The following is a 57,671-nucleotide window of genomic DNA, read 5'->3' on the forward strand; positions in this document are numbered from 1 at the left end:
TTTGACGCTTTTGACGAGCTCCATCTGAGGAGAAAGCCCGGCATCCGGCTGGCATCGTTTACAGGCACGAAAGCCCGCCTCTACTGCTTCAGGAATAGTTTCATAGAAATCCACGTTGATCTTCTTCGGTTTTCTTGAGCGGCAGGAAGGACGGCAATAAATTTTTGTCGTTTTGACAGCAGTATAAAATAAACCGTCATACGAACTGTCGCACGCCATAATTTTTTCCCACATCTCATCAAATGAGAAATTGTCCATCTTCACTGTCCCCTTCCTGTGCTTCTATTGTAAACTTCTGTTATTTTCAAGTTCAAGTAAAAATTGTTTTCGCTCCAATCCACCCGCATACCCTCTCAAGTCACCATTATCCCCGATCACCCGATGGCAAGGAATAAGGATGCAGATGCGGTTCTTGCCGTTTGCGTTGGCCACTGCCCTGACTGCTTTTGGACGCCCCAGATGCTCCGCTTGCCCTTTATAGCTGCGCGTCGTGCCATAAGGAATATCCTTCAGCGCTTTCCAGGTTTGCACTTGAAATTCCGTTCCAATGCTGGCAACCGGCACGGAAAATTCCCTTCGTGAACCCGAGAAATATTCCTGAAGCTCTACACCTAACTGGCGGCTCAATGGACTTGATCTCTTTTTGAGATGGGCCTTAAGTCTCTTTTTCAGAAAAACAAGCTCAGTCTCAAGCGCCCGGCGGTCCATAAATTCCAGCAAACAGCATTCACCCTCATAAAAACAGGCGATCAAAACACCGATCGGCGTCCAGTATCTCTGGAAGCTAAGGGTATTCGGGAGGTCTTCGTCACGGTTGCTTTCGTTGCGGAGCAAGTCGTTTACCCGCTTGACGTACACGTACTTTTGCAGATCTCCGTCATGCTGCTTCAAAAACCATCTGCTAGCACGGCGATAAGAGGAATCATCCGGAGAGATCTGCTTCAAATATTTTTCCGGATGTTGTTCCTTCTGTATCAGGTCAACAAAGTGCCGGATGTCCTCTTGTTCGGTCCCATGGGTTAACGGCTTGCAAACTTTGCATTCTCTGAAACCGAAGGAGACGAGATCAAATAATCTTTTGGAAAAGACGGTGTTCTGCCTCTGGGGAGGTGTAGCGCTGCAGCCAAAGCGGCATGCGATGCCAGTTGTCGTCACGCCGATATAAAAGCCGGCGTTTTCATCCTTCCTCAGCAGTTTTTCGTAAAGGGCAGCATGCTTATCGTTTTCTGGTTCAATATAGTCATACCGTTTCTGAAGCATAGGATTCACCAAAAGCAAATCATTGCCTTGATGCAGTTCGTTAAACCGCTTGATCTGATTCATCTCATCACTCACCTCTTCATTATTCTGCCCTCATTCTATCAGCTTTCATCGGTGTAAATCGTCCTCATTCTTGCTCTTATGGTCTTACTCGCCCTGTAAAAAAAGACATGCCCTTTATCCAGGGTATGCCATTACTTATTCTTATTAATATCAGGGTTGGCCTCCATAATGGCATTAGCGGTGTCCCATACAGCCGGCAAAAAGCTGATCACTTCCTGTGCCCTGTCAAAAATATCTCTTGTGGTAGCTATACCTAAATCAGCGAGGAGTTCGGTAAACGCAGGAGCCAGTGATTCCTGCAAATCAGGCGGGGCGTCTGCTGTAAGAATCGTTCGGCATCGCGCAAACGTGGCTGCAATCCAAAATACAGCTTCACGATGAAAACCGTCCTGAATCAGTTTCCTGCTTCCATCAATGGCGATCGGACGGGCGATTTTCGTAATATCTGTACTGAAAAAGAACGGCGTCCTGGAGACCGCCGCTGCACCATCAAAGGTTTCTTCAAGGTTGGCTAGGTGGTGCTCCACTTTTTCAGAAGTAAAATGCTCACAGCCGAGCAGCCTCAATAGATCCGTATAAAACCCCTCCTGTCCGTATCCCACCAGTACCTCGCGCGCTTTAAGGTAACGGAGCCGGACGGTCGGATTCTGCATGGCAGCAACGAGAAGAACGTGGGTCGTGACCCCAGCCGGAAACAGCCAGCTTGTTACTTGTTCATGAATCGTTGCATTCGGCTGAATCGCAGCGAGCCCGGATTCAATTCTTCTCATGGCGTTTTCGCATCGGCTCCTCACCGATTTTTTCTCCGGAAAATGCTTGGACACTTGCTGCTGGAGTTTCTGCAAATGTCCTGTGGGGTCAGCAATGATCGTGTTCGTACGGAAGCTTCCTGCCAGGTGGTAAGAGGATAGCACTTCTCGGGCTGATTTTAATAATTTTTGAGATAGATAAGTAGCTTCCAGCAAGGTATCACGATAGAGAAACTTTCCGGGTTTCAGCGGTGGTTCATCCTCCGCAGTAACAAGCACAATATCGACGTCTGATCCAACCGGCAGTTCATCATCATCAGCCAGGCCAATGGTCGATCCGCTCAAATACGCCCCCAAAAACCATTCTTCAGAGCTGGCGTTTTCCTTCACCCAATTTTCCGCGTTTTTACGAGCTTGACCGGCTTTCATCTTCTCACCCCGCTTTTTTTATTAATAAAAAGGGAAGCATGGAGATGTCTCCTTGCTTCCCTGATGTGTTGATTAACGAAGATATGGGATTGGATTTACAGCGTTTGATTTCGCGTAGTTCCACTCACCTTTATGAAGTTCGAAATGCAAATGCTGTCCAGTGGAATGTCCAGTATTACCCATCGTACCAAGTCGTTGTCCTTGAGTTACACTTTGTCCTGTGCTGACTGCACGCTCACTCATATGTGCATAAACAGTCGTGTACAGCTGGCCGTCAATGTAAGAAGAAATAAATACGACATTACCGTAAGAAGACGATAGGTAAGAACGGGCAACCGTACCTGAAGCCGCTGCTGAGATCGCATTGTCCGATCCAGCTTGAGCGATATCGATTCCCGGATGGAAATCACTGCCGCCAAAACGCTTGCCAAATGGCGAAGAAACGTAGCCATTGGCAGGCCAGATAAAGTTCGCTGAAACACTTGGCTCGCTATGAGTCGGCGCAGGTGAAGGCGCTGACTCATGACGCTCTTGTTGGCGTTCAGCCGCACGTTTGGCTGCCTCTTTACGGGCTGCTTCTTCACGCTTGCGCTGTTCAGCTTCTCTTTTTGCTCTTGCCATCTCTTCTTTTACCGCTTTTTCCTGTGCGGAAAGAATTTGATTTTTCTCTTCAATACTTGTCACGTCTTCATGAAGATGCGTTTCCTTCTTCTTTAATGAAGCGGACAGTCTGTTTTTTGCTTCTTTTTGGGCACTGAGCTTATCATTCAGCCCATTTAATTCCTGCAGCTTCGCATTCAAGGAATTCAGCTTTTGTTCTACATGCTGTTTATCCTCTTCTACTGCTGCTTTATCGCGTTTTTGATCTTCCAAAATGGACTTATCAGATTCTGCGATCAAATTTAATGAGATCAAGCGGTCAAGGAAATCACCGAAGTTTTGTGAGCCAAGTACGACATCAAGGTACTTCACCGCTCCGCCGCTTTCATACATGGAACGGACACGCTCTTTTAAGATCGCATCGCGTTCTTTGATGCGTTTTTGAATCTTGGCAATTCGGTCTTTCAAGCTTTGAATCTCGTTTTTCGTATCATTGATTTCTGTTTTTTTCGTCTGAATATCGTTTAGGGTCTGCTGCAGAGTAGACTCAATTTTTTGCAGTTCCTCAAGCACCTGGTCCTGCTGTCCTTGCACGTCTTTAATTTCTGCATTCTTTTCTTGCTTTTTCGCCTGATTTTCAGCTTGCTTTTTATGTATCTCACCCAACGTTTGCGCATGAGCAGAAGTGTATGTAAAAGCGCTCAAGCCAATGCTTAGAGATAATAACCCCTTTAATATCTTTCTTTTCAATGGTATTGCCTCCTCCATACGTTCTCCTACACCCTCTTTTAATCCCAAGTGCAATTATATCATTTAGAAGATGGAGTTTTTGGGCAATTACATTACAACTATATTTCAAAATGTTACAAAACTCGCTAAAATGACCTAAGAAATGTAAGAATGAGAGACTAATTGACAGAAATGAAGGGGTTTTACTTTGTAGGAACTGACAATGAATGAGGATAATGTAGGGGTTTTTGTGAAAATTAAGCCGGTTTAGTTGAGCGCAGTTATCTGAATTTTTAGTTTGGATCAATTATTTTGAGTTACGCTCAATTAAATGTTGTTCGGCTCAATTAATTGAGCGTTCGGCACAATTCCTCTCCTTTTCCGCTCAATTCTTCACCTAAACTCCCCACCCGCTCTCCTCCCTCCATAAAACCACCCTTCTAAAGCAGGAAAATCTACTAAAAAAGAGAAAACTATCTAATAAGGAGTGTTGCTATGATCGTCAAACCAATACAAATCCCTCTTATCATCAAAAAACTAGAAGCCTTGCTTCGCAGACTGCCCCCAAACCATCCAAAACGGCCAATCATCGAAAAAGAGCTGGCCAGCCGGTTCAAAGGATACCGCGGCGAACAGTTCCTCGACTTTTATCTGCAAGAAATTCCATCGAAGGACCACCTTATCCTCCATGACATACGCCTTCCTGCTCTCAACAGTCAATTTCAAATGGATTTGCTTATTCTTACACCCTATTACCTTCTCAATCTAGAAGTGAAGAATTTTTCAGGCTCACTTCTTTTTGACGAAACACATCAACAGCTGATTCGTACACACGAAGGTAAAGAAGAAGGATTTGCATATCCGATCATACAAATCCAACGCCATAAAAAGCTGTTAACCGAATGGCTTACAAAGAACCGTCTACCACCGCTCCCCATTGAATGCCTCGTTGTTATCAGCAGTCCCCGGACCATCATTCGAACCAAAGGCAGTCCTAGTAACCTCAAGTACATTACCCGAAGCTCTTTAGTCCCTGAAAAAATAGAACACCTCAACCAACTGCACACAAATGAGATTCTGAGCAAAAAGCAGTTAAAACGGTTGTCCAATCTTCTTATCAAACAGCATACATCTCAAACATTCGATCCCCTCGAATACTTCCTGATTCCTAAAACCGACCTTCTCATCGGCATACATTGTCCCAAATGCTTTACTCTCCCCATGAAAAGAAAAAGAGGAAAATGGGTCTGCATTGCCTGCCTTCATTCTTCAAGCGATGCTCACATTTCCTCTTTATAAGATTATTTTTTACTTATTCAGCCAACGATCACCAATCAGCAGTGCCGGCACTTTCTTCAGCTTTCGTCTCGATTTATCGCTCAGGATCTGCTTTCCGCCATGAACCTCCGCCACACAGGCTCAACCAAAGGCAAAGTCTATTTCCTTAATGAACCTGAGAATTAAACGTCATGATCCAGATAGAGCCGGCTACGATCGTAAACACCATTACCGCGCCAAGCACAAGTGCCATCACATGATACCTCGGCTTCTCTCCTTCTCTAATGTGCATGAAGAAGAAAAACTGAATGATGAGCTGCAGTAAGGCGATCAAAAGAATGGAAACCGTCAGCATGCTCTTGCTCATCACATGCTGGATCACAAGCCACAGCGGGATGATCGTTAAAATGATGGAGAAGAGAAAACCCATAATGTATGTCTTTGCTGAACCATGGTTTTCATGTCCGTTCATCTACATCACCCCCAACAGATAAACAACGGTAAAGATGAAGATCCAGACGACATCGAGAAAATGCCAGTACAGACCGACAATCGTTACTTTTTCTTTGGTCAGATGGTCGATGCCGTGCCTGCCGATCTGAACCATCACACCAATCATCCATATCAAACCGAACGTGACGTGGAGTCCGTGCGTTCCGACCAGTGTAAAAAAGGAAGAAAGAAATGCGTTAGTGGATATCGTTGCTCCTTCAGCTGCCATTTTGGCAAACTCCGTAATTTCAAGTCCCACAAAGGACATACCGAGCAATACGGTAACCGCCAGCCATGCCATCAGCTGTTTTTTGTTTCCTTTATGCATCGCGAGTGAAGCAAGCCCGCTCGTAAAGCTGCTTGCCAAAAGGATGAAAGTTTCAGCAGTAAAGCCCTTGACCTCAAACAGCTCATGACCTGTAAGATCTCCATCTGTGTGAGTCCTTAAGACGGCATATACTGCAAACAAACAAGCGAAAATAATACAGTCTGTTACAAGAAAAATCCAAAAGCCCAGCAATTTAAACGTATCATGATGCGCCTCGTGGCGGGTATCCATAGACGTTACCGATTGTGCCATCACACGACCCTCCCTAAAGAAGCTTCCGTCCGCTTGATTTCATCTACAGGAATGTAGTAGTCCGTTTTCCGCTGGAAGGAACGGGCCAGCAAGCAGATGGCTACACCAGCCAAGCCGGCGATTCCTACCCACACCCATTCAAAAGTAAGCCCAAATCCTGCTACAAACCAGCACGCCGCCATGAAAAATGGAATACCTGAGTTTTTAGGCATGTGGATCGGTTCAAACTCTTTATTTTCTTTTTCAGAAGCAGCTCCATGCTTATGTTCCTTCATATCCCACCAGGCATCATCACTCCTCACCTTTGGAATATGGGCAAAGTTATAAAGCGGAGCAGGAGATGGAATGGACCACTCCAGCGTCCGGCCGTTCCACGGATCTCCTGTAAGATCGCGCTCGCCGTTCTTGATGCTGTAGAGGATCTGCCATACCTGGAACACGAAGCCGATTCCCATAAGGAACGCGCCACCCGTGGAAACAAGGTTGTACGGCGCCCAGCCCATGTCCCATCCGTACGTATAGACACGGCGGGTCATGCCCATGAATCCAAGCGCATATTGCGGCATGAAGCATACATAGAACCCGATATTCCATGTCCAGAACGCCCATTTGCCGAGGCGGTCGTTCAATTTAAAGCCGAACATTTTCGGCCACCAGTAGTAGAGTCCTGCCAAATACCCGAAGACAACCCCGCCAATCAGGACCTGATGAAAGTGGGCAATCAGGAAATAGCTGTTATGGTACTGATAGTCAGCCGGCGCAACAGCCAGCATGACCCCTGTCGCTCCCCCAACGACAAAGCAGGGAATAAAAGCGAGCGTCCAGAGCATCGGCTGCGTCATGCTGATGCGGCCGCGGAACATCGTGAACAGCCAGTTGAATACTTTAACACCCGTCGGAATACCGATTGCCATCGTTGTTATGGCAAAGAACGTATTCACATCGGCTCCGGCACCCATCGTGAAAAAGTGGTGGACCCACGTAAAGTAGGAAAGTACACTGATGATCATCATGGAAAATACCATGGATTTATAGCCGAAAATTTTCTTTTTCGAGAAGGTGCTGACGACCTCTGAGTAGATACCGAACGCCGGCAGCACTACGATATACACTTCTGGATGTCCCCACATCCAGATCAGGTTGACATACATCATCGGGTTTCCGCCGCCGGTTGCCGTAAAGATATGGGCACCGAAAAAGCGGTCAACAAACAATAACGCCAGTGTTACCGTCAATACAGGAAACGCGAAGATGATCGTGATGCAGCTGGCCAGTACAGACCAGGAGAACAGCGGCATCTTCATGAGTTTCATGCCGGGAGCACGCATCTTTAAAATGGTGACGAGAAAGTTAATTCCAGTTGCCAGGCTTCCAATCCCCGAGATTTGAATTCCCCAGATATAGAAGTTTTGTCCCGGCCCAGGGCTTCCAGCAAGTTCGGATAACGGCGGATAGCTCAGCCAGCCGGCATCCGGTGATCCTCCCACAACAAAGGATAAGTTGAACAGCATGGCGCCAAAGAAAAACAGCCAGAAGCTCAGCGCGTTCAAGAACGGATACGCGACATCGCGCGCTCCGAGCTGCAGCGGCACCACAATGTTAAACAGTGCAAACATAAAGGGCATCGCCATAAACAAAATCATGATTGTGCCGTGCGTCGTAAAAATCTCATTGTAATGCTGTGAATCCAAAAAGTGTGAATTCGGGAAAGCCAGCTGCATTCTCATGAGCAGTGCGTCAACTCCTCCCCTGAACAGCATGAGGAGGGAGGATACCAAATACATAATTCCGATTTTTTTATGATCAACGGTTGTGAGCCACTCGCGCCACAGCCAGCCCCATTTTTTAAAAAACGTAAGAAAAACCAAAATACCAAGAAGCGTGATCACAATGGCAACATCCGCGCCATAAATCAGCGGATCGCCGGTTACAAAAAATCCTTTCGCCTTGTCTGCCATCTGTTTTTCCCCCTTTCTTCTTTTCTATTATTTATCGTGGTCCATCATCGACATGTCATGTCCCCCGTGCTTCATCTCAGGCTTCATATATTTGCCGCCGTTGCGGTCGATCGTGTTATGAAACAAGGATTCAGGATACGAGGAAAATGATTGTTTCTCTGCCAGTCCTTTTTTCGTCAGCAGATCATATCTCTCCTGAGTTAGCGCCGGAGCTGATTTTTTGATTTGTTTTGCCCATTGGTTGAATTCAGCCTGCGGCTTGGCAACCACCTTAAATTTCATATGTGCAAAACCTCTTCCGGTAAAGTTGGCACCAGATCCGAAGTACGTTCCCGGCTTGTCTGCCTGGAGCCAGAGCCTCATCGCCATTCCCGGCATCGTATATTCTTGTCCGCCAAGCTCTGGAACCCAGAACGAGTTCATCATCGAATCCGATGTTAATTGGAATTGAACTGGAACGCCGGCCGGAATTTCCGCGTAGTTGACGGTCGCAATTTTTTGATCGGGATACTGAAACAGCCACTTCCAATCGAGTGAGGTGACCTGAATGGTAATCGGTTTTACATCTGTCACTGGCGGTTTGACAAGAGAATACGTTGTTTTGGCAGTGTAAACTCCTAAAATACAAATGATGATGACCGGAATTCCCCACCACACGATCTCCAATATTTTGCTGTCATTCCACTCTGGCGTATACGGTGCTTTATTGCCCGGTTTGTCACGGTACCTGTATACGATATAAAACAGCAAAATTAAAACCGGTATCACCACAGCGGCACATAAAACCGCTGACAATACAATTAAGTCAAACTCCTTTTGCGCGACAGGCCCGGACGGATTAAAGACGAGATACCGCCGGTCGCATCCTGTTAGAAGTGCTAACAGGGTGATGCCCAGAGCAGAAACCTTCCAAAGATAGCTGGACGTATGTTTCTTCATGTGTGACCTCTCCTTTCATAACCTGAAACAGTGTTTCTATCTTCCTGACGGAGTGTAATAAGTACTATTTCATGCTATAACGGAGGGGCTTTTCTCATATGTGATATAAATCACACTTTCATAAAAATAAGGCTTGTTCTGCTTCATTTGTCACAAAGTGGACAAATGAGGCCGCAGCAGGAAAATATACTGTCACGCCATCTGGGCATCTGCATAGGGTATGTTAGTGACCATCTGCCAAAAGAAAGAGGGTAAACTATGGTGCAAAACCTGGATTACACATCACCAGCCACTCAATACACCGCCGATGTCAGCAGCAACGTGTTCACCAAAGACCGCGAGAATTATATAAATGTTTTGGGGATCCAGCAGTTAAACACGTTGGACAATGTTTCCTTATTGGATATTTTCTTGAGCACCAATAACGTCGTCGAACCTCATTATCACCAAAATGCCGCAGAGCTTGTGTACTGCATTTCCGGTTCTGCTGTTGTTTCCATCTTCAATCCGTTTACGAAACAGTTCCATCACTATCCGATCGGACCCCGGCAGGTTGCTAACGTTCCTCAAGGCTGGTGGCATTATGAAGTAGCTGCCTCTGACCAAACCCACCTGCTGGCTATATTCAACTCACCGACCCCGGATGTCATCCTGGGTTCCGATCTTTTAAAATTCACCCCGTCCAACATCATGGCTCACACATATTGCATGAATGAAAAACAATGGATCCAAACGGTCGCACCCGTCCAGTCCACCACGTTTATCGGGCCGCCGAAAAACTGCAGTGGAGAACAACGCCAAGATCAGTATTATCCAAGCCATTATCCTCAGACCTTCTATCATCCGCCATATTAAATCGGCAAAAAAAAAGCTTACCTCGACGGGTAAGCCTTGCTTGTTATTTTCCTGTATTGGCAAATGCCGCAATGCGCCCGCCAATTTCATCACGGACGCGCTGGAACACCTTCCATTTTTCTTCTTCTGTTCCTTCCGCTTTCGCCGGATCATCAAATCCCCAGTGATCCCGTTTTACATGCGGAGGAGTCATCGGGCACTTGTCAGCCGCATCCCCGCAGAGCGTGACAACAAGATCTGCGTTATTAAAAATATCCGGATCAATGATGTCAGACGTTTGATTCGAAATATCAATCTCCACTTCATTCATCGCTCTAACCGCATTGGGGTTTAAGCCATGTGCTTCAATCCCTGCGCTTTTTACTTCCCATTCTTCACCAAGATGCTTTTTAGCCCAGCCTTCTGCCATCTGGCTTCTGCATGAATTTCCGGTACATAAGAAATAGATTGTTTTTTTAGCCATTCTCAAACACTCCTTAACTCAATTTAATGAAGGATAATTAACCATAGATAGAGACCTGTCAACGTTATAAACAAGGTTGGAACCGTTAAAACGACCCCAATTTTAAAGTAGTATCCCCATGTTATTTTCACGCCTTTAGTATTCAGCACATGAAGCCATAATAATGTAGCTAACGAACCAATCGGTGTAAGTTTCGGCCCCAAGTCCGAACCGATCACGTTCGCATAAATCAAGGCTTCCCTCATGACACCTGTCGTATGGGTATCAGATATGGCTAACGCATCGATCATAACGGTTGGCATATTATTCATCACAGAAGAGATGACCGCTGCGATAAAGCCCATTCCAATCGTTCCTGCAAATAGTCCATGATGTGTGACAGATTCAATGGCACTGGCCAATAAATTGGTCAGTCCTGCATTTCGCAAACCATACACGACAACATACATACCGATAGAGAAGAATACGACCGCCCAAGGTGCACCTTTAATGATCGTTTTCGTTTGAACGGCTGGACTTTTTCTGGCTGCAATCAAGAATATAATCGCAATAATGCCGGCGATGAAGGATACAGGCACCGAGAAGAATTCTCCTATAAAGTATCCCGCCAGCAATGCAGCTAAAACATACCATGACAATGTAAACATTTTTACATCTTTAATGGCCTCTGCCGGTTTTTTCAGCTGATTGACATCGTATGTCTTTGGTATGCTTTTTCTGAAATACAGATAGAGTACAAGAATGCTTGCCAGCAGACTAAATAGATTGGGAATGATCATACGGCTGGCATACTCCGAAAAACTGATGCCGAAAAAGTCGGCTGACACAATATTCACCAAATTGCTGACGATCAGCGGCAAGGAAGTCGTATCTGCAATAAACCCGCTGGCCATGATAAATGGAATCACCATTTTGTGCTCAAATTTCAAATGGCGAACCATTGCTAAAACGATCGGAGTCAAGATTAACGCAGCTCCGTCGTTGGCAAAGAAAGCGGACACCACTGCTCCCAATACCGTTACCAGCAAAAACATTCTGATCCCGTTTCCATTCGCAAAGCGGGCCACATGAAGAGCCGCCCACTCAAAGAACCCTACCTCATCTAAAATAAGAGAAATAATGATAATAGCAACAAATGTGAGAGTAGCGTTCCAAACAATTCCCGTTACATCTATTACATCCTTAAAGGAGACCACTTGAAAGAGCAAAGCAATAAAAGCTCCTCCACAAGCTGACCACCCAATACTAAGACCTCTAGGCTGCCAGATCACAAACGTCAGTGTGGCTAAAAATAGGATACTGGCAATAATGACTGAGCTCACAAATATAATACCTCCTTAACTATCACAAGAAATTCGTTTTCCCTGTGCCTCTAATTCTTCTATACGATACTGCTGACTCGGTAAGCCCTGAATCACTTGCAGGACAAACGAACGAAAAGGATAAGCAGCATTTAATGAATAATAGATCCATTGCCCGTTTCTCCGTTCTTTTACTAAACCGATATCCCTTAACTTTCGCAGGTGCTGACTAACGGCTGGCTGGCTCATCTGAAACAGATCGACAAATTCACAGACACAGCATTCGTTCTCAGACATTATTTTCACCATGGCTAACCGTGTTTTATCGCCTAATAATTTTAGTATGGTAGCAGCGGTTTCCAATTTTAATTCCTGACTGGCCATCCAGCAAGCACCTCCAATATCATCACATTATCCGTCATCATTATATAAGTATATACTTATGTACGCAACCGTAAATTCGTATCAACAAAAAGTCACCTGCCAGAATGACAGGTGACATAGAATGATTTAGCAGCACGACGCTGATTTTGTTGGTTCATGTACTTCGGTATCCCTCTTCGTATAAAAGAATTCCCACTCATTCCCGTCTGGATCCGTCACCCAAAATTTATCCTGAGTGGCATAGCAGCAGTATACATCCATTTCTTCACGGGCAAAAAATCCTAACTTCTCTAAACGATCCTTGTGTTTTATCACTTCTTCCGCATTTTCCACTTGAAAACCGAAATGGCCGACCTGATTTCCTGATACTTTGCCTTTGAGGTTTAATGTAAAGTTAAGACCTGGATCTTCGAGTAAGTATTTTGCATAATCTGCCTTCACTTTTACTGGATCTGTATTAAAAATCTTAGAATAGAACTCCATGGATTTTTCCAGATCCGTGACATTGATGCCCACATGCATTTTCATCGTGAAACCCTCCATCCAAGAATGATTTTATTTATTGCAGCACGACGCTTCTTTCGATTTTTCCACTTCTTTCGATTCTTTCGCTTCTTTTTTTACTTCGTTGATTTCAATCTTGCAGCAATCAGATTGTTTAGTTGGCTTTCCAGTTAGTTTGCGTAACCAGCTCAAATTTTCTCCTCCTCACTAAATCAATTTTTCTTGATTTATTGACAGTATATTAGCAGATATTGCTAATTGCAAGTGTTTAATCAAAAAAAATTGATTATTAATGTTCACCTCTTTTATGTTTCAACATAAGATAAAAGTAAGTAAAATAGTACTTTCGAATTTAAATCAACTATTTTTGATAAAGGAGTTGACATATGAAAATAATGGATATAGTATGAGTACATCAAGAAAGTTTGATTTTAATCGAGGTGAATGAACGTGCAAAAAGAAATTCCGCTTAAAGATGTTTCAAATGACAACCATCGTTCAACAGAAAATGATTTTGAGATGTATGAAAGCAAGTTCAAAGCCCTTGCCGACAAAAAGCGGTTGCAAATAATGAACATCCTAACCCAAAGAGGAAGTATGTGTGTCTGCGACCTTGCTCCCCTCATGGATATGACGCAATCTAAATTGTCGTATCACTTGAAAATCTTGTGGGATGCCAACATTCTAACCAAGGAAACAAGAGGCACCTGGAGCTATTACAACATCAATACAGAAGAAATTAATCATTTGCTGTCGCACGAACTCTGCTGCATTTTTAAACCAGGCTGTTAAATTTTTTCGATATTACATCAATTTTTTTTGATTAATAGATCAAAATTATTTGATTAAAACCTAGGAGGAATAACTATGTTTCATGAGTATGCCGTTTACCAATGGATGAAAGCCCGTCAAGAAAAGGTGGAAAGAAACGCAAGAAATGCCTGGATGCATCACGATCCACAGATTACAAGTAAAACAAGAAGTCAGGCAATGCCTGCATTATTAAAAACGGAGACCTGCTGCACCAGTGCGTGCTCTTAAGAAGGAGATAAAGTATGTGGATTGAAACGTTAAAATCATTCGGTTCTATTGCTTTAGGGGTACGAAAACTCAGGTAAAAACGTGGTGATGACAGGATACGAAGAACAAACTCAAAAGTTCAATGTCAAATTGGCGTTAAAAGAAACTTGGGACCTCATGAAAAGTGTATATCCATACTTGGTTATCGGGGCAGCCATTGGAGCCGTAATTCACGGACTGGTTCCAACAGAATGGATTTCATCCGTTTTTGGAAGAGACCACTGGTGGCTGATTCCGATTGTCGCCATTATCGGAATCCCGCTTTACATTCGGTTGTCGAGCATGATTCCCATCTCACAGATTCTGATAGCAAAAGGGATGGCGTTAGGACCTGTAATGGCCATGGTCATCAGTTCGGCTGGCGCCAGTTTGCCCGAAATCATTTTATTAAAATCCATCTTTAAAAAGGGGCTGGTTTATACGTTTGTCTTTCTCTGTCTTTACCATGTCTACTATTTCGGGTTTTATATTCTACTTGATTTAAGGGATGATAAAAAGGAGGTCTCATCACTTGAGACCTCCCCCTTTTCTGTCAACCTTTTTTATACATGTCCTGCTTCAGTATCGATTACGTTCATAGAAAATTACTGTGATTTTTCATAATTCATTAAAATAATTCTCATATATAAGTACATATTTTTACAAATTATTTCAAAAATTATTAGAAAACATTATATTTTAAAGAAAGAACAAAGTATATTTCATAATTACTTGGAATTTTTATTTTGTTATATAGACTTTACCACTTATAACTTTGTATAAAAATTCATCAATCATATTTTCAAAAAGAACTACCACACAAGTCTATTCAAATACTACTCCAGACATTGAATAAAAAGGTAAATTTAATTTTTGGGAGGTACGTAGAAAATGTTCAATTATATCTAGTTTGGGGTCAATATAACTTAATGCTTCTAATATTATCGAGTTTCCCTCACCCATAACTTTAGATGCTTTTTTTAAGGAGGACTGTAATGAATCTCCTAACATGAGAGATGACAAAGTTAATATACCTAAAATACCTGCTGCAATTGAATCAATAAACCATAGATGCCCTAAAACAATTTGTGACTGACTAGTAAGCTAGGACCAATCCCTAAGAAACCCATACTATTATTACGCACACTTGCACAACCACTATAACAGGCATTTAATATTAAATATCTTCTTTTAATCATTGATGGGAAAACCAACACTCACCTAAAAAACCTTCATAGGTCAAATACTTTTTATTTGAACAATAAAAAGGAAGGCTACTGAAATTCAGCAGCCTTCCTTTAAAAATGTTTCATTAATAATAGAACCTGTTTGAGAAGTATCAATGTATCAATCTTCTATAAAACAGGATTTGAATCGATTGACGAGGATATTGAGAATGCTGCTCGTGTGGATGGCGCAAATGAACTCAACTTATTTATGGTTGTCACTATTCCTCTAGACTTAAATCTATTATTTCGGGTGGAATCTTAAGTTTTGCAAGAGCATTAGGTGAATTTGGAGCTACTCTAATGTTTGCAGGGAAAATCCCAGGGAAAACACAAACAACCCCAACAGCTATCTATATAGCCATTGACTCAGGCGATATACAAACAGCTTGGTTAATGGGTAGCTTGTATGATTGGTATTTCCTCTTTAATGTTATTGTGTGTACATTTTATGAAGTCTTAAGAAATAAACATTACATGCGTATTCTTTCATTAATGGGTACCCACAGAAAACGCCAATCTCTCAGTGATATAAATGAGAAATTGGGATTAAAATATTAAACTAGAAGCCGATACTCTGAATGAAGAAATTGGTAGGCACCCCTAATTCAGCTGATCGAGAAAATTGTTTACTACCTGATAAAAACCGTTTAAATCATCAGAATGGACAGCGTGACCGCATTTTTCGAAAACTGCAAGTTTTGTGTTCGGTCTTCGTGATTCCATACGTTCAGTTTGGTCTAAGTCAAGAATAAAACTTTTTCTGCCATGAACTAGCAAAATAGGACAAGTAGAAGACAGCCAGTCTTCCCACCAAACCCCATTTGAGTTTTGTACGGAAACTTTCATTCCTTTTAAATCAGTACAAAACCCCCAACCTTTTTCATCCTCAAACACGCTTTCTGAAAAATAATCTATAGAATTAAGTCCTACACGTTCAAGTGATTCTCTCAGTTCTTTTAATGAAGCAGAACGGTTCGGGAGCTTCTCGGCAAAGGAGAAGTCAGCGTTAATTTCTGCACCGATATCCTCAACAATAACTGCTTTCACAAACTCCGGATATCGAGCCGCAAACTGATAAGCGTTTAGTCCACCTAATGAATGACCCAACATCGTTACAGGTTGTCCGCCAAGTTCTGTACGTATTAGGTTTAGAATATCGGTCACGTAGTTTTCTCGTGAGTAATCCTTCTTTGGAGGATGTTGACTCCAACCATGACCTCGTTGGTCTAAACAAATAACTCGCCAATCTTTGAATTTAGTTGCTAATTCAGAAAATGTTCTTGCATTACCCATATATCCATGTAACATAATAAGAATTTTCCGACTTTCTCCTCCAAAGTCAAGGTAAGAAAGCTTTATATTTCCTGATTGAAAATATTTTCTAATAGCTTTGTCATTTTCCTGTGAATAAACCATATTATCTCCTCCATAACAATGAACAATTTATAGATAATCGGAAGCTCCTAATTCAAGGGCAGGAATAACATAACGTTACTCCGTGAAACTGGTGGGTCATTATGTTTATGACATGAAGCATTTGCTTTCTGATCCATTCATCCTACTATTTGGCTTCTGCATCCTCCACGGCAATTATAGGTTCTATATGTCTCAATTTACTATCAAGAATGATTGTAAAACAATGTGAACGTTTTTACAGATACGAATGAAGCAGCAGGCCATATTATAAACAATATTTTATAAAGGAGCGTTTTTCCCCATCTCTATCCATTCTTCTCTTGATGGACCATAGACTCCTGGAACCTTTAGACCTGCCTGATCTATGAGGACCGTTGCTTGACCACGATGATGGATAATATGCCGAATAAGTAAATTCAATATTGTTCCATTCGTCGTCTCTCTTCCAAAAGCATCTTGAATTTGTTTTAATGTTTCATCAGACCATTGCTTTTCAGCTGTTTCTACTACATTACTGCTTACCTCTTGAAAAATTTTAGCAATTTTTTCAGCAGAAAGAATACCTTCACCATCCTTAATTACCTCAATTTCAAATCCAAAATTCGTAAGATATTCAGGAATATTGCTTACAAAATGCCATATAATCCTTCCCAAAGTGCGCCCTTCTGGCGAAATACGTTGTTGAAGGGATTCATCAGTTAAGACGTCCAAAACCTTTTGGGTAAGAAAAGCTTCTCGATTCCAATCTTTAATGAATTCGCCTATCGTAACATACACATTAAGTTCCTCCAAATAGATTAATTCGATACAATTGTATTATATTTACAGAACAAAACTAAATCACTGGATCATAGCGCCCTCAAAAACAGGTTTCAAAACCCAAAATGGCTCGGTCGGCTTTTGCCGCAACGACTACCGGGTGTAGGTGATTCTTCCCGTTTTATTTACTCCTTAACGAGTTTTGCGTTTCAAGTTCTTGTTGTATTCCACCGTATATACATGCCAATGCAGCCGAGATCGCCATAAAAATGGAACTTGACGTTACGCCGAATTGCAAACCGAACCGATCGACAATCCATCCTCCAAACAAAGGGCCGATTATTTGCCCAGTAGCAAAAAAAGCAGTTGTAATACTGAGACATGTTGCGTATATGTCATTAGGTACTTTACGACGAAGCAATGCAGTCGTCATAAGTGGTGGCGTTATAAACGAAACTAGCCCAATAAGCGCTCCACCTAATGAAGTAAGAATTATACTATTTGTAATTACTCCAAGCACACCTATTGCCCCTAGTGTTAACCCAGTTGCAAGGGTATACCCGCTCGGCCATCTGTCAATTGCTCTGCCGCCAAGCCAACCGTTGAATAAACCGGCAAATCCGATCCCACACCAAATCAGCCCGGCATAAAGCGATGGGATTCCTTGATTCACGAGAAAAGGAATCAAATAGGTGAAATAAATAATGTATCCCCATCCAAAGAAAAAATAAGATCCGATTAAAAACAATAATTTTTTAGGGCTAAATAAGAGTTTATACACATTCACATGTTCCTTGTTTCGTGTGTTGGATTCGATTTTACGAACTGTCGTTTCAATTTTATCCCTTCGAATTACCGCTTCAAAACCTATCGACGAACAGATACCAAAAATTCCCATAGCCGCCCAAGCATACCGCCACCCAGTCATGTGCGAAGGATCTATCGTATACGGTGCCAGCAAACCAGTTATCATGATTCCGGCAGATCCGCCTAACCATATAAATCCCGAAGCCATTCCGCGTTGATTTGGTTGAACGGAGTCCATGGCAATAGACAATACCAACACGGTGGCGAAAGCCGATAACAAACCAATCACGAAGCGCCATAGACCGAGTTGGATGAAACTATGGCTAAACACCGATCCAATCATGGCAATTCCCAAAAACGTGCACGAGACTCTATTAATGGTGTGTTTTCTGGATGGAAAGCGGCCGATTAAGAGAGGCAAACACAATGTCCCGGCCAAATAGCCGATGAAATTCAAGGTGCCCAACATACCAAGTTCACCGTAACTCCCTCCCATTTCCCTTTGAATCCCGGGTAAGAACAATCCATAGGATAGCCGCGAAAAACCAAGTATTACGGCAAACAAAAGGGATGCCCATATGGTGATCCAACTGAACGCAGATTTATAAGAATCGTGTACAACTCCCCCCATGCTCTTGACCTCTCCCTAAAATTATTCTTGACATCATTAGTGTAAGTTACCTTATAATTTTTGTAAAATTGAATTATCTGAAGATTTTATTCATATTTCTTAAAGTAGGTGATGAAATTGGATCTAAGAGCGTTAAAAACATTTGAATCCATTGTTCGTCTCGGCACTTTTCAGAAAGCTGCCGAAGAGCTCAGGTATGCACCATCTACGGTGACCCTTCAAATCCAGCGACTTGAGGCTGATCTTGGAGTATCCTTGTTCGTGCGCGAAGGCAAGCGCGTGATTCTAACCGAAGCAGGCCGATGGCTTTCACATGAGGCTTCTGCTTTACTCAAATCGATTGTATCCTTACGACAAACCGTGTCGGAAATTGGAGTCGGGGATGCTGGCATAATCCGAATGGCAGCTATTGAACCGGTAGCAAGTCAAAGGGTAGCGTCTATAGTAGCAGACTTTTGTAAGTTTCGGCCACAAGTGCAGTTAACCATGGAAGTGAGTGGGAGCAGATCTCTCGCGGAAAGGGTTCGTTCTGGAATATTAGATTTTGGCATATGCGTCTCACCACCGGCAAACTTCAAGCTGGCGTTTGAGCCACTTTTCGAGGAAAAGTTGGGAGTACTGCTCAAAGCAGACCACTCATTGGCCAAGCAGAGCAGTATAGCAACTCCGGACCTCGCCGGACAAACTATACTTTTAAAAGAGCAAACCTGCATATACCGGGAGTTATCGGAGAGGATCATATTTCAAAAGGGGCAAAATCCTTTTTCAGGTATTGAAGTGGGGAGTTTTCATGTAATTAGGCAGATGGTTTTATCCGGTCTTGGTATCGGAATTGTTCCTGTGTATAGCGGTTTGGAATTGCAAAGTTCCCTGGTCATCAAACCCTTCGCTGATATTGATCCAACCGTAGTAATAGGGACGGTTTATAAAGATAAAAACAGCATGGGTAAAGCGTCTTTAATGTTAATGAATGCAATACAAGACGTTTGTAAAAATTCAAATTAATATTTGCCTGTTATACTATCGTTTCCCCCTGATCTTGGTATGTTTTTTTACAGATTCCGAACGGGAAAGCCCACTCCATCAGGTGGGGGATGAAAGTGAGGTTGGATACGGAGTAGTTTTTTAACCGCAAGGTTTAAACTACTTTAGGTATCCAAAACATAAACCCACTATTCTTATTTGTTTCAATTTATTAAACTAACTGATACAAAAAAGGTATGAATGAATACAGACGAACAAATACAACCGTATCATTAATTAACTATCATTTTGTTTTTTGCCCTCGGTATAGAAGGAAAATATTCCTTCGTGCCGATGTAGAGGAACGCTTTAAACAATGGGTACAAGAAATATGTGAGGAATTGGAGATTGTTATTGTCGCTTGAGAGTGTGACAAAGACCATACCCATATGTTTCTGAATGCACTCCCAACACTGAGTCCTGCTGATATGATGGCAAAAATTAAAGGAGTGACTTCTAAAAAGTTGAGAGAGGAATTTTCTCATCTCGGGCATTTGCCAAGCTTTTGGACACGTTCCTACTTTGTATCGACCGCAGGAAATGTATCAAGCGAAACGATAAAACGATATGTGGAACAACAAAAAACAAGGGGGTGAACCGTATGTCGCAAACCATCACTGTAAAAGTCAAACTGCTACCTACAAAAGAACAAGCATCTATCTTAACCTCTATGGAAAAAGAATATATCACTACAATGAACGCATTGATTTCTGAAATGGTTGCGGAAAAGAAAACAACTAAAAAGACGCAAAAGATGTTCCTGCAAACTTGCCAAGTGCCGTCAAAAACCAAGCGATTAAAGACGCAAAAAGTGTATTTTCTACAAAGGTGAAGAACGTATATTCCATTGCCTTTTTTGTCCCAGAATTATGCGCGGTAGATAATATGACGATATTAGTAGGTCCTGGTGTAAACGTAACAATAATACAGTAAAAGACAAAAGATGTAATATTCATGAGGTAAACTCCTTTCAAGATATCCTCATATAATCGTACATCCTAAATTTAAAGTCATATTGTACGTTATGGTGGGACCGAAAACGTCCTTGGTCGCAATGGCGGTTTCAGTGTATTTAGATGAATTATTTGAAAGCGGAACTTTGTCAAAAACATATGACTGTTTTTCATGCTAAAAAAGGCGATATGCAGAGCAGCCTGTTCATTAAGTAAAAACCCCACCTTTAAATAAAGTGGGGTTTTTATTGTTTATTCAACTAAAGCACCTTTTAATTGAATAACTGTTTTTATTGAGAAAAGCTTTGCATCAATTTGTTCCTTTACATTATAAGTTAATGCAATTAAATCATATTTTGTCATGAATACAGCTTCCTCCCTTGATGAAGGAAAATACGCAGTTTTTAGACCAGTAGGCGCTATCCCTCTTGAATTGGTCCAATTTGATTAATATTCATAATTATCTCCCCCAAGTATTGGTAACATCCGTGTACGTTTTTCCGTCCGAACTATAACACAATTTACAGAAAAATATTACCAATATTTTAAATGAATTTATTCCACAATCTGGCCCGTTTGTTAAATAAAAAAAGAGCTTACCATTTCGGCAAGCTCACTTGAAAAGTCCTTTCAAATTAATTATGAAATATATTCTAACAAATATTGAAAGAATTCTAAGAAATTATGAAAAATCACAATTACGAAACTTCCACACTCTTCTTTTCTGTCACTTCATGCACGAACAGCAAGCCGAGTTCATGGTGTTCATTCTCATAGAGCGAACGCTGGGAAAAACGGATCTCTCCTTTATGATCCAGAACTTCAAGTTTACAAAAGGCTGCATTAATCTGCAATGCACGGTAGAATTCACGCTCATTATTCAAGGCGACTCCATTCACCTTCATGATGACTTCCCCTACCTGGATTCCCATCTTGGCAGCCGGGGTGCCAGGCACCACACCGAGGACCACGAGTCCTTCATTCCGGCGTGTGAAGAATGGCTTGCCGCTCCCATCACGCTGGCTGTTAATGACGGTAATGAGCTCACGGCCGAGCGTTCCGCCAATGATAGCGATAACCGCAAGCAGCGGCAAGCCAGTAAAGAAACCAACCAGCGCAATCGCCACAATAAGTGCGCCGAGAGCCAGTACTTGTTTTCCGGTCGCTTTAATCGCCTCCTGTGGAAGCGAATGAGAATTCAGCTGACGGAAACCTACCGCAAACGGGACAAGGAGAATGGAGTATCCTACAGCCTGCAGTCCGAAGATCGGCCAATCTCCCTGTTCAGGAATGGCACCGATCGGGATGAGGAAAAATTGCGGGACAAGCCAGAACCTTGTTGCCTCATGCGCACCCACGTATTGACCTCTCTTGCCTTTCAACAGACGGGGAGACGTTCGGCTTGACCCTTTCCAGATGATCAGAATCCCTTCCTGAATGAGGAGGAGTGCCATTAGAATACCGAGAGCATCCAGCGGTGTGTTGCGGATATCCCTCAGCCATGTATCCAGCAGATCAACATTTGTCGAGATATGCGGGAGAACAAGTGCAACTATTGATGCGAGTCCGATCGCATAAGCCGGGTTTAAAAACCTTGTTCTCAGTGTTAAGCCAAGCAACGCGTACATTGCGCCGATCAAGGCCACCATTCCCATCGGAACGACGACACCGGCGCCGAGCAGAACAACTGAAAAAATAATACCAATAACAAGACCAGGAAAAAATGATTGAATCAAATTATCAATCACAGGGTGGACCTTAACTTTAAATTCTTTTCGTTCCCGTTTTACTCGCTTAAAACCAATAACAAAAGCAACAATCACAAACACGTATGAAAGTGGATGTAAAAAAAGAGCCGCTATGGCCTCAAGCAGTTCCTTTACATAGATATCCATCACGCAAACCTCTCCTTAATGCTTCTTTTCTCAACGTTCGTAATCTATTCAAGATGTGCTTCCGGCTTCTGCCTGGAATGTAAATTTACACAAACATTATGTAGTTAATATTTTTAAGTATAACCCGAAAAGTGCAAGGAGTGTGAGAAAAATGTATAGCTTTTCATAAAGAAAGGCGCTTACAAATGGTTTGTCAGAAGATGAGCAGACGTTCGTTTGGGTTTACATGCGGGTTTTCATGAATTACGTGCGGGTTTTTAGCATTTACGTGCCATTTTAATGACTTTACGTGCGGCTTTATTGCCTTTACGTGCCACTCTCCACCTTTTACATGCCAAACACAGCATTTCTCCAGCTTCTCAATCAACAAAAAAAATTCCGCAGGCAAGAGCCTGCGGAATCCTTCGTTATTTTTTCTTTTCTGCCGCCATCTCCAAAGCCGTTTGAAGCTGGACGTCGTTTTTCTTATTTCTGATCTCAGTGATGATCTTACTTTCCAGCTTGCCGGCTGTTTTTTGATCCACTTTGCCGGATGGGCTGAGCTTGTTGGCTTTTTGGAAAGCAGTAACGGCTGTTTCTGTTTTTTCGTCAAAATAGCCGTCTGTGCGTCCCGGATCAAAGCCAAGGCCCTGAAGCATTTTCTGTGCATTTTTTACTTGTTCGCTGTTCATGTCAAAAACAAGCGGTTTTTCGATTGTAAGCGGGCTTGTGTAGAAATAAGCCGGCTGTTTTACGGCATAATTTGGCTTGATGCCTTTTTTATGGATCCAATTGCCGTCCGGAGTCAGCCATTTCGCAAGCGTCAGCTTCACATTGCTGCCGTCCCCCAGATCGATGGTCTGCTGAACCGTTCCTTTTCCGAACGTTTTCTCGCCGACGAGCGGATAGCCGCCTGCTTCTTTTAATGCTCCAGCCATGATCTCAGAAGCTGAGGCACTTCCCCCATCTACGAGACCGACAATAGGATAGGCTTTCTTCTCTTTCAGCTGAGAAACATACCGTTCCTTGTTGCCTTTGCGGTCTTGAATTTGAACGAACGGTTTGCCTGCCGGAATAATTTCCTTCAGCATGCTGTCCACCGCATTCAGATAGCCGCCTGGATTTCCGCGGACATCGATGACAAGCCCTTGGATTCCTTTGCTTTCAAGTTCACCCAGTTTATCTTTAAAATCGGTTCCTGTATCTTCAGAGAAAGAGGTAATGTTGAGGACACCGATTTTTTGCCGTTTACGTTTCGAACGTTAGAATAAACCGTCTCAATCGGAATCGTGTCCCGTTTCACATCGATGTTAAGCGTGTCATTAACACCTTTTCGCTTAATACCGAGTGTAACTGTAGAACCTTTTTTGCCTCGGATCTTTAGAACAGCCTGATACAGATCAAGCCCTTCGAGACTTTTGCCGTCAACTGAAACGATCTGGTCATTTGGCTTCACACCTGAACGTTCTGCAGGTGAATCTTTAAATGGTGCGATAACGGTTACTTTTCCGTCCTGCATGCTTACTTCTGTTCCAATACCTTCAAAGGAAGAATCCAGTGATTGGGTAAACTGGCTGGCCGTGTCTTCATCCATATAGACAGAGTAAGGATCTTTTAATGTCCTTACCATCCCGTCGATGGCACCTTCAAGCAGTTTCTCTGAATCTACTTTCTGATAATACCTCGAGGAGATCAGCTCGTACGTTTTTTGAAGCTTCGCAAATTCCTGATCCTGATTCACCGGCGCTTTGGTGCTTTTCATCTCACTGACCGAGCCGGCGTTGCCCAATGATTGATCTTTATTGGACCATTGCATGTAGCCGTACATTCCGCCGGCTCCAATAACAAGCGATAAAACCATAAGAAGCGCAACAACTTTTCTTTTCAATTTCGCTCACCTCATTTTTGGCAGAAAAAGGCACCACACCTTCCCGATGCGATGCCAATTTTCAAAGTAAGAGATGGACCTGATGTGTCCGCCCGAAACTCCTACTCTATATTATGAACAGCTTGTATTTTTATGTCCATATATTTCTCTGATTACATATACGGACGAGGGTCAACTGCATTGGATTTTGATGCGTTCCATGGCCCTTTGTGAAGTTCAAAGTGCAAGTGCTGGCCTGTTGAATGGCCGGTGTTCCCCATATATCCGATCAGCTGGCCGCGTTTTACAGAACCGCCCTGAACGACACGCTCTCTCATGTGCCCGTAAACCGTGGTCCACGTTTGTCCATTGATCGAGTGGGTAATGAAGATTACATTTCCATAGGATGAAGAGTAATCTGAACGGATGACAGTACCATCTGCCGCTGCGTAGATCGGAACTGTACCTGGCTTGGCAATATCAATACCCGCGTGGAACTTGTTCCAGCGAGAACCGATCCCGGAAGTAAAGATACCCGCTGCCGGCTTCATGATCATTCCTGATCCGGTATTCGCAGCATTTCCGCCTGCGCTTCCCTTCGTGCTGTTTTGCTCCTCAGCCTGTTTAGCTCGAGCTTGTTCTTCTTTAATGGCCTTCTCCTGGCTGCTTAGAAGCTCAGCTGAATGCTCATACTTTTCCACTTCGTCCTCAATTTCAGAATGCTTTTTCTTTAATGAAGACATCAAACGGGTTTTCTCTTCCATTTGTGCATCAAGCTGCTTCTTCAGATCCTGAAGCTCACGCATTTTGTCCTGGAGAGCAGAAAGCTGATCTTCAACCTTTTGTTTCTTCTGCTCTAAAAGGTCCTTATCTTTCTTTTGCTCTTCCAATAGCTGGCGGTCCTGATCCGCAATCAGGTTCAATGCGACAACCCGGTCAAGAAAGTCACCGAAGTTTTTTGATCCGAGAACCACATCAAGATACTGGACAGCTCCGCCGCTCTCGTACATGGAGCTGACGCGTTCCTTCAGCAGCTGGTCCCGCTTGTCAATCCGCTTTTGAACAAGATCAATCTCGTTCTTAAGCTGATCGATCTGATCCTGTGTTGATTGGATCTCGTTTTCTTTCTTTTTAATCTGGCTTTCTGTAGCCATCGTTGATTTATCGATGCGTTCAATTTCCTTTTTTGTAGCTGCCTGATTCTTTTCATTGAGCTTTAGCTTTGCGTTAGCGGCGCCTTGTTTCTTTTTATTCGCCTCTTTTTTCTCTTGTATGCTCTTTAGCGTTTCTGCGCTGGCTGTCGTGGATGATTGGTATGCTGTAATACCGCTAAGAGCGAGGCTTAATGAAAGTGTTAATCCTGCGATCTTTCTGTTCAAATCAAGTCCTCCCCTTTTCTACCCCAATTTTCATGTATATCTTTCGTAACCTTTGTGGCTCTTGGAAGCAGTTGATTTCCGTTCCAGGATGCTCGCTTTCCGCGGGGCGGGCGCTGAGCCTCACCGGCGCATGCGCCTGCGTGTCTCACCTATCCCGCGTGTCCCGCTGGAGTCTCGCACCTTGCACTCCATCAACTTGTCCATGAAGTCTCTTTGCAAAATTGTTTCCAAAGCACAATCTTGCTCAAAATGAATTTATACTTTTAAGAATTTACGTACGGATGTCATGCTTCCCCATACTCCAATCAATCCACCGATAACGGCCAGCAATGCTGAAAGCTGAAGTACCATCGGATAGACCGGCAGCAGTCTGACAAAGACGGTATCAAGCTGATTATTGACTGAGCCGTGCAGGAATTCGTATCCGAACACGATAACGAGGATCGGAACAATCGCTCCCATCACACCCAGTACAAACCCTTCAATGAAGAAAGGCCAGCGAATAAAGCCATTTGTTGCACCAACAAGTTTCATAATTTCAATTTCTTTACGCCGGGACACAATTGTAAGTTTAATCGTGTTTGAAATGAGGAACATTGCTGTAAAGATCAATCCAATGATCAATACAATCCCAACATTTCTGGCAGCGCCAGTCACTTTAAACAGCCGTTCTACGGTTCCCTGGCCGTAATCAACCTTCTTGATGTGGTCAAATTTCTCTATTTCAGAAGCTACAGATGCGGTATCCTGAGGCTTCTTCGTTTTAATGATGTACGCATCTGGCAATGGATTCTCTTTTTTCAGAGATGAGAAAGCTTTTCCTTCATCACCAAGGCTTTTGATCAATTCTTTCAATCCATCTTCTTTGGATTGGAACTTCACTTCATTGACATGCGGAACCTGTTCCATTTTTTGCTGCAGATCAGCATATTCCGTCTGTTTTGTCGTGCGGTCAATATACGCCCGAATCTCTACATCGCCTTCAATCTGGCTTGCAAGATGATTTAAGTTTAATAGGACCACTAGAAAAACGCCGACAAGCAATAAAGTAACCGTTACTGCACTAACGGAGGCAAATGACATCCAGCCATTTCTCCCAAGACTTTTAAATGCTTCTGTAAAGTGACGCTTTAGGGTTCTAGATTTCATAGCCGTATTCCCCCTTCTGCTCGTCACGCACGATTCGTCCGCCTTCAATGGCGATTACGCGCTTTTGAAAACTGTTAACAATATCTTTATTGTGAGTGGCCATGACAACTGTCGTACCACGTTCGTTGATTTCCTTGAAGATGTCCATGATCTCCCATGCCGTTTCAGGGTCAAGGTTTCCTGTCGGCTCATCCGCAATAATAACTGGAGGATGATTAACAATGGAACGGGCGATCGATACACGCTGCTGTTCTCCGCCTGATAGCTCATCCGGAAAAGAACGTGCTTTGTTTTTCAGCCGAACCAGATCGAGAACTTCCATGACGCGCTGGCGGATAACTTTTGGAGACTCTTCAATAACTTCAAGTGCAAAAGCAACATTTTCATATACAGTCAGCTTTGGCAAAAGTTTAAAGTCCTGAAAGACTACTCCAATCTTCCTGCGCATTTTAGGAATGTTTCTTTCCCTTAATTTTGCCAGATCTGTGCCCTGTATGAGGATTGAACCTTTTGTCGGCTTCTCTTCTCGGTACATGCACTTGATGAATGTAGATTTACCGGCTCCACTCGGCCCTACTACATAAACAAATTCACCTTTATCTATGTAGATATCTATCCCGTTTAAAGCCATCACACCATTGGGATATGTTTTCCATACATCTTTCATTTCTATCAAAATTCATCACTTCCTTATTTCAGAACTGCGTATTTCCCCATCCGCCTTTTAAATTCGACAATCTATAACATCCAATTTACTAAAATCAGTGTTTTTTCCCGTAATTCCTATTATAACATCGGAAACTGTAAAATTTATTACAGTTTCATTTCAAGTTACGACGTTATTTTCGAATAACAAGTGACTTTTTCACTATCTTTACAGCTTTTCGACAAATATATTACGACATTATTCGCATTTTTCTGCCAGCGGTTGGAGAATAACTGTTATTTACGATTTTACTCAAGCTGTAATGTTCCAAAAAATCACTGCTATTTGCTTAGCCGACAAACATACCCATTCGTATTTTTTTCTGTTATCATGTCGGTACATTTCATGAAATTGGACAAAATCCATGATTTCTCAGTCTTTTCATAAAAAAACCGGCGAGCAATTTGCTCACCGGTGTGTTTTTTATCGATTATGCACGCTTAAATCCTTCGCCCAGAACTTCATTGGCGTTCAACAGGATAATGAACGCAGCAGGATCTATACTTTTGACAAATTGCTTTAGTTTGGTCACCTCATATTGAGCGACTACACACATGAGCATCGGACGCTCATCCTGTGTATATCCACCGAACGCATTGATCTTTGTTACACCTCTGTAGATCTCGGTTAGAATCCCTTGGCGCATTTCTTCCTCCTGATCCGAGATGATCAGCGCCACTTTAGATACACCAAGCCCCATTTGCACAACGTCAATGGTTTTTGCCGTCAGGAACATGGCGATCAAAGCGTAAAGAGCTTTTTCAAGACCGAAAACAAGAGCGGATGTACAAACTATCGTTCCATCAATAAACAGAATGCATGTCCCGAGGGAGATTCCGGCATATTTGTGAAGGATCTGCGCCAGCAAGTCAACACCGCCTGTTGATGCTTTTCCTCGGAATACGATGCCCAATCCGGCTCCAACACCCAATCCTCCGAATAACGCACCAAGCAGCGGATCGTTCGTAGCTGGTCCCCAACCGCTGAATACTAAAACGAAGAGGGGTAAAACAACAGTGCCGACGAGTGTTTTAGCGCCAAACTGCCTTCCGAGAAAAATTATACCGGCAAAAAATAGCGGAATGTTAAGTGCCCATTGGACAATCGACGGATCCCAGCCTACCACCCATTTTAAGATGGTACTGATCCCGCTCACTCCGCCGGAAGCAATCTTGTTCGGCAGCAAAAACACAGAAAAGGCAAGCGCTACAAAGGCCGAACCGATCACCACAAATATATATTCCAAAGCGAGCTCTGCCTTTGGCGGCAAAACCCCATTACGTCTTCGCAAAGCTGTCATCATTGCTACATTACCCTACTTTCTAAACCACCTAAGTTCGTAAAATGGTAAAACCCGAATCATTATATCACTACTAGTCTGCCCTGTGAACGCGATCCCGATGACGCGGTAAAGGAATAAAATTGAATTTTCGATTATATTTTTAACTGTTAGATAAAGGAGGGAACAAAAGAGGTAAGCCTCGGTATCGATTCCGTCCATCAAACCGGCAAGGTGTTAGAGCAAATTCTTGAATCCAACCATACCTCTCACGAAGATATTCAGAATGGCGCCCCTACGCTTCAGCCGTCAGTGAGATGACCTCCATCTCGAAAAAAGCCGCTCAAGCCAACAGCTCCATACAAGAAGCTTCTAAAGAGCAGCTTGAGACTGTTCAGCACGTATTGGAAATCTCACAATCGTTAACTGACCTGACTGAAGATCTCAACCATCTTTTATCCGCAAAAGATAATGAATAATCCATCATCCCGCCACGTCCGGTCTGCTTCCGGGAACCTGGCGGGCTTTCTTTTGTCGAACGGTTTTTTACAAATTCAGACAGCTTTCCGTTAAACTAGTAACAACATATTGAGGGACTGGAAAGGGGATAAAAATAGAGATGGATGAAAAAAAGCTGTATCTCCTCCTTTTGCAGCGTATGGAGGAAGCACTCGGCAGACTCGACCGTTATCAAGCTAAAATTGAAATCATTGAAGCCAATTTCAATAAGCTTGATCAAGGAATGGAAAACTACCATTCCGCCGTACTCCAGCGTTTTGAGCAGATGGAACACTATATATCCCACCTGGAGCATGAGATCGAAATACTTCAGCGCAATGTGCCCGGCGCTGATGAGGCCTTGCCTCTGCAATAATTACATACTCGTGCCGTTATTTGCGGTTCGACACGCTTTACTTGCAGTTCGGTTCGAGTTACTTGCGAAAATGCTATGTTTACTTGCGATTCGACATGACTTACTTGCGGTTCGACAAGGTTTACTTGCAAAACGCATCATTTTCATAAAAACAAATACAAAAAAAAGGCCGGCCCACCCAGGACCAGCCTTTTCCCTTATCCTATTAAATTTTAGAACGCAGATACGCGTCGATAAAGCTTTCGATGTCTCCGTCCATAACTGCTTGAACGTTCCCCATCTCCGTATTGGTACGGTGGTCTTTTACGAGGCTGTATGGATGGAAAACGTAGGAACGAATCTGGCTTCCCCACCCGATCTCTTTTTGTTCTCCGCGGATTTCAGCCAATTCTGCCTGCTGCTCTTCAATCTTCCGCTGAAGAAGTTTCGCTTTCAGCATTTTCATCGCACGGTCACGGTTCTTGATCTGTGAGCGCTCGGTTTGGCACGATACGACGGTGTTTGTAGGAATATGGGTAATCCGAACGGCGGAGTCCGTCGTGTTAACGTGCTGGCCGCCTGCTCCGCTGGCCCGGTACGTATCCACTTTTAAATCTTCGGTACGAACATCAATTTCAGAATCATCATTGATCTCTGGAACGACATCGCATGATACGAACGACGTATGCCGGCGTCCCGATGAGTCAAATGGAGAGATCCTGACCAAGCGGTGAACTCCTTTTTCCGCTTTTAAATAACCGTATGCGTTGTGGCCTTTAATGCCAAGCGTTACGCTTTTCACACCCGCTTCATCTCCAGGCAGGTAATCCAGCGTTTCTACCTTGAACCCTTTCCGTTCCGCGTAGCGTGTGTACATGCGGAGAAGCATGGAAGCCCAGTCCTGTGACTCGGTCCCCCCAGCCCCCGGGTGAAGTTCGAGTATCGCATTGTTGCTGTCGTATGGCTGGTTTAAAAGAAGAGAAAGCTCAAATGTATTTAAAGCATTGGACAGTTCTTTTAAATCGCGCTCAAGTTCCTTCTGCATGTCAGCATCGGGTTCTTCCTTCAGCATTTCATGTGCGACTTCAAGATCTTCGTAACGTCCGTTTAAATCTTCGAACTGGTTCACTTGCTCTTTCAGCCCGTTGGCTTCACTGATGACCGTTTGCGCAGCGTTCTGGTCATCCCAGAATGCCGGTGCGCTCATTTTTTCATCGAGCTCTGCTATCTTTGCCTTCTTGTTATCGAGGTCAAAGAGACCCCCTGAAGTCCGCTAATCGCTTAGCCATAATGTTCAGTTCCTGCTTAATCTCTACTAATTCCATTCTGCCACCTCGTGTTTTTGGTTATATCCCAATCGTGAGTATATGTTGTTTTGCTGTGTGAAAAAAACACAGCAAAGAGAGCCTTAAAACCCGACTCTCCTGCTTCTTCCTTTATTATATCACCTAGGCGGGATTAATTCTCCGCTGCACCGTGACATTGTTTATATTTTTTGCCGCTGCCGCATGGGCATAAGGCGTTTCGGCCGATATCCTGTTTCTTTTTAACTGGCTGTCGCTTGGTCTCCTGCTTATCGCTAGGAACAACCGCTTTGCCTTCAGCCACTTGCTCACGCTGCATGTTCTGCTCCACTTGAGCTTTCATGATGTACATTGCGACTTCTTCTTCAATCGCAGCAATCATGGCCTCGAACATCTCAAATCCTTCAAACTGATACTCGCGAAGTGGATCGTTTTGTCCGTATGCACGAAGGTGAATCCCTTGGCGAAGCTGTTCCATCTGGTCAATGTGATCCATCCATTTGGAGTCAACAGAACGCAGGATGACCGCTTTTTCAAACTCACGCATATGTTCTGGCTCGATCATCGATTCTTTCTCAGCAAACGCGTGGTGCGCTTTTTCTTCCAGAAGCTCGATGATTTCTTCCTGATCCAGTCCTTCAAGCTCTTTGACTGTCACGTCATCTTCATTTAGGAAAGTAGCGGCAGCGTAATTTACAATCTCAGCAAGATCCCATTCTTCCTGAACCGTTTCGTCAGCAGTATGTGCTTTAACGATACGGTCAATAACCGAATCCACCATTCTAAGAACGATGTTACCTAAATTTTCAGCATCAAGCACTTCCTGGCGCTGTTTGTAGATGATCTCACGCTGCTGGCGCATAACATCGTCATATTGAAGAAGCTGCTTACGAGCATCAAAGTTGGATCCTTCAACTCGTTTTTGCGCAGATTCAACCGCTTTTGTGACGAGCTTGCTTTCAATTGGCGTATCTTCATCCATGCCAAGACGTTCCATCATGTTCATCATGTTATCTGAACCGAATCGGCGCATCAGCTCATCTTCCATGGAGATGTAGAATTGCGAAGAGCCTGGATCTCCCTGACGTCCGGAACGTCCGCGGAGCTGGTTATCGATACGGCGTGATTCATGGCGTTCTGTACCTAAAATATGGAGGCCTCCAAGTTCACGGACACCTTCTCCAAGCTTGATATCCGTACCACGGCCCGCCATGTTTGTGGCGATGGTAACCATGCCGGCCTGGCCTGCATTTTCAATGATTTCTGCTTCACGCTCGTGGTTTTTCGCATTCAAAACATTATGCGGAATCCCTTTTTTGCGAAGCATTTGTGAAAGAAGCTCAGAGGTTTCAACCGCAACCGTACCGACGAGGATCGGCTGTCCGGTCACATGGCGTTCCTGAATTTCTTTAACGATGGCGCGGAATTTGCCTGCCATTGATTTATAAACAAAATCGGAGTTATCTTCACGAGCAATCGGACGGTTCGTCGGAATCGCGACAACTTCCATATTGTAAATGTTGCGGAATTCTTCTTCTTCCGTTTTTGCTGTACCCGTCATACCGGAAAGCTTATTGTACATACGGAAGTAGTTTTGGAAAGTAATCGTTGCAAGCGTCATGCTCTCGCGCTGAATTTCCAGACCTTCTTTTGCTTCAATCGCCTGGTGGAGACCTTCGCTGTAGCGGCGGCCTGCCATCAGCCGGCCGGTGAACGGGTCAACGATGACAACTTCGCCGTCCTGAACAACGTAATCCACATCAAGAATCATAATGATATTTGCTTTAAGCGCCTGGTTGATATGGTGGTTCAGGGTAACGTGGTTATAATCATACAAGTTATCAATATTAAAATATTTTTCTGCTTTTGTAATCCCATCTTCTGTGAGCTGAACGTTTTTCGTCTTCACATCAACGGTGTAATCTTCTTCTTTTTTCAGCGTGCGGACAAACATGTTGGCCATCATGTACATTTCCGTAGACTTTTGAGCTGAACCCGAAATGATCAGCGGTGTACGGGCTTCGTCAATAAGAATGGAGTCCACCTCATCGACGATGGCATAGTTCAACGGACGCTGAACCATTTGTTCTTTATAAACAACCATGTTGTCACGGAGATAATCAAAGCCATATTCGTTGTTTGTACCGTACGTGATGTCAGCTGCATACGCTTCCTGCTTTTCTTCTCTGGAGAGGTTGGAGATGTTCAGTCCAACCGAAAGACCAAGAAAATTATACAGAGGACTCATCAATTCGGAGTCACGGCGGGCAAGGTATTCATTGACTGTGACCACGTGAACGCCTTTGCCTTCAAGGGCATTCAAATAAACAGGCATCGTCGCAACGAGTGTTTTACCTTCACCGGTTTTCATTTCAGAAATGTTTCCTTCATGAAGTGCAGTCGCCCCCATGATTTGAACAGGATACGGACGCATTCCGAGTACACGTTCTGCCGCTTCTCTGACAACCGCAAACGCCTCAGGAAGAAGGGCATCCAGAGATTCCCCTTTGGCGATGCGCTCTCTGAATTCCTCCGTTTTTTGACGAAGTTCATCCTCGGAAAGACCTTTAAGAGCATCCCCCAGTCCATCTACCTGATCAGCGATCTTCTGGTATCTATTTAAATTTCGATCGTTCGTACTTGGAAAAATCTTTTTAAGCAATCCTATCATCTGCTAACGCTCCTCTGTTCAGGAAATAAGTGCTATTACTTATTCTATCAGTTTGTGAATTTTACGACAAGAAAGCTGAAATCTCTTCAACTGTCAATTCAATTTTTCGCACGTCCTTTCACAAACTCTCTGTTTCTCAGTATAAAGAAAAATGGATTGAATGGTGGAAATGTAAAAGAATTTACAAAAAGCCGTAACACAAGCTAACGCTAAATTGGCAAAGTCACTGTCCTTTCATCCTTAAGGATACACTCCCTGCTGTCCTTTTAAACGCATGATAACCTACAAAAAAGCACAGCCTCCATGGCTGTGCCCTGAGCTGTTACGCTCCTTTTTGTTCTCCAAGTTTCATGACGGTTTCTTTCATACTCTTTTTGCCTTCTACAAGTCGTGCTGTCAGCATGCTGGCCACATTATCTCCAGTTGCATTCAGCAGGGTAGCCGGCGGATCGATAATCGTACTGATCGCAGCGGCGATCGGCAAGGCTTCAACCGGGAACCCGAAGAGTGAAAGAATCAGCATTTCACCGATCATCCCGCCTTGCGGAATCGCACCCATGACCATTCCTACCAATAAAGAAACGACAAGAACAAGAAGGTACGTACCGATCCCAGAGAAATTATGTCCAAAGATCCCGAACAAGAAAGTGATCTTCAGGACACCGCCCATTACTGAGCCGTCTTTATGAAGTGTCGCTCCCAGTGGAATGGCCGTTTCACTGATATCGTGTGGCACACCCATCTTTTTGGAGGCCGCCAGGTTAACCGGAATAGAAGCGGCCGAGCTGCAAGTGGCAAGGGCCGTTAGCGATGGAGAAAGCATGTTTTTCCAGAAATGACGGACACCTTCTTTTCCACTGGCCATAAACGCATACAGCGAGAAAAATCCAAAGAAATAAATAATAGCAAGCGGGTAGTAATACAGAACCGCGCGGAAATAAGATCCAAGAAGCGTCGGTCCGAACTCTCCGATTAAGGCTGCAAAATAAGCACCAAGACCAATCGGCGCATAATACATGACGAGGCTGACCATCTTTAGCATCACTTCGCTTCCTGATTTCAGGAAGTTCGCGAATGGTTTTCCTTTTTCACCGATCATAGAAACGGCTACTCCCATCAACACAGAAAATAGGATGAGAGCGAGCATGTTATTACGTGAAAACAGCTCAGAGAAATCAGAAACGGTTAATGTTTGGACAATCTGGTCACCCAACGACACCTTGTCCGCAGCATCTTCAGGTTTTACAAGATCAATGTTAACTCCTTTAGATGGCGAGTAAAGCTTTACTCCTGCCATGGCTATCACGGAAGCAACGACTCCTGTAAAGAGGAAAACGACCATCATTGAGCCCATCACTTTTCCGAACCGCTTGACTCCTCCCATAGAGGCAATGGCTGATGAAATGGAAAAGAAAACGAGCGGTACGACGATCATAAACATCGCATTCAAAAATATATCACCAAACGGTTTTAATACGGCTGCATCCTTGCCTTCCGTAAAACCGATGAGGCTTCCGATGACGATCGACAGCAGAAGAATGAGCGGAAAACGGTAAGTCTTTAAAATACTCTTCATAGTTAATATCCCCTTTATCATGATCATGTAAATTATAGGCATTATTGCAGAAAAATACAATGAGTGTTCAACAGATCAATCAATTGGATAAACGATAATAATCCTGAGTGTAGTACGCTTTAAAACCGCAAGCTTCATAAAGCTTCAAGGCATGGTTATTTTTCGCTTCCACTTCCAGAAAGACCGAATTTCCCATCGCGTTCTGAGCTGCGATAATGGTCTTCAGTGTCTTTCGGCCGATCCCTTTTCCCTGTTCCGCGGGATTAACCGCAAAACCATAAATCCAAGCTTCGCCAGAATCAGCTGCCACTCGTACTTTTCCTGCCGCTTTTCCATCAGTCTCAATGATGTAGAATTGCTGTTTATCATCATTTTTTATTCGATGGTTGTAGTCTTTTGCCTTTTCATGGTTAAACCCAAAACAGTCAACATCAATCTGTACTTCAAACATCAGATCTTCTGGACGGGACGCCCTTAACGTGACCCCATCTTCAAGCTGAATCGGTCCCTGCTGCCATTTCATCTGATGTTCAGAAAACGCGAAACGGCACGGAACGGTTTTTAAATATTCTTTTGCTGTATTCGAATTGGCTGGTGCATTCAAAAGGATCTGTTCATAGCCCTGGTATTTAACAGCTTCCAGCGCTTCCTTGAACAAGGAAGTGAACAGCCCTTTTCGCCGATATTCCGGTGAGACCATCCCGCAGAGCTCTACTTTATTTCCAAAGCCGTAAATGCCAATAAAAGCAGTTAACTCACCTGCCTCATAATGAAAAAAATCCTCCTTTCTCTCATCAGTCCGCTGTTCAAGCATGTCCCAGTTCAGCTTTAATTGCAGCTTTTCATCTGATTCGCATTGCTGCTGAAGTTTTTTGATATCTGACAGCTGTTTTTCTGATAGCATGTGGATCCCCCAATTTATTTTCTTTCTTTCTCATTTCTTGCCGAGCAGCAAAAGTCCTCTAATGAAATCAGGAATAAGGAAAAGGCAGGCAAACTAAAAGCCGGCTCAAAGGGCACTGTATGTCCCTCGAGCCGGCTGATTTTTTTTTTTTAGTAAAAGTAAAAAGTTATTCTGGGCTGATCAAGCCATATCTTCCATCTCTGCGTTTGTACACCACGTTTGTAGTACCGGTTTCCGCATGATTATATACGAAAAAGTTGTGGCCCAGCAGATCCATCTGTAAGATGGCTTCTTCAGTATCCATCGGTTTTAAATCAAATCGTTTTTCACGGACGATTTCAAACTCGTCTTCCTCTTCGTCATCAATGACTAAAGTTGTTGTTGCATCTGCACTGTTGGCAATCATTTCATGAATGCCTCCGTTTTGTTTGGAACGGCGGTTCACCTTCGTTTTATGTTTACGAATCTGACGCTCTAGTTTTTCAATCACGAGGTCGATTGCAGCATACATATCCGTATGACTTTCCTCAGCACGGAGCAGCAACCCTGTCATAGGGATGGTCACCTCAACAGATTGGTCATTGTTATAGACCTTTAAGTTGACATGCGCGTCAGTGTTCGGAGTTTCGTTAAAATAGCGTTGAAGTTTAGCAACTTTCTTTTCCACATACTCCCTTAAAGCTGGAGTCACCTCAATGTTTTCTCCACGAATGTTATATTGCATATCTTAACTCCTCCTTCCGTGATGTATATATATTTCGATATACCCTTTATCAATTCCTTCGTAAACTTAAAAATCTCTTGACAAAAAATTTACTTTATCGACATATCTCTCATTTTGCTTTTACATTTATGGAAGAGATAGGTTCCGGGAACAATGGGTATGTATAAATCAGGAGGGATGACCGTGCATAATCAAAATGTTGTAAAACAAAGTGTTAAAAATGTGCAAAAGGGCAAGGTTGAAAAAGGCAAGTCCCATAAGCTTGCCTGGTGGCAGCTCTCACTGATCGGGATCGGATCAGTCATTGGAGCTGGATTTTTTCTGGGTTCAGGCCTTTCCATCCATTCAGCTGGCCCCTCGGTTCTGATCGGTTATGTTCTCGCAGGCCTGACTGCCTATTTTGTATTCAGCGCCCTGGCAGAGATGACGGTGCAGGATCCGCAGCCCGGTTCATTCCGGACATACGCCGGCCAGGCATTCGGCCACCCGGCCGGTTTTATGAGCGGATGGATTTATTGGACGGCAGGCGTACTGATCATGTCCAGTGAGGTAACGGCTCTGGCCATCTTTACACAGCTCTGGCTTCCACATGTGCCTCTATGGCTTTTATCCGTTGTGTATTCTGTGCTGGCTCTTGGAATTAACCTTCTTGGCGTAAAAAACTTTGGCAGCATTGAATCTTTTTTTGCAGTCATCAAAATATCTACTCTCGTTGCCTTTATCGGATTTGGCGCATTGGCAGTAACCGGGGTGATATCACCGGGGGCCGTCCATGATGGACTGTCGTCATCCTCCTTTTCCGGCGGCTGGTTCCCGAACGGTTTTTCCGGCTTCTGGTCCGCGATGATCTTTATTTTGTTTTCCTATGGCGGCATTGAAGTTCTCGGCGTTTTATCTACCGAATTACGAAATAAAAAAGACGTGCCAAAAGCCGGCACGTTTCTTGTCATCGCTTTAACCGTGATGTACGCCATCAGTATTTTCTTTATCCTGATGATGGTCTCTTTTAGGGTGATCAATGAGGATAAAAGTCCGTTTGTCAAAGCACTGTCCCATTTCCCGATTCCCTATTTGGACAGTATCTTTAACGTCATATTAATCAGCGCCGCATTCTCCACGATGGTCGGTGCGCTGTTCTCCATTACCAGCATCATGGTTTCACTGGCTAAAGACGGTGACGCACCGGGGCGCCTGCAGAAGAAAAACAGTCGAGGCGTAGCGGCAGGAGCGCTGATGCTCAGCGGTATCGGGCTTGCCATCTCCGTGCTGTTTTCCTTTTTGCTTCCGGATACCGTTTATGAATACATGACCACCTCTGCAGGCATCATGCTTATTTTGAACTGGCTGATTATCCTGGCCTCTCATATTAAAAAAAGAAAGCAGATCGGTGCGAAGAAAGAGCATTACCGTTCTTCATCCTACCCGCTGACTTCTTATTTAGGAATCGCACTGATCGCATTTACGATCGCCGGTTCCCTGCTCCACACGAATCAGCGCGTTGGCTTCTTTATCAGCCTGGGCTTCGTCGCCGTCATCCTCGGCGCTTACTTCCTTGGTTCCCGCTTCGGCAAGTTCAAGAAAGTCCACAAATCCGAAGAAGAGTATTGATTGGTTTATGCGGTGCCATTAGGTGGTGCCCATTAAGTGGTGCCAGGCACCGCTTTTACACACTTGTGTGATGACGGTGCCTGGCACCACATCAAAAAAACAGAACATAAATAACCCGGCATTCTGTGAATGCCGGGTTATTATCCGATGTATCGGTTAGTTTAAATTATAGTTTCGTTACGTTAGCTGCTTGAGGTCCGCGAGCTCCATCTACGATTTCAAACTCAACTTCTTGGCCCTCATCAAGAGATTTGTAACCATCAGAATTGATTGCTGAGAAATGTACGAATACATCGTCTCCGTCTTCTCTTTCAATAAAACCGAAACCTTTTTCTGCGTTAAACCATTTTACTTTACCTTGCATGCACTTTCACTATCCCTTCATCATGACGATCTGTATAGTTGCCCTATACAATCATAGTATTACATATTTAAAAATTTGTTGTCAAACTCTTCATTTAGCGAATAGTAAGAAGTTTTGTCGAATAATCTTTTTCCGGATATATTCTTTTAAAATACTAAATAAATGCACCCGGATTTGTGAAAAATCCTTCTTAATCCATGGATAAGAATCCGGGAAATATTATTCACTTCTACTTCCGTGTGGACAACATATAGTGTATGGAGCAGACGGTGCCAGGCACCGCTTTTACATATGTGTGTAATCCTGGTGCCTGGCACCCGCAATGGGGGTTGAAGATATGTTTCAGGTGTTTGAGAAGGTTGTCCTTGGAATGGCATTGATCCGAATGGTTTCCGGCTTATGTGAAGTATCCGCTGCTTTCCTGATGCTCCGCTTTAATTCTGTGGAAAAAGCACTGCTGATTAATTCCACCTTATCCATCATCGGCCCATTCATCTTCTTTTCCACGATGTCCCTGGGGCTAGTCGGCATCACCGCCAAGATCAGTACAGGCAAACTGCTGTGGATCCTGGCAGGACTGGGGCTCATCGTTTTCGGAATAAAAAAATGAATAAGTCCCCAAAATGCTAAAAGCACTGCCTTAACAGCGTTTAGAGGCAGTGCTTAACATCCGAATGCTATAGTAAGATATCTAATTTTACGACTCGAGGTTAAAGTGCTTAATCTGATCCTGTAAATGGCTGCTTGCTGCATTGAGTTCGTTTGCCGATTGAGCCACACTTCCAAGTGCATGGACCTGTTCATCGGTTGAAGCGCTGACTTGTTCTGAAGCTGCTGCAGATTGTTCCGCTACAGCAGCGATATTTTGAATGGATCCCACAACTTCTTCTTTAAATGATTGAACAAATTCTACCTCTTTACGAACGCCTGAGATGGAATCTACAATTTGCAGGACCGTATTTGAGATCAACTGAAAAGCTTCGATGGTGTTCTTAACACTCTCTTTTTGCTCAACTGAGATGTTTTTGGTGTTCTCCATCTCTTTAACGACACGTTCTGTTTCCGTTTCAATCCCCTCAATGGTTTGGCGGATACGCTCAGTCGCGTTTTTGGATTGCTCTGCCAGTTTTCTGACCTCATTCGCAACAACCGCAAAGCCTTTTCCGCTTTCTCCAGCCCTGGCAGCCTCAATACTTGCGTTGAGAGCTAATAGATTCGTTTGATTGGATATGTCGGTGATGGTTTGAACAACCTCTTCTATCTCCTGTACTTTTTCTGATAGCCCTAGAATAACGAAGCCGATTGATTCGAGCACATTACTCGTCTCTTCCGATTTTTCATCCAATAAAGTTATCTTTGAAATACCTGTTTCATTTGCTTCAAAGGCTCGATCAGATAAGCCCAGCATCTTGTCTGTCTCGCTATTGAGCTGCTGAATGTGATGAGCCAGTTCCAGTGTTCTATTATTCGTTTCTTCGGCATCCTCTGCTTGCTTCATAGCTCCTGCAGCAATTTCCGTAACGGCGGTTGCCACTTCATCACTTGTTGCAATCGTTTCTTCTGCGATTGCACTTAAATTTGAGGCTGAATCCGTAACTTGAAAGATAGACGTTTCAACAGAACTGATCAAACCTCGTATATCACCAACCATTTTATTAAAATGCATTGTAAGCTGAGCTATCTCATCTCTCCCTTTTTCCTGCATTTTGATGGTCAAGTTCCCTTCTGCCACCAATCCCATCTTATTTCTCATTTCACTGATAGGTTTTGCAATGCTCCTTGAAAGAAAGTAAGTAACAATTAACGAGGCAATAACCGATAACAGGGTAATAAACAACATGATTTTACCTTGCTTGGCAGCACCAGCCATCAATACTTTTTGATCGTAAACTACTCCTATTTTCCAATGGGTCTTATCTACCGTTTGGTAAAAAAGATCAAATTTGCTGCTGTTGCTCGTAAAATGTGCCAAGCCGCCTTTGCGCTCCAGCATCTTTTTTACATACCCTGTTTTAGAAAGATTTTTCTTTGGCTGTGAGGGATGTACTAGCGCAATCCCTTTTCCATCTAATAAAATCGGGTACCCTTTATATCCCACATTCGTTTCATTGATCATCTTGCTTAAACCGGCCAAGCTTAAATCAAGGCCAACTACCCCCAGGACTTTACCGCTTCCAGGTTGAATGACACTCTTGGCAACCGTAACCACGTATTCTCCTGAACTTGCATCAACATATGGATCGGTCCACAGAATTTCACCTGGCTGCTTCACCGCATTTTGGTACCACGGTCTTGAAGTGGGGTCAAAACCAGGTGGAAGATCAATTTTTGGTGATGTTTTAAATTGCTTTGTTGCTGCCCCTACATACAATACTGCCACATTTTTATTTAGATTTAAGAAAGATTGATAATCTTGATCCACTAAAGGCCACTTTTGATCAAGACCTTTCTTTTCATTCTTTTCCAATGTAGTTAAATAACTGATTACCCGGCTGTCATTGCTGTATCGTTCGATCGTATCGCCATATAACGTCAGATACATTTCAGTGGTTTTCTTCAAATGGCCTGTAACCCCTGTTGCTTGCTCTTCAATATTGGTCTGCATTTCACCGCTCGTCTGACGGTATGTAAATAAGGACACTGTTACTAGTGAAACTGCAACAAGTATCCCAATTGATACCATAAGCTTGGTCTGTAATTTTTTAAACATCCTCTGATCCCCCTAAAGCTGTAGAAAGTTGTATTTTCCTTTTTATCGGCTTTAAAGAGGAAGTTTTATATGAAAATTCAGAAATTTTTATAAATAAGGGTGCCAAATAAGGGTGCCAGGCACCGCGTTTACACACTTGTGTAACGACGGTGCCTGGCACCTAAAAAATTTTTTCAATATTATCTCCCCAGCAGCTCGCGGTGGACTTCCATGATGGTATGCCCATAAACGGCAAAGTAGGATAACACACCAGCGAGTGCAAGATACAGGATCAGCACTATAACTTTCGTTTTCATGTTTGCGACATAATAATTCTTACGCCGTTCGACCTCTTCCTGCTGTTTATCTGCTTCCTCTCTCACAGCCGAAAGATAGGCCTCAACCACGATTTCAGGACGTCCGCCCTCCGGCTCTTCCCAATGGGTTTCTTCCTCTGGATGCAAAGACCTCTCAGCAAGAATACGCGCTTTCTCCCGCTCTTTCATGACTTCATCTTTGTAGATAAGCAGGAACCATTTTTCCCGTTTAGCGAGCAATTCAAGCTCCGTCAGCAATGCGGCTTTTTTCAGACGTTTTTTATCATGAAAGAATGGAATATTTCTTCCTGTTGGTACCTGGCGCATCAAACGCTGCTGCTGCACCCTTCCTTCATCGATAAAAGTATCCACGATGTATGGAAAGTTAGGAAGCTCCCGGTATTCACTCATGTCTTCCACGAGAGAATGAATCTTTTCTTCTTCTCTGCGGCAGATTTCCAGCGCCTGGCTGCTCTCCTGCAGGACATAATCCTCTCTCACTCTTCTCCACCACGTGGCGATGCCGAACAAGAAGATCAAAAAGATAATCGGATCAGGTGAAATAAACATGTATGGAATCATACAGATCAGCCCGATCAGCCATAATTTTGTGGAAAGAACACCTACAATCCGGCCCCCGTCCAGCGGAGATACCGGAAACAGGTTGAAAAGGTTCAGCATCGCGCCTAAAAATACAACTAATCCCCAGAATGGCGATCCTTGTGTCTCGTACAAATAAACCGCCGGCAAAAAGGACAGCAAACCGAACAGCGGGCCGGCATAAGCTACAAATGCTTCATCCTTTGCGTTCTTGGGCATTTCTTTCATTCCCACGACCGCACCCATAAACGGGATAAAAATCGCCGACGAGGTAGGTATGCCCTTTCGCTTCATGGCGACCAAATGGCCCATCTCATGGACAAAAAGGAGGTACACAAGGGCAACAGCAAACTTCCATCCGTAAAAGACGGCGTAGGCACCGACCGACAGGAACATGGAAATGAGCGTTGCAAATTTTCCAAGCTTCAATAATCCAAATACCCATTTTAATTTTCCTAGAATAAATACACCAATTGCAGCCAGAACCGTCAAAATTTTAGACTGGCTCTTTTTTTCAGCTCTTTCAGCCATTCATCATACCCCCAATAATCTCTGCGGCAAGAAGTAAGAATCTGTAATTTTATCTATTCAAACCATACCACATATACGTACCAATGGGGAAAAAGTTACAGACCCGCAGAAGAAAAACCGCCTAAGATCAGGCGGTTTAATTGACTCTCCATCTTCTCTTTTTCAGCACGTGGTGCCAGGCACCGCTTTTACATACTTGTGTAACGGCGGTGCCTGGCACCACCACCACGCTCTACTGATACAGTGCCTTTAGTTTCAGCGTCTGGTATTCTTTCAATAGTTCCTCTACGCTCAGTTCGTGCAGATGGCCGTTCTCTGATTTATAGTAGCCTGCATCAATCAGCTTGCTGATCAAGACTTGCTTTTTCTGTTCCATACTGATGATACCCTCCTTTATAGATACGCAATTATTATCATGCCCGCTGGAATGAAAACAGAAACAAGAACGGCTGTGGTTGTCATGCCTACGCTTCCCATTACACCTTCTTCTTCTCCCCATTGAAACGACCGGTTGGCTCCGAGCGCCTGTGCGGAAACACCCATTGCCAGTCCCCGTGCCGTTTTACTTTTAATGTTGCATCGGTCCAGCACGCGGGGGCCGACGATCAGCGAAAATAAGGCTGAGAACAATACAAAAAGAATAGTTAAGGATGCTGTTCCTCCAAGAGAATTCGAGACAGACAAAGCTACAGGCAAGGTTGCCGCTTTTGGAAGCAAGGATGCGACCACGTTTCCTTTAAATCCGAGCAGGACAGCAAACGCACATGCAGAGACAACTCCTGCCAGCCCGCCGCTGACAATTCCTACCGTAATTTTCTTTATATTTTTCTTAATAAGCGGATATTGTTTATAAACAGGAATAGCAAGCGATACAATCGCCGTCTGAAGAAGAATGGAAAAGATGCAGCTTCCTTTTTCATACGTTTTTACATCCATATGAAGAAAAGGCAGCAGAAGAAACAGCAGCAGCGTAACCGTATATAACGGATTCAGCCAGACGTTATGATTGGACTTGCGATAGACCTTCAACCCGAACAAATACGCAAGGCTCGTTGTGACAATACTCATCATGGCATTCCCAAACATCATGCTCATCGATTTCTCCTCCTCTTTCGCTTTTCGTAGTATTCAACAGAAAATCCTGTACCCAGTAAAATACATAAACTGCTCAATGAAAGAACGAGCAGCACCTTCCATATCTGAACATGAACGGTTCCCCAGTTCAGCAGGAGTCCCACCACAGGCGGAATAAACAAAAGCGTCATGTGCCGGAGATGATAGTTTGCCGCTCCTTCCACCCATTCCAGCTTCACGATTCCCATCAACAGGCCAAGCAACAGCAAAAACATTCCAATGATACTTCCGGACAGCGGCAAATGAAAAAATGATGCAGCTGCGTTTCCGGCTCCTAAGGCCATAAGGATGATCCCAAACTGCCATAGCAATGTTTTCAAAATGATCTCCCCCCTCTGTTACCCGGAACGGTTAAGGCTATTATAAAAAAGAAAAATACAGAAATCTCCCATTCTGTCAGATTACCTTACGCACTTTTTTCGAAGAGCAAAAACTCATGTGAGAAAATCTGACATACTTCTTTTCAATAAGGTAAGAAAACATTATAGTAATGGAAAGAACTTCGTGCCACCACTGATAAAGGAGTGATGTGGGTGTCTAATGAGAGTTCATCATATAAAGAGAAAAAAGTGATTTCCATCGGCACGGTTAAAGACTTAACGGGGTTATCGGTCAGGCAGATCCGGTATTATGAAGAGCGGAATTTAATCTTTCCTGCCCGTACGGAAAAAGGCACACGCAAGTATTCCTTTTCAGATGTGGAGATGCTGATGAGCATAGCAGACAAGAGAGAAGACGGGGTTCAGACACATGAAATCAGGAAGGAGCTGAAAAAGGCAGAGGAACGAACGAGAAAAGAACAGTTGCGGGATACGATGATCAGGGGGCAGTTGAACGCGCATTTTAATATGATAAAAAGATAGAAAAGAAGCCAGTTTCTGCAGGTTATGCCTGAAAGAGCTGGTTTTTATTTTGGACAGCGTTTATTCCGCTGATTTTCAGGGAAATTTTACTATATCTACACTTTACCAAAATTAAGGAGGTGCCTTCAGTGGCGGCAGATCAAAGCAATGGTAAATTTAAACGAAGACTAAGCACATTGGACTTAACGTTTCTCGGACTCGGTTCCATTATCGGATCAGGATGGCTGTATGCAGCGGCCACCGGTGCTCAATACGCAGGACCCTATGCCTGGATTTCCTGGCTCATCGGGGCTGTCATCATCATGTTCATCGGACTTGTTTATGCAGAACTTGGCGCGGCTATCCCCGTTGCAGGCGGCTTTGTCCGCTATCCGGATTTCACTCACGGATCCATCGTCGGTTTTCTGATCGGATTCATCTCCATGCTGGCCTATTCAGCGGTCATCAGTATTGAATCGCAAGCGGTCAGGGGGTACCTGGAATACTGGTTTGACGCCCTCGGCCATAAAGACGGAACGCCTACTTTCGCAGGTTTTGCCGTTCAGATTGGTCTCATTCTTCTGTTCTTTTTCCTTAATTACTGGAGCGTCGCATTATTCGGCAAGATCAATACGTTTCTTACTGTCTTTAAATTCGTCGTTCCTTCCATCATTATCATCGTTCTGTTCATGCACTTTGATGCCTCAAACTTCGCTGTGAGCGGTGCACAGCCTGGCGGAGCTAAAGGGATATTCGCTGCCGTTACAGGAGCCGGTATCGTGTTTGCTTTTAACGGTTTTCGCCAGCCGATCGAATTTGCCGGTGAAGCGAAGCGTCCGGAGAAAAGCATTCCGTTTGCCATCATCTACGCCGTACTGATCGGCCTTCTTGTTTACATGCTGCTGCAGATTGCTTACATAGGAGCCGTACCGTCAAATATGCTGGATAAGGGCTGGAGCGGCCTTCACTTCGACTCTCCATGGGCTGACTTGGCTTCTGCACTCGGGATCGTATGGCTTGCCAACCTGGTGCTCGTCGATGCGGTCATTTCGCCTTCCGCTACCGGGAATATCTATTTCTCAGCAACAGCCCGCTCTCTCTTCGCCTGGGCAAAGAATGGTTATTTCTTTAAAATCTTTCAGAAGATTGATAAAAAAAGCGGGTTGCCGCGTGCGGCCCTTTGGCTCACACTTGCGCTGGCCATCATCTGGATGCTTCCCTACCGTTTCCAGGCATGGGCAGACTTGGTCGATGCCAGCACCTCGCTGAAAGCGCTAACCTTTGTCGTCGGGCCAGTATCCTTAATGTCCCTTCGCCATAAAGTGCCGGAACTCAAGCGTCCATTCTTGCTCAAAGCGGCCAACATCGTCACTCCGCTCGCTTTTGTCGGGGCAACACTGGTGATCTATTGGAGCAAATGGAAGGTTGTCTCGTTCATCATTCCGATCATTATTTTATCACTTATTCTATATTTCATTTTTGCGTACCGTGAAGCATCATATTCAAAAGAAAGGGTCAGGCTTCATTTGAAATCCGGATGCTGGCTCATCATCTATTATTTATTCCTGCTTGCCATGTCATTTGTCGGCAGCTATGGTCCGGGAACGAGAGCAGACCATCTCATCCACGCACCTTGGGACACGTTGGTGACCGGCGTACTTTCACTCATATTCTATTATTGGGGCGTTCATTCAGCCCTCGACGACCCAGAGATCAAAATGGATGATGTGGAGAGCACCCATTGATCGTTAACCCCTGTCAGTTAAGCGGCAGGGGTTTTTAAATTACGAGACTGTTATTCTATGATTCAAGCAAAAGAGTGCGGGGAACAGTAAGTAAGTGATTTAATTCCTTGACAGTTTTCCAGAATTGCAGCGAAAGTTATAATAACGGGTTCTTATCCGTACTCGATTTCAAGCAGATAAGGAGAGATGAAGTTGGACAAACTCATGCAGGATCCCAATCAATTCGTATCAGACATCGTTGACGGACTCGTACGCTCCCACCCCGATCAATACGAAAAAGTGGAAAGCGTAAATGTGATTAAAAGAAAAGGCGGTACACCTTCAGGACACGTTGGTCTCGTTTCCGGAGGAGGAAGCGGACACGAACCTGCCCATGCAGGCTATGTCGGTGATGGCATGCTTAGTGCGGCAGTATGCGGAGAAATCTTCACCTCCCCAACGCCAGACATGGTGCTCGAAGGAATCAAGGCGGCAGACGGTGGTTCTGGTGTCCTTCTCATTGTAAAAAACTATTCAGGTGATGTGATGAACTTTGATATGGCTAGGGAATTGGCAGAACTCGAAGGCATCCAGACAGAAACGGTAATCGTCAACGACGACATCGCCATAAAGAACCATGATGACCGGCGCGGTGTTGCAGGTACGGTGTTCGTTCATAAAATTGCCGGTGCCGCAGCCGCTGCAGGAAAACCATTAAAAGAGGTAAAAGAGATCGCCGAAAAGGCGATTCGCCAAGTGCGGTCCATCGGAATGGCCCTCTCCCCTTGCTATATGCCGGAAAGCGGAAAACCGGGGTTTGAACTGCACGAAGATGAAATGGAGATCGGCATTGGTATCCATGGAGAGAAAGGCATCGAGCGGAAACCCATTTCTTCGATAAAAGAGATTGTCGCTCAGCTGCTGGATAAGCTGACTTCAGAGGTAACAGACAAACGAATCGCTGTCATGGTGAACGGAATGGGCGGCACCCCTGTGTCCGAGCTTTATCTAACCTATAAATATGTGAGTGAACAATTGGAACAGCAAGAGTATAAAATTGAACGCAGCTATACAGGAAATTATATGACAGCTCTAGAGATGCACGGATTTTCCATTACACTGCTTGCCGTAGATGATGAATTACTGGGGTACTTGGATGCCCCGTCCAATACAATCGGATTTCCAGTGAGAGGTGAATAAAATGAAATTAACTGCAGAAGGATTGCAAAAAGCGCTGCTTCAAACCGCAGATCAGATCGAACAGCAAAAAGACGAACTCACAGACCTGGACCGCGAAATTGGGGACGGCGACCACGGCATCAACATGTCACGCGGGTTTCAGGCGGTAAAAAAAGAACTGCAGAACAAGGAGTCTTTTGAAGACCTCGGTGAGCTTTCCAAGCTTGTCGGGATGACCCTGATCAAAACGGTCGGCGGCGCATCCGGCCCCCTCTTCGGCACCGTTTTTGTAAAATTCGCAGCCAAGTGGAACGGCAAAGATGCTGTGGAAGGCGATGAGTTGTACAACGGATTTAAGGAAGCCGTTGACGGCATTGCCGCCCGCGGAAAATCTCAAGCCGGCCAAAAGACGATGCTGGACGTATGGGTGCCGTTTACCGAAGCTCTTAAGAGTGATGAACCCCTTGAGACAGTGATTGAAAAAGCATTGGGGGATACGAAGGAATTGAAGGCAACAAAAGGACGAGCTTCCTACTTCGGCGACGCCTCCAAGGGTGTTCAGGATCCCGGTGCCCTGTCTAGTTCCTTTCTGCTTCGCCAGTTCGCGGAGGTGCTGAATGGTTAACCTGATTCTCGTATCTCACAGTGAAAAACTAGCGGACGGTCTTAAAGAACTGCTCGCCGAAATGGCGGCGGATGTGGAAATTCACAATGCTGCAGGCTTAGAAGGCGGAAAAATCGGTACAGACGTCTCCCGGATTGAAGAAGCTTTTTCTTCAGTAACCGACGACGCCATCATCTTAACCGACATCGGCTCAGCGACCATGAACGCCGAGATGGCCCTGGAGCTCTATACCGGTGACCGAACCATTCAATTTGTGGACGTTCCCCTTGTGGAAGGCGCGTTTTTGGCCGCTGTCCAGAGCGGTCAGGGCCAGTCGGTGGAGGAGATTGTGAAGGCGCTGGAAGGTGAGTTTTCTAAGTAAAATTAAAACGGAAGCCCTGGATGTTTTTATCCTGGGCTTTTTATATAGAGCTAGTATTTTTATCCTTAAAATCGTTAGGACGATAAGATTAGGAAATTTTGTGGTCCCTCTATTTATTGCAGCATCTAAATTAATAATATTTATACGTCCTGTAAACCTATAACAATCCACTCATCAACAACATCCCAAAAATTCAAATTATATTCTGGCTGATCATTTGTAAACCATAATGTAGCTTTATCATCAGAGTTATCTTGCATGTTAATCGCAACATAGCCTCCCATCCCATTTTCAAAGAAACCGAATGTAGAATTGAGATTAATTGCAAGAGGTTCCTCTAAATCTTCTATGATTCCCCATTCAAAGTTTTCAAAGCAAGAAATATTTTGTAATCGAACAAGTCCCATTGCTCTACTAGGAAAGTAGAAAAAGCCGTTATGTAACTTTTCATAAAAATCTTTAACTGAAACTGGAATGTGAGAATAATGTTTTTGTAATTCAGAGTTTTTTGAGATACTCTCCGGAGCTCCGCCTTCATAATAAAGAATTTCATTATTTTCACTTTGTACACTATATAAAATAGCATAGGAATCATTATCTAATACCAAATCAACATCTACCAATCTTTCAGTTAAATAAGAAATGGTATTTTTTAATTCCATACCACAAATGCTTTCCCATAGGTTCATTAATCTACTTTTTCTGGAATCATTACTTGTATCTTTAAAAATATCCAGCCACTCATTTGGTAAATCATTCTTATTAAGAGCCTCTATTTCCTCGTTGGAGACTAACTTTATATTTTTCCGATATTCTTTTAAAAAAGTAATTTTGTCCATAAAAATCACTCCTTGTAAAATTCATTTATCATTTGTTGTATTCTGGGAACTAATTCCTTTTCCTTAACCATCATTTTTTCTCTAAACTCTGGATTAACTAAAATGTTTTCTTTCTTATAGAGAACCCATTCTTCAAAAGATTTGGAACCTTTAGATGTATTTGCAGCTTCACTCAGTCCCACAAAGTTATCTATAAAATTTGCAATTTCTTTCTGTTGCTCCAAAGATAACTTCTCAATCCCTTCCATTCTACTTATTTTATCTAAAGATACTATGTGATCAGCATGTAGCTTTTTATCAATAATTTTTCCCGGTAAAGCAAAGTCTTCAGTTCCAATGATTTCATCAATATTTTTATTAATTTCTTTTTGCACTTTTGAGGAAGGTGATGCTCGTCGTAACTTTGAGTAGGTACTGTCGGATATTCTCCGTTCTCCATACCTCGCTGCACCACCCACAGTTTTATCTATTAAATCTCCAGCTGGTTTAGCAAACAACCTTCCCAAATCTTTCACTTTATAGGGCTCTTCAAAATGAAACCCAAGTCCAGATCCAGGCATGCCTGCTATTTCCATAGCTCGACGAGCCTTTGGGAAAATCGGGATGTTCATGACGCCCTTCAAAGCGCTGCGAAACGCATTTTTTATAACATCCGGATGCAGCACCTTCACCATCCCGCGGAACGCTTCAATGGCTTTGTCGCCCATCTTTAAAACTTTTGCACCTTTTATGATCGCTTTGCCTCCCAATCCTGCTAGTTTTGCAGGTGGGAAGATGGTCAGCGCCGTCCAGCCAACAGCTTGAAGCCTGTCCCATCCATCGAGTTTTTCACCGGTTACCGGGTCGTACTCGGCAAAAATACGGACGACGTCGTTTACACCGACAAGCTCCATGCCCCATTCTTTCGCCTTGCCAAACCATCCCTGATCGGCTTCACGAAACTGGGCTTCTGTTCTTTTGACGACTTCCTGCGCATTGTTCAGCAAAGCCTTATAATGATCAAGTTTTTGAATAAGGCTATGGTAAAGTCCTCCTGCATGGGTATTGTCGATATCCCAGTAAGTTGCATGGAGGAGATTATAGTTCCATTTTAACGCATCTTGAATGTCGTCGCACTGATCTTCTAATTTCTCTATATCATTGGCCAGGGCTTCGAGTTCATCGGGCTTGACGTTGATTTGGCTCATCGAGCTTCTCCTGCCTTTCCATTTCATTCGCCATTTCTCTCAGCCGGGCTGCTTCTCTTTTTAACGCTTCTTTCAATTGTTCTCCTATACTTGCCGAAGCAAAGTGAGTGCTTGCTGCTTCTGACATGATTTGCAGGTAAGTGGCTTTGCTTTTGCTTTCCCATGTATCAGCGTTTGTCAGCACACGGTTTCGATCCCATCTAAGCTGGTCGAGCTTTTGCATCAATTCATTCACTTTATGCGAATACCAATCCAGCATCTCTGCCTGCATCCTGTATTTCTGCTTATCAAAAATCACGACATCACCGCCTGCTCAATCTCTGTCTTTCTATTGTAAAAAAGATAAAGGGATGGAGGTACTAGACTAAGTTACTAATATTTGCTAAAAGACGGGATGATTGAACTAGACATGAAAAAATAAGTAAAGGGTGCCAGGCACCGAGATTACACAAGTGTGTAAAACCGGTGCCTGGCACCCTCTCTCTTAAACCTTCGTGAGAAATGCCTGGTGGGCGGTGGATGGGTTTTCGAACCAGCGGGCGATCTCATCCGCTTTTTGCTGATCTTCTGCAGCACTCAGCAGCATCTGAATGACATGCCCTGGAAGCGGTTGTGTCATGGCATTCGTCCACTCTGTTACCTCTTTGACAAAGGGCTTTATACGCTCCCAGTATAAACGGCCGAGTTCTTCATCCCATCGAACAGAATGCTTATGCTCAATCAGCAAGTCAGACAGCTGTTCTGCGCAATAGGATGAGAGATTGCTTCCCTGTCCGGTAATCGGATCGTTGAGAATTACGCTGTCTCCACATCCCAGGAACAGCTTGTCGTTCACGTTGAGATAAGGTATGCGTACCTCTGGAGTAATGGCGATCTGTAAGAAGCCGTTCTCATCACATAGAGCGAAATCGATATCTACAATTCGTTCATGGATATCAGGAAAAAACATTTCGACGGCTTCTCTCATTTTTATCGTGAATGCTTCAGGCGATTTGATGCCTTTAAACATATCCAGCGGCCCTTCAGGAACGGCCGTGATGAACAGGATGGTAACAGGACCGTACTCCGTTTCAGAAGGAATTTCGAACATTTCCCCAATTTCCGGAATCACCGTCACACTGACACCTAGAGGAGAAGTTGGTTTCACTCCTTTAAAATACCCGACGATACACTTTCGCTGCGGGGTTTGAAATGGAGTAAGTTCTTTTTCGACTGGAAACGGAATAAGCGGACCGTTCTTCCCTGTACAATCAATGACCAGATCAAACTCGTCACTGAATGCTTCAATCTCCTCTTTTATGACCTTTTTCTGCTGAAAGGACACACCAGCTCTCTCTAATTCTTCTGCATAACGAGAGTATGCCAGACGCTGATCGACGGATAATGCCGGTTTTTCAAGCATACCCGCAAACAACTTTTGGTCACCTACCGTGATATGAATACTTTCAATCATTGAATCGCTTTCCCACTTCGGCATATGAAATCGTTCCTCGCGGGCTCGTGTTGGACTGAAATGAACCTGCGTGGACATGATCCGCCCGCTGCGCAGCTGTTCTGGTGAACGATGAGAAACAATGGTCACTTCAAAATCATCCTTTAAAGCATAAGCCAGCTGCAATCCGGTCGTTCCGCTTCCCACAATTCCAATACGCTTTTTCAAAACTCTCAACTCCTTAATTAATATGCTTATGCCTAACTTCTTCTTTGATAGGTAAAGTCCCTTTTTTACCTTTAAAAACAGGAAATATAGAACAGGTTTCGACAGATTATTTCCTAGGAAATTCGACTTATCTCCTTTGAAATCAAACCTCCTTGCCATTTACAGACAAATTAGGATAGAAATCGGCAAAATTATGTATATAATAGGAAAAATCAGTTTTTTTATATGATATGATAGAAAAAACTAGAATGGATTAAAGAGGTGGATCATGATTAGAGGGGAGAAAATCAAGTATTTTAGAGAAAAAAATAAACTTACCCAAAAAGAACTCACTTCTGGCATATGTTCAGTTCCCTACCTTAGTAAAGTCGAGAACAACAGCATCGTCCCTTCTCGGGAAATTCTAATTTTGCTTTGCAAAAGGCTGAATATTGAATACGATGAGCTGCTGCAATCCTCCTCAAGCAATGGCATCAAGAAGATGATTTTCAATTGGTATGAAGATATAAAAGCAAGAAATCGACCGGCTTCCGCTGACCATTACGCAACGATCGAGAAGAAGATTAAAGGCATCACCGACATAGAACTTTTAACGATGTTTCACCTGGCCGCTACCCGGCATTTTTTGCTTATTAGGGAATTTAACAAAGCCGAAGAGCAGCTGGCTTTTGCCGAAAAATACATGACCTATATGCCAAAAGAGATTGAAGGATACTACTTTTACTTTTCAGGATTGAATGAATACTTAAATGGACACTTTCAAAAAGCGCTGGAGCTGTATTTAAAAGCAAGCGAATATGTAAATGAGCCGGAGTACCATTACCAGCTTGCACTCATCTACAGCCGGTTGGGTAAGATTACACTTTCCATCTTTCACTCCGAGAGGGCGATGGAAGAGTTCAACAAAAACATCTTATTTTTTAAAGTGGTCGATTGCTACATCCTGTTGGGCATCAACTACAACCGGATCAACGAACACGCAACTGCCCTCTCTTATTTTAAAAAGGCGCTGAAAGGCATCGAATCCCTGCCGGACATCGGCCATTTAAAGATACATATCTATCATAATATTGGGATTGTCTATCATAAGCAAAAGAAGCCGTGGGAAGCGATCGATTATTTCTTAAAATCTCTTAATGTGCGCAAAGATCTGCAAGGCGGAGAGCTTACGATCTACCTTCTCGCCAGCAACCTTTTTCAGCTGAACGAGATTGAAGATGCCACCCGCTGGATTGAAAAAGGGCTAGTGCTATTAAAAGGCGAACTGAATGAAACCTACTGCCTGCTGAAGATCCTGCAATTTCAAGTGCAAAAAAGACGTAACGAAGAAGACTATAAGATCTTTCTTGAAGAGACCGCCCTTCCCATCTTCAAGCAGAAGGATGAATTCATGTATATCCGGATGTGCTATGAGCAGCTGGGCGATTATTATTACCGGAAGAAACAGTACAAGCGCTCAAGCGAATGCTACTGTGAAGCCAACAGCGTCGAGAGCTCATTCATTTAAAAAACGGGTGCCAGGCACCGCTTTTACATACTTGTGTAATTGCGGTGCCTGGCACCTATAAAATCAAAAGGAGTTCCACTTATGAACCTGGATCGATTTGAAGATACGATTAAATCACTTTTTCCTGAAGAGCTTCTCAGTGAGTTTCATGATGATTATGGTTTCACGAGCTGTGTAAAGAACGAGATTAACAGAGTTGGCTACTGCACAAATCTTTCCCTGGAAGCCATAGAGCTTGCAGCCGCTCAAAACATTGACCTGCTGCTGACGCATCATGATGCGTGGGATTTCCTCTACGGCTTGCGGGATGTCTGCATGGAAAAGTTAAAAGAGTACAACATGAGCCACTTCTATATTCACGGACCACTTGATTATGTGGAATTTGGAACGTGCACATCGCTGATGAACGAACTTGAAGTCAACAATATCATTCAACTCTCCATCTATGATGAGGGCGACATTCCAGGGATCGGCGAATTGGCTGAACCGCAATCCTTTGAAGTCCTGACTGAAAAAACAACCCAAACCTTAAACGAAAACCTTCGTGCCTGGAAGCATCATGACCGGCCAGTGAAACGGATCGGTATGGTGACGGGAGCGGGCCATTCCTCCAACACTATCAAAAAGGCAGTGGATGCCGGATGTGATACGTACATAACAGGTGAAGCTACGTTATACAGTATCCAATATGCCCAGTTTGCAGGAATCAATCTTATTGCCGGAAGCCATACGTTTACCGAGATATTTGGTGTAGAAAGCCTGGCAAAAAAAATAAAAGAGCAACATGAAGAGATCAGTATCGTCAGGATTGAAGAGTCTCATTTTGAGGCCAGATAAAGAGCACAAAATGGAGTTATTCACCCCAAAACTGATCATTATTTCTCTCTATCTGCCAAAACTCTGTAACAACAAAATCCCCTTTCCAAATGAAAGGGGATTAAAATCACTTCATAAAATCCGGATTGTTCTTCTGAAAGTTTTGCCACGCCATCTTGATTCCTTGTTGAATTTCCTCCCTCGGAGCGCTAAGACGCTCTTCTGTCCCGCCGTAACCAACCTCCAATAGCTCCTTTTTCAATCCCTCAAAAATAGTATCCGCGAAATCATCCAACGGAGCACCGAATGTATGCAAACCGACGCCTCCCAAGTCGGTATTTACAGCAGGAGGAATCACTTCCACAACTTCGATACTCGTGTCTGCAAGCTGATGTCTTAGTGTTAACGTAAAGGAATGCATCGCAGCTTTTGTTGCACTATAAATCGGAACCCAGACCCCAGGCTGTATCGCCAATCCTGATGTTACGTTCATGATGGCTGCCCTTTTTGTTTCTTCAGGTGAGGAATGAACAGCATGGACAAATGGATGGGGCCTTCAATATTGATCGCCAACTCCTTTTGATAATAACTCCAGTCATGGGTGGCGTTTTGCAAATTTACTCGCTGCTGAATTCCGGCATTATTCACCAATAGATTGAGATCCGGAAATTCATTGACTGCCCACTCAACCAGTTCAATGCGTTCTTCCTCTTTGGAAACATCACACACTTTTGTATGCAGCTCTGGGAACCTCTCTTTTGCTTCTGCCAGCTTTTCCTCGCGCCGGCCAACTGCAATGACCTTGTTTCCTTCTTTTATAAAACGTTCAGCAAAAGCAAGTCCGATCCCTGAAGCCCCGCCTGTTATCAAAATGGTGTTTCCCGTAAGATCCATTGCTGTTCCTCCTGACTGGAATTTTTAGGTTCATTCTATCAACCCCTTCCCTTTTATACAAACAATTGAACGTAATAAAAGGCTCTTGAGGCCATAATAAAAAGACATCCAATTAGATGCCTTTCTTCAACTATTGCAGCCCGTTAGTTGATGCGAATTTAAAAAAAGAACCTTCAATCCAAAGATAGATCAAAGGTTCTTTTTTTTAATTTTTTATTTTATCTCTGTTTTATTCAATCATTGTCTTTTCAATCTCTTCATCATAGAAACGCTTGTCCATTAATGGTTTCTACATCTAAAGAATTAACTAAAGACCGGCTCTTTTTCGCTTAGACCAAGCGTCTCTGCTGTTGAAGTATGAATTTCATGCAGAAGCTCTGGGTTTTCCATTAGTGACAAACCATAAGAAGGAATCATTTCTTTGATTTTCGGTTCCCACTCTTTCATATGCTGCGGGAAGCATTTTTTGATAACCTCAAGCATAACGTGAACGGCAGTCGAAGCACCCGGAGAAGCGCCTAGTAATGCTGCGATCGAGCCATCAGCGGCCGTAATCACTTCCGTGCCAAATTGAAGGGTTCCTTTACCGCCTGCCTCTGTATCTTTAATAACTTGCACACGTTGGCCCGCTACCACAAAATCCCAATCCTCTGCTTTAGCGTTAGGGATAAACTCACGCAGCTCTTCCATGCGCTGTTCTTTCGATAACATAACTTGCTGGATCAGGTATTTTGTCAATGACATCTCTTTTGCGCCTGCCGCCAGCATCGTTAATACATTATTCGGTTTAACGGAAGTTACTAAATCGAACATTGAACCCGTTTTTAAGAACTTTGGTGAGAAGCCGGCAAATGGTCCAAATAGCAACGATTTTTTATCGTCGATATATCTTGTGTCCAGATGCGGGACAGACATTGGCGGAGCACCAACCTTAGCTTTGCCGTATACTTTTGCATGATGCTGCGCTATAACCTCCGGATTATTACACACCATAAAGATTCCGCTTACTGGGAATCCACCAATATGTTTACTTTCAGGAATACCGGATTTTTGCAGTAAATGCAGGCTTCCACCCCCGCCTCCGATAAAGACGAATTTTGCCGTATGGCGTTCTACGCTGCCGCTATCGAGATTCTTCACTTTCAATTCCCAGGAGCCATCGCTAGTATGTTTAATATTATCAACACTATGTTTGTATTTGATATCGACGTTTTTAGTCTTTAAGTGGTCAAACAACATGCGCGTCAACGCACCAAAGTTGACATCTGTTCCAGAGTCAATTTTGGTAGCTGCTATCGGTTCATTCAATGTACGGCCTTCCATGATAAGCGGAATCCATTCCAACAGTTTTTCCGGAACATCGGAAAATTCCATCCCTTGAAATAACGGATTGTTTGACAGCGCTTCAAAACGTTTCTTTAAAAACGTAACATTTTCTTCCCCTTGCACCATACTCATATGAGGCAATGGCATGATAAAATTCTCTGGATTACGTATTAGCTTGCTGTTTACAAGATAAGACCAGAACTGCATTGAAACTTGAAACTGTTCATTAATTTTTATAGCTTTACTAATATCTACAGACCCATCCGGTTTTTCGACCGTGTAGTTAAGCTCGCACAGTGCCGCATGCCCCGTTCCGGCATTATTCCATTCGTTAGAGCTTTCCTCTCCTGCGTTTTCGAGCTTCTCAAACACTTTAATTTCCCATTCCGGTACTAATTCTTTCAAGATTGTCCCTAAAGTCGCACTCATGATTCCGGCGCCAATTAAAATGACGTCAGTGTTAGTTTCTCTGCTGCTCATTTTTACCAACCTTTTCGCCTAAAATTTGCAGAATAGATGCAGGCTTCACACCAAGCTAAGGTGCGATCCAGTCACACACTTTTTCTGTCCCAGTTATAACCATATCATAATGTATTACAATTATTTAAATACTAAATCATCTACTATTATATGATAATTATAAGTTTTTTAAAAGTTGATAATAGCGATTAGTCCGCCCAAAAGGCCTAGAAACACACAAAAACCAAAGCCTTAATGATTT

Annotated in this window: 53 protein-coding genes and 7 pseudogenes (1 of these 60 running past the window's edge); 20 read left to right on the forward strand and 40 right to left on the reverse strand. The window is 43.6% G+C overall.

Annotated features, from left to right (window positions below; genetic code table 11):
* The 4 genes from LCY76_RS18700 to LCY76_RS18715 form a co-directional block, all read right to left on the reverse strand.
* Positions 1–258, reverse strand: the 5' portion of a protein-coding gene (locus tag LCY76_RS18700; protein ID WP_248253872.1) for a bifunctional transcriptional activator/DNA repair enzyme AdaA. Its footprint begins 288 nt before the window's first position; only the first 258 of its 546 coding nucleotides appear in the window; it begins with the start codon at positions 256–258; its stop codon lies off the left edge, out of view.
* 24 nt (positions 259–282) lie between these two features.
* Positions 283–1,323, reverse strand: coding sequence for a methylated-DNA--[protein]-cysteine S-methyltransferase (locus LCY76_RS18705; protein ID WP_248253873.1), 1,041 nt, complete (start codon positions 1,321–1,323; stop codon positions 283–285).
* 131 nt (positions 1,324–1,454) lie between these two features.
* Positions 1,455–2,501, reverse strand: coding sequence for a hypothetical protein (locus LCY76_RS18710; protein WP_248253874.1), 1,047 nt, complete (start codon positions 2,499–2,501; stop codon positions 1,455–1,457).
* A gap of 72 nt (positions 2,502–2,573) precedes the next feature.
* Positions 2,574–3,851, reverse strand: a complete 1,278-nt coding sequence (locus LCY76_RS18715; RefSeq protein WP_248253875.1) for a murein hydrolase activator EnvC family protein — start codon at positions 3,849–3,851, stop codon at positions 2,574–2,576.
* Between the two features lie 474 nt (positions 3,852–4,325).
* Between LCY76_RS18715 and LCY76_RS18720 the strand changes: the two genes are divergently transcribed.
* Positions 4,326–5,129, forward strand: a complete 804-nt coding sequence (locus LCY76_RS18720; protein ID WP_248253876.1) for a nuclease-related domain-containing protein — start codon at positions 4,326–4,328, stop codon at positions 5,127–5,129.
* Between the two features lie 145 nt (positions 5,130–5,274).
* Here the strand turns inward: LCY76_RS18720 and cyoD are convergent, their stop codons facing one another.
* Genes cyoD through LCY76_RS18740 form a run of 4 tightly spaced genes read right to left on the reverse strand, consistent with a single transcriptional unit; the run spans position 5,275 to position 9,077 of the window.
* Complete coding sequence (gene cyoD / locus LCY76_RS18725) at positions 5,275–5,580, reverse strand: cytochrome o ubiquinol oxidase subunit IV (protein WP_053357028.1); 306 nt, start codon at positions 5,578–5,580, stop codon at positions 5,275–5,277.
* Positions 5,581–6,180, reverse strand: a complete 600-nt coding sequence (gene cyoC, locus LCY76_RS18730) for a cytochrome o ubiquinol oxidase subunit III (protein ID WP_248253877.1) — start codon at positions 6,178–6,180, stop codon at positions 5,581–5,583. It lies immediately after the preceding gene.
* A complete protein-coding gene (gene qoxB / locus LCY76_RS18735; RefSeq protein ID WP_248253878.1) occupies positions 6,180–8,138 on the reverse strand; it encodes a cytochrome aa3 quinol oxidase subunit I in 1,959 nt (652 codons plus the stop codon). The genes cyoC and qoxB overlap by 1 nt, the downstream gene beginning before the upstream one ends.
* A 27-nt stretch (positions 8,139–8,165) precedes the next feature.
* Positions 8,166–9,077, reverse strand: a complete 912-nt coding sequence (locus LCY76_RS18740) for a ubiquinol oxidase subunit II (protein ID WP_248253879.1) — start codon at positions 9,075–9,077, stop codon at positions 8,166–8,168.
* 258 nt (positions 9,078–9,335) lie between these two features.
* Between LCY76_RS18740 and LCY76_RS18745 the strand changes: the two genes are divergently transcribed.
* Positions 9,336–9,932, forward strand: coding sequence for a cupin domain-containing protein (locus tag LCY76_RS18745; protein ID WP_053357025.1), 597 nt, complete (start codon positions 9,336–9,338; stop codon positions 9,930–9,932).
* 43 nt (positions 9,933–9,975) lie between these two features.
* On the opposite strand, the gene arsC is transcribed toward LCY76_RS18745, so the two are convergent.
* The 5 genes from arsC to LCY76_RS18770 form a co-directional block, all read right to left on the reverse strand.
* Entirely contained in the window at positions 9,976–10,395 is a 420-nt protein-coding gene (arsC, locus tag LCY76_RS18750; protein ID WP_248253880.1) for an arsenate reductase (thioredoxin), read from the reverse strand.
* A 23-nt stretch (positions 10,396–10,418) separates the two neighbouring features.
* Positions 10,419–11,717 (reverse strand): arsenic transporter, encoded by a 1,299-nt coding sequence (locus LCY76_RS18755; protein ID WP_248253881.1) that lies wholly within the window; start codon positions 11,715–11,717, stop codon positions 10,419–10,421.
* A gap of 15 nt (positions 11,718–11,732) precedes the next feature.
* Complete coding sequence (locus tag LCY76_RS18760) at positions 11,733–12,080, reverse strand: ArsR/SmtB family transcription factor (RefSeq protein WP_248253882.1); 348 nt, start codon at positions 12,078–12,080, stop codon at positions 11,733–11,735.
* Positions 12,081–12,206: 126 nt separating this feature from the next.
* Positions 12,207–12,608, reverse strand: a complete 402-nt coding sequence (locus LCY76_RS18765) for an ArsI/CadI family heavy metal resistance metalloenzyme (protein WP_248253883.1) — start codon at positions 12,606–12,608, stop codon at positions 12,207–12,209.
* 27 nt (positions 12,609–12,635) lie between these two features.
* Positions 12,636–12,776 carry a hypothetical protein gene (locus LCY76_RS18770; protein WP_248253884.1) on the reverse strand — a complete coding sequence of 47 codons (141 nt, stop codon included), beginning with the start codon at positions 12,774–12,776 and terminating at the stop codon, positions 12,636–12,638.
* A gap of 327 nt (positions 12,777–13,103) precedes the next feature.
* Here LCY76_RS18770 and LCY76_RS18775 point away from each other — a divergent pair, with 327 nt between their 5' ends.
* The 4 genes and pseudogenes from LCY76_RS18775 to LCY76_RS18790 form a co-directional block, all read left to right on the forward strand.
* Positions 13,104–13,376, forward strand: coding sequence for an ArsR/SmtB family transcription factor (locus tag LCY76_RS18775; protein ID WP_248254722.1), 273 nt, complete (start codon positions 13,104–13,106; stop codon positions 13,374–13,376).
* 75 nt (positions 13,377–13,451) lie between these two features.
* Positions 13,452–13,625: a hypothetical protein gene (locus LCY76_RS18780; RefSeq protein WP_248253885.1), complete on the forward strand. Its 174-nt coding sequence runs from the start codon at positions 13,452–13,454 to the stop codon at positions 13,623–13,625.
* A 57-nt stretch (positions 13,626–13,682) separates the two neighbouring features.
* Positions 13,683–14,148, forward strand: a pseudogene (locus tag LCY76_RS18785) (permease); the annotation flags it as partial.
* Between the two features lie 854 nt (positions 14,149–15,002).
* A pseudogene (locus tag LCY76_RS18790) lies at positions 15,003–15,332 on the forward strand (molybdate ABC transporter permease subunit); the annotation flags it as partial.
* Positions 15,333–15,472: 140 nt separating this feature from the next.
* On the opposite strand, the gene LCY76_RS18795 reads toward LCY76_RS18790, so the two are convergent.
* The 3 genes from LCY76_RS18795 to LCY76_RS18805 form a co-directional block, all read right to left on the reverse strand.
* Complete coding sequence (locus LCY76_RS18795; RefSeq protein WP_248253886.1) at positions 15,473–16,288, reverse strand: alpha/beta fold hydrolase; 816 nt, start codon at positions 16,286–16,288, stop codon at positions 15,473–15,475.
* 279 nt (positions 16,289–16,567) lie between these two features.
* Positions 16,568–17,065 carry a DinB family protein gene (locus LCY76_RS18800; protein ID WP_248253887.1) on the reverse strand — a complete coding sequence of 166 codons (498 nt, stop codon included), beginning with the start codon at positions 17,063–17,065 and terminating at the stop codon, positions 16,568–16,570.
* A 163-nt stretch (positions 17,066–17,228) separates the two neighbouring features.
* Positions 17,229–18,485, reverse strand: coding sequence for a YbfB/YjiJ family MFS transporter (locus LCY76_RS18805; RefSeq protein WP_248253888.1), 1,257 nt, complete (start codon positions 18,483–18,485; stop codon positions 17,229–17,231).
* A 117-nt stretch (positions 18,486–18,602) separates the two neighbouring features.
* On the opposite strand from LCY76_RS18805, the gene LCY76_RS18810 reads away from it, so the two are divergent.
* The 3 genes and pseudogenes from LCY76_RS18810 to LCY76_RS18820 form a co-directional block, all read left to right on the forward strand.
* The gene (locus LCY76_RS18810; RefSeq protein WP_248253889.1) at positions 18,603–19,490 is read left to right on the forward strand and encodes a LysR family transcriptional regulator; all 888 of its coding nucleotides are present in this window, start codon (positions 18,603–18,605) and stop codon (positions 19,488–19,490) included.
* 215 nt (positions 19,491–19,705) lie between these two features.
* A pseudogene (gene tnpA, locus LCY76_RS18815) lies at positions 19,706–20,104 on the forward strand (IS200/IS605 family transposase).
* Between the two features lie 5 nt (positions 20,105–20,109).
* Positions 20,110–20,342 (forward strand): annotated as a pseudogene (locus tag LCY76_RS18820) (RNA-guided endonuclease TnpB family protein); the annotation flags it as partial.
* Here the strand turns inward: LCY76_RS18820 and LCY76_RS18825 are convergent.
* From LCY76_RS18825 to LCY76_RS18855, 7 genes and pseudogenes are all read right to left on the reverse strand, one after another.
* A pseudogene (locus LCY76_RS18825) lies at positions 20,342–20,464 on the reverse strand (LysE family translocator); the annotation flags it as partial. The pseudogenes LCY76_RS18820 and LCY76_RS18825 overlap by 1 nt on opposite strands.
* Before the next feature lie 695 nt (positions 20,465–21,159).
* Positions 21,160–22,356: a PDZ domain-containing protein gene (locus LCY76_RS18830; RefSeq protein WP_248254723.1), complete on the reverse strand. Its 1,197-nt coding sequence runs from the start codon at positions 22,354–22,356 to the stop codon at positions 21,160–21,162.
* Positions 22,357–22,763: 407 nt separating this feature from the next.
* Positions 22,764–24,223: pseudogene (locus LCY76_RS18835) on the reverse strand (S41 family peptidase).
* Between the two features lie 152 nt (positions 24,224–24,375).
* Positions 24,376–25,581: a murein hydrolase activator EnvC family protein gene (locus LCY76_RS18840; protein ID WP_248253890.1), complete on the reverse strand. Its 1,206-nt coding sequence runs from the start codon at positions 25,579–25,581 to the stop codon at positions 24,376–24,378.
* Positions 25,582–25,836: 255 nt separating this feature from the next.
* Complete coding sequence (gene ftsX, locus LCY76_RS18845) at positions 25,837–26,730, reverse strand: permease-like cell division protein FtsX (protein WP_248253891.1); 894 nt, start codon at positions 26,728–26,730, stop codon at positions 25,837–25,839.
* On the reverse strand, positions 26,720–27,406 hold the full coding sequence (gene ftsE / locus LCY76_RS18850) for a cell division ATP-binding protein FtsE (protein WP_248253892.1): 687 nt from the start codon (positions 27,404–27,406) through the stop codon (positions 26,720–26,722). The genes ftsX and ftsE overlap by 11 nt, the downstream gene beginning before the upstream one ends.
* A 460-nt stretch (positions 27,407–27,866) precedes the next feature.
* Positions 27,867–28,739: a YitT family protein gene (locus LCY76_RS18855; RefSeq protein WP_248253893.1), complete on the reverse strand. Its 873-nt coding sequence runs from the start codon at positions 28,737–28,739 to the stop codon at positions 27,867–27,869.
* A 293-nt stretch (positions 28,740–29,032) separates the two neighbouring features.
* Here LCY76_RS18855 and LCY76_RS18860 point away from each other — a divergent pair, with 293 nt between their 5' ends.
* Both LCY76_RS18860 and LCY76_RS18865 read left to right on the forward strand, forming a co-directional pair.
* Complete coding sequence (locus tag LCY76_RS18860; protein ID WP_248253894.1) at positions 29,033–29,194, forward strand: hypothetical protein; 162 nt, start codon at positions 29,033–29,035, stop codon at positions 29,192–29,194.
* 140 nt (positions 29,195–29,334) lie between these two features.
* Complete coding sequence (locus LCY76_RS18865; protein WP_248253895.1) at positions 29,335–29,589, forward strand: hypothetical protein; 255 nt, start codon at positions 29,335–29,337, stop codon at positions 29,587–29,589.
* Positions 29,590–29,794: 205 nt separating this feature from the next.
* Here LCY76_RS18865 and prfB read toward each other — a convergent pair.
* From prfB to hpf, 5 genes are all read right to left on the reverse strand, one after another.
* Positions 29,795–30,893 (reverse strand): peptide chain release factor 2 gene (gene prfB, locus LCY76_RS18870; protein ID WP_248253896.1). Its coding sequence is split into 2 segments (ribosomal slippage): positions 29,795–30,829 and positions 30,831–30,893, totalling 1,098 coding nucleotides; the frame shifts between segments, so codons are not numbered across the junction.
* Positions 30,894–31,026: 133 nt separating this feature from the next.
* Positions 31,027–33,543, reverse strand: coding sequence for a preprotein translocase subunit SecA (gene secA / locus LCY76_RS18875; protein ID WP_248253897.1), 2,517 nt, complete (start codon positions 33,541–33,543; stop codon positions 31,027–31,029).
* Between the two features lie 322 nt (positions 33,544–33,865).
* Positions 33,866–35,119: a dicarboxylate/amino acid:cation symporter gene (locus LCY76_RS18880; RefSeq protein ID WP_248253898.1), complete on the reverse strand. Its 1,254-nt coding sequence runs from the start codon at positions 35,117–35,119 to the stop codon at positions 33,866–33,868.
* Between the two features lie 79 nt (positions 35,120–35,198).
* Positions 35,199–36,023, reverse strand: coding sequence for a GNAT family N-acetyltransferase (locus tag LCY76_RS18885; protein WP_248253899.1), 825 nt, complete (start codon positions 36,021–36,023; stop codon positions 35,199–35,201).
* Positions 36,024–36,189: 166 nt separating this feature from the next.
* Positions 36,190–36,747: a ribosome hibernation-promoting factor, HPF/YfiA family gene (gene hpf / locus LCY76_RS18890; protein WP_248253900.1), complete on the reverse strand. Its 558-nt coding sequence runs from the start codon at positions 36,745–36,747 to the stop codon at positions 36,190–36,192.
* Between the two features lie 183 nt (positions 36,748–36,930).
* On the opposite strand from hpf, the gene LCY76_RS18895 reads away from it, so the two are divergent.
* The gene (locus LCY76_RS18895) at positions 36,931–38,355 is read left to right on the forward strand and encodes an amino acid permease (protein WP_248253901.1); all 1,425 of its coding nucleotides are present in this window, start codon (positions 36,931–36,933) and stop codon (positions 38,353–38,355) included.
* 166 nt (positions 38,356–38,521) lie between these two features.
* Here the strand turns inward: LCY76_RS18895 and cspD are convergent, their stop codons facing one another.
* Complete coding sequence (cspD, locus tag LCY76_RS18900) at positions 38,522–38,719, reverse strand: cold-shock protein CspD (RefSeq protein ID WP_053357010.1); 198 nt, start codon at positions 38,717–38,719, stop codon at positions 38,522–38,524.
* Positions 38,720–39,056: 337 nt separating this feature from the next.
* On the opposite strand from cspD, the gene LCY76_RS18905 reads away from it, so the two are divergent.
* On the forward strand, positions 39,057–39,329 hold the full coding sequence (locus LCY76_RS18905; RefSeq protein WP_248253902.1) for a YqhV family protein: 273 nt from the start codon (positions 39,057–39,059) through the stop codon (positions 39,327–39,329).
* A gap of 87 nt (positions 39,330–39,416) precedes the next feature.
* Here the strand turns inward: LCY76_RS18905 and LCY76_RS18910 are convergent, their stop codons facing one another.
* The 5 genes from LCY76_RS18910 to LCY76_RS18930 all read right to left on the reverse strand — a co-directional run bounded on the left by LCY76_RS18910 (position 39,417) and on the right by LCY76_RS18930 (position 44,310).
* Positions 39,417–41,429: a methyl-accepting chemotaxis protein gene (locus tag LCY76_RS18910; protein WP_248253903.1), complete on the reverse strand. Its 2,013-nt coding sequence runs from the start codon at positions 41,427–41,429 to the stop codon at positions 39,417–39,419.
* 179 nt (positions 41,430–41,608) lie between these two features.
* Positions 41,609–42,856, reverse strand: coding sequence for a site-2 protease family protein (locus tag LCY76_RS18915; protein WP_248253904.1), 1,248 nt, complete (start codon positions 42,854–42,856; stop codon positions 41,609–41,611).
* 232 nt (positions 42,857–43,088) lie between these two features.
* Positions 43,089–43,232 (reverse strand): Fur-regulated basic protein FbpA, encoded by a 144-nt coding sequence (locus LCY76_RS18920; RefSeq protein WP_082683571.1) that lies wholly within the window; start codon positions 43,230–43,232, stop codon positions 43,089–43,091.
* 17 nt (positions 43,233–43,249) lie between these two features.
* Positions 43,250–43,951: an LrgB family protein gene (locus LCY76_RS18925; RefSeq protein ID WP_248253905.1), complete on the reverse strand. Its 702-nt coding sequence runs from the start codon at positions 43,949–43,951 to the stop codon at positions 43,250–43,252.
* Positions 43,948–44,310 (reverse strand): CidA/LrgA family protein, encoded by a 363-nt coding sequence (locus LCY76_RS18930; protein ID WP_248253906.1) that lies wholly within the window; start codon positions 44,308–44,310, stop codon positions 43,948–43,950. Before LCY76_RS18930 ends, LCY76_RS18925 begins: the two co-directional genes overlap by 4 nt.
* 213 nt (positions 44,311–44,523) lie before the next feature.
* On the opposite strand from LCY76_RS18930, the gene LCY76_RS18935 reads away from it, so the two are divergent.
* The 5 genes from LCY76_RS18935 to dhaM all read left to right on the forward strand — a co-directional run bounded on the left by LCY76_RS18935 (position 44,524) and on the right by dhaM (position 48,721).
* Positions 44,524–44,853, forward strand: coding sequence for a MerR family transcriptional regulator (locus LCY76_RS18935; RefSeq protein WP_053357005.1), 330 nt, complete (start codon positions 44,524–44,526; stop codon positions 44,851–44,853).
* Positions 44,854–44,981: 128 nt separating this feature from the next.
* Positions 44,982–46,577, forward strand: coding sequence for an APC family permease (locus LCY76_RS18940; protein WP_248253907.1), 1,596 nt, complete (start codon positions 44,982–44,984; stop codon positions 46,575–46,577).
* A gap of 192 nt (positions 46,578–46,769) precedes the next feature.
* Positions 46,770–47,756 carry a dihydroxyacetone kinase subunit DhaK gene (dhaK, locus tag LCY76_RS18945; RefSeq protein ID WP_248253908.1) on the forward strand — a complete coding sequence of 329 codons (987 nt, stop codon included), beginning with the start codon at positions 46,770–46,772 and terminating at the stop codon, positions 47,754–47,756.
* Position 47,757: 1 nt separating this feature from the next.
* Positions 47,758–48,360: a dihydroxyacetone kinase subunit DhaL gene (gene dhaL, locus LCY76_RS18950; RefSeq protein ID WP_248253909.1), complete on the forward strand. Its 603-nt coding sequence runs from the start codon at positions 47,758–47,760 to the stop codon at positions 48,358–48,360.
* Entirely contained in the window at positions 48,353–48,721 is a 369-nt protein-coding gene (gene dhaM / locus LCY76_RS18955) for a dihydroxyacetone kinase phosphoryl donor subunit DhaM (protein ID WP_248253910.1), read from the forward strand. Before dhaL ends, dhaM begins: the two co-directional genes overlap by 8 nt.
* A gap of 140 nt (positions 48,722–48,861) precedes the next feature.
* Here dhaM and LCY76_RS18960 read toward each other — a convergent pair whose 3' ends face one another.
* From LCY76_RS18960 to LCY76_RS18975, 4 genes are all read right to left on the reverse strand, one after another.
* On the reverse strand, positions 48,862–49,560 hold the full coding sequence (locus LCY76_RS18960; protein WP_248253911.1) for an SMI1/KNR4 family protein: 699 nt from the start codon (positions 49,558–49,560) through the stop codon (positions 48,862–48,864).
* A 5-nt stretch (positions 49,561–49,565) separates the two neighbouring features.
* The gene (locus LCY76_RS18965) at positions 49,566–50,747 is read right to left on the reverse strand and encodes a pre-toxin TG domain-containing protein (RefSeq protein WP_248253912.1); all 1,182 of its coding nucleotides are present in this window, start codon (positions 50,745–50,747) and stop codon (positions 49,566–49,568) included.
* Positions 50,719–51,045: a hypothetical protein gene (locus tag LCY76_RS18970; RefSeq protein WP_248253913.1), complete on the reverse strand. Its 327-nt coding sequence runs from the start codon at positions 51,043–51,045 to the stop codon at positions 50,719–50,721. The genes LCY76_RS18965 and LCY76_RS18970 overlap by 29 nt, the downstream gene beginning before the upstream one ends.
* A 186-nt stretch (positions 51,046–51,231) precedes the next feature.
* Positions 51,232–52,407, reverse strand: a complete 1,176-nt coding sequence (locus tag LCY76_RS18975; RefSeq protein WP_248253914.1) for a styrene monooxygenase/indole monooxygenase family protein — start codon at positions 52,405–52,407, stop codon at positions 51,232–51,234.
* Positions 52,408–52,675: 268 nt separating this feature from the next.
* On the opposite strand from LCY76_RS18975, the gene LCY76_RS18980 reads away from it, so the two are divergent.
* Together LCY76_RS18980 and LCY76_RS18985 are read left to right on the forward strand one after the other, a co-directional pair.
* Positions 52,676–53,914: a helix-turn-helix domain-containing protein gene (locus LCY76_RS18980; protein WP_248253915.1), complete on the forward strand. Its 1,239-nt coding sequence runs from the start codon at positions 52,676–52,678 to the stop codon at positions 53,912–53,914.
* 81 nt (positions 53,915–53,995) lie between these two features.
* A complete protein-coding gene (locus tag LCY76_RS18985; protein WP_248253916.1) occupies positions 53,996–54,751 on the forward strand; it encodes a Nif3-like dinuclear metal center hexameric protein in 756 nt (251 codons plus the stop codon).
* A gap of 106 nt (positions 54,752–54,857) precedes the next feature.
* On the opposite strand, the pseudogene LCY76_RS18990 reads toward LCY76_RS18985, so the two are convergent.
* Both LCY76_RS18990 and LCY76_RS18995 read right to left on the reverse strand, forming a co-directional pair.
* Positions 54,858–55,624 (reverse strand): annotated as a pseudogene (locus LCY76_RS18990) (SDR family oxidoreductase).
* Positions 55,625–55,927: 303 nt separating this feature from the next.
* Positions 55,928–57,430 carry a malate:quinone oxidoreductase gene (locus LCY76_RS18995; RefSeq protein ID WP_248253917.1) on the reverse strand — a complete coding sequence of 501 codons (1,503 nt, stop codon included), beginning with the start codon at positions 57,428–57,430 and terminating at the stop codon, positions 55,928–55,930.
* Between the last annotated feature and the right edge of the window lie 241 nt (positions 57,431–57,671).

Origin of the sequence: Fictibacillus marinisediminis (assembly GCF_023149135.1) — a bacterium.
GTDB lineage: Bacteria > Bacillota > Bacilli > Bacillales > Fictibacillaceae > Fictibacillus_C > Fictibacillus_C marinisediminis.

What these genes read in the sequence shown, in the direction of transcription:
- LCY76_RS18705 (WP_248253873.1), bottom strand. Translation starts at nt 1,323, where the DNA reads ATGAATCAGATCAAGCGGTTTAACGAACTGCATCAAGGCAATGATTTG.
- LCY76_RS18710 (WP_248253874.1), bottom strand. Translation starts at nt 2,501, where the DNA reads ATGAAAGCCGGTCAAGCTCGTAAAAACGCGGAAAATTGGGTGAAGGAA.
- LCY76_RS18720 (WP_248253876.1), top strand. Translation starts at nt 4,326, where the DNA reads ATGATCGTCAAACCAATACAAATCCCTCTTATCATCAAAAAACTAGAA.
- cyoD (WP_053357028.1), bottom strand. Translation starts at nt 5,580, where the DNA reads ATGAACGGACATGAAAACCATGGTTCAGCAAAGACATACATTATGGGT.
- cyoC (WP_248253877.1), bottom strand. Translation starts at nt 6,180, where the DNA reads ATGGCACAATCGGTAACGTCTATGGATACCCGCCACGAGGCGCATCAT.
- qoxB (WP_248253878.1), bottom strand. Translation starts at nt 8,138, where the DNA reads ATGGCAGACAAGGCGAAAGGATTTTTTGTAACCGGCGATCCGCTGATT.
- LCY76_RS18740 (WP_248253879.1), bottom strand. Translation starts at nt 9,077, where the DNA reads ATGAAGAAACATACGTCCAGCTATCTTTGGAAGGTTTCTGCTCTGGGC.
- LCY76_RS18745 (WP_053357025.1), top strand. Translation starts at nt 9,336, where the DNA reads ATGGTGCAAAACCTGGATTACACATCACCAGCCACTCAATACACCGCC.
- arsC (WP_248253880.1), bottom strand. Translation starts at nt 10,395, where the DNA reads ATGGCTAAAAAAACAATCTATTTCTTATGTACCGGAAATTCATGCAGA.
- LCY76_RS18760 (WP_248253882.1), bottom strand. Translation starts at nt 12,080, where the DNA reads ATGGCCAGTCAGGAATTAAAATTGGAAACCGCTGCTACCATACTAAAA.
- LCY76_RS18765 (WP_248253883.1), bottom strand. Translation starts at nt 12,608, where the DNA reads ATGAAAATGCATGTGGGCATCAATGTCACGGATCTGGAAAAATCCATG.
- LCY76_RS18775 (WP_248254722.1), top strand. Translation starts at nt 13,104, where the DNA reads ATGTATGAAAGCAAGTTCAAAGCCCTTGCCGACAAAAAGCGGTTGCAA.
- LCY76_RS18780 (WP_248253885.1), top strand. Translation starts at nt 13,452, where the DNA reads ATGTTTCATGAGTATGCCGTTTACCAATGGATGAAAGCCCGTCAAGAA.
- LCY76_RS18795 (WP_248253886.1), bottom strand. Translation starts at nt 16,288, where the DNA reads ATGGTTTATTCACAGGAAAATGACAAAGCTATTAGAAAATATTTTCAA.
- LCY76_RS18805 (WP_248253888.1), bottom strand. Translation starts at nt 18,485, where the DNA reads ATGGGGGGAGTTGTACACGATTCTTATAAATCTGCGTTCAGTTGGATC.
- LCY76_RS18830 (WP_248254723.1), bottom strand. Translation starts at nt 22,356, where the DNA reads ATGGATATCTATGTAAAGGAACTGCTTGAGGCCATAGCGGCTCTTTTT.
- ftsX (WP_248253891.1), bottom strand. Translation starts at nt 26,730, where the DNA reads ATGAAATCTAGAACCCTAAAGCGTCACTTTACAGAAGCATTTAAAAGT.
- LCY76_RS18855 (WP_248253893.1), bottom strand. Translation starts at nt 28,739, where the DNA reads ATGATGACAGCTTTGCGAAGACGTAATGGGGTTTTGCCGCCAAAGGCA.
- LCY76_RS18860 (WP_248253894.1), top strand. Translation starts at nt 29,033, where the DNA reads ATGACCTCCATCTCGAAAAAAGCCGCTCAAGCCAACAGCTCCATACAA.
- LCY76_RS18865 (WP_248253895.1), top strand. Translation starts at nt 29,335, where the DNA reads ATGGATGAAAAAAAGCTGTATCTCCTCCTTTTGCAGCGTATGGAGGAA.
- secA (WP_248253897.1), bottom strand. Translation starts at nt 33,543, where the DNA reads ATGATAGGATTGCTTAAAAAGATTTTTCCAAGTACGAACGATCGAAAT.
- LCY76_RS18880 (WP_248253898.1), bottom strand. Translation starts at nt 35,119, where the DNA reads ATGAAGAGTATTTTAAAGACTTACCGTTTTCCGCTCATTCTTCTGCTG.
- LCY76_RS18885 (WP_248253899.1), bottom strand. Translation starts at nt 36,023, where the DNA reads ATGCTATCAGAAAAACAGCTGTCAGATATCAAAAAACTTCAGCAGCAA.
- hpf (WP_248253900.1), bottom strand. Translation starts at nt 36,747, where the DNA reads ATGCAATATAACATTCGTGGAGAAAACATTGAGGTGACTCCAGCTTTA.
- cspD (WP_053357010.1), bottom strand. Translation starts at nt 38,719, where the DNA reads ATGCAAGGTAAAGTAAAATGGTTTAACGCAGAAAAAGGTTTCGGTTTT.
- LCY76_RS18905 (WP_248253902.1), top strand. Translation starts at nt 39,057, where the DNA reads ATGTTTCAGGTGTTTGAGAAGGTTGTCCTTGGAATGGCATTGATCCGA.
- LCY76_RS18910 (WP_248253903.1), bottom strand. Translation starts at nt 41,429, where the DNA reads ATGTTTAAAAAATTACAGACCAAGCTTATGGTATCAATTGGGATACTT.
- LCY76_RS18915 (WP_248253904.1), bottom strand. Translation starts at nt 42,856, where the DNA reads ATGGCTGAAAGAGCTGAAAAAAAGAGCCAGTCTAAAATTTTGACGGTT.
- LCY76_RS18920 (WP_082683571.1), bottom strand. Translation starts at nt 43,232, where the DNA reads ATGGAACAGAAAAAGCAAGTCTTGATCAGCAAGCTGATTGATGCAGGC.
- LCY76_RS18925 (WP_248253905.1), bottom strand. Translation starts at nt 43,951, where the DNA reads ATGAGCATGATGTTTGGGAATGCCATGATGAGTATTGTCACAACGAGC.
- dhaL (WP_248253909.1), top strand. Translation starts at nt 47,758, where the DNA reads ATGAAATTAACTGCAGAAGGATTGCAAAAAGCGCTGCTTCAAACCGCA.
- dhaM (WP_248253910.1), top strand. Translation starts at nt 48,353, where the DNA reads ATGGTTAACCTGATTCTCGTATCTCACAGTGAAAAACTAGCGGACGGT.
- LCY76_RS18960 (WP_248253911.1), bottom strand. Translation starts at nt 49,560, where the DNA reads ATGGACAAAATTACTTTTTTAAAAGAATATCGGAAAAATATAAAGTTA.
- LCY76_RS18965 (WP_248253912.1), bottom strand. Translation starts at nt 50,747, where the DNA reads ATGAGCCAAATCAACGTCAAGCCCGATGAACTCGAAGCCCTGGCCAAT.
- LCY76_RS18980 (WP_248253915.1), top strand. Translation starts at nt 52,676, where the DNA reads ATGATTAGAGGGGAGAAAATCAAGTATTTTAGAGAAAAAAATAAACTT.
- LCY76_RS18985 (WP_248253916.1), top strand. Translation starts at nt 53,996, where the DNA reads ATGAACCTGGATCGATTTGAAGATACGATTAAATCACTTTTTCCTGAA.
- LCY76_RS18995 (WP_248253917.1), bottom strand. Translation starts at nt 57,430, where the DNA reads ATGAGCAGCAGAGAAACTAACACTGACGTCATTTTAATTGGCGCCGGA.